This window comes from Pseudomonas sp. MEJ108 (genome assembly GCF_030208985.1).
GTDB lineage: Bacteria > Pseudomonadota > Gammaproteobacteria > Pseudomonadales > Pseudomonadaceae > Aquipseudomonas > Aquipseudomonas fragariae.
In genome coordinates this window covers 228,813-286,483 of sequence record NZ_JARVSW010000013.1, presented here as the reverse complement: position 1 = coordinate 286,483, position 57,671 = coordinate 228,813, and the positions used below count along the sequence as shown (strand labels likewise).

Below are 57,671 nucleotides of genomic sequence, written 5' to 3'. Positions count from 1 at the left end.
CGTCCACAGCATGGTGGGATCACAACTGAGAGACGTCTCGTCGCTCAGCATTTGCAGAGCCCTGGCGCGGTTGACCCGCATCAGCACGTGATCGTATTCGGGCATTTGCGCAGTCAGCAATGGCATGAGCTGATCAATTGCACCTTGCCCGCGCATGGCACCGGAAAAAATCGTCGAAGGGGGGATGTCGCGCATCAGCCAGGTCAGCGTCTCCCTGGCCTGGCTGACGCACGACGTGGCAGCCAGCGACAGGGCGAGCATCAATCGAGCCGTTGTGCAGTGCGAGGCAGGAAGGGGCATTCGCGGGTGTCATCCTCGAAAAAGGTTCAACGGTCTGAGGTAGGGGTGGCAGCTCTTTGAATGGCGCTGCGCCAGTGGCGTCACATTCAGGTGCCCCGGTTGGGAGTCCGGGTGCTCGCTGCAGATCGTCTTTAGCACAGATATGTATCAGAAATTTGTTTCAAACTATCGATTTTTGTTCGTCCTGCAAATGGGGGGCAAACACACCCTTGCGCGAGCAAGTTCGTTCACAGGCCCGGCATCGGGTAGACTTGCCGTCTTCCCTCCAGACTCTAGAAGCCCGTTCATGGCCCAGCCGTCCACGACCTACAAATTCGAACTCAATCTCACCGACCTTGATCGCGGCGTGTACGAGAGCGTCAAGCAGACCATTGCCCGCCATCCTTCGGAAACCGAAGAGCGCATGACCGTGCGTCTGCTGGCCTATGCCTTCTGGTACAACGAACAGTTGTCGTTCGGTCGCGGCCTGTCTGATGTCGACGAACCCGCTCTGTGGGAAAAAAGCCTGGATGACCGCGTTCTGCACTGGATCGAAGTGGGGCAGCCCGACGCCGATCGACTGACCTGGTGTTCGCGCCGTACCGAACGCACCAGCCTGCTGGCCTATGGCAGCCTGCGCGTCTGGGAAGGCAAGGTCATCCCGGCGATCAAGAACCTGAAAAACGTCAATATCGCCGCCGTCCCGCAGGAAGTGCTGGAAGTGCTGGCCAAGGACATGCCGCGGGTCATCAAGTGGGATGTGATGATCAGTGAAGGGACGGTGTTCGTCACTGACGACCGCGGCCAGCATGAAGTCCAGCTGCAATGGCTTGCGGGCGAGCGCGGCTGACAGCCGCCGCTTCCGATCGAAATCACATTCATCGACACTGCACAGAGAATCAGCTGACCCGCATGCGCATCGAACCTCGTCTATTGCCCGACACCTTGCCGTTCCTTGGCGACCTGCCGCCCTTGCTCACTCGTCTGTACGCAGCACGAGGTGTGGCCTGCGAGGCCGAACTGGACAAAAGCCTGGCGCGGCTGATCCCCTATCAGCAACTCAAGGGGATCGATGCAGCGGTAGACCTGCTGGTCACTGCGCTGCGCGAGGGCCAGCGCATGTTGATCGTCGGCGATTTCGACGCCGATGGCGCGACCGCCAGCACCGTGGGTGTTCTGGGACTGCGTCTGCTGGGCGCAGTGCATGTGGATTATCTGGTGCCCAACCGGTTTGAATATGGCTACGGCCTGACGCCGGAAATCGTCGAAGTGGCATTGCAGCGCGAACCTCAGCTGTTGATCACCGTGGATAACGGCATTTCGAGCGTCGAGGGTGTAGCAGCGGCCAAGGCGGCCGGCTTGCAGGTACTGGTGACCGATCACCATTTGCCTGGGCATGAGCTTCCGGCCGCAGACGCCATCGTCAACCCGAATCAGCCAGGCTGTACCTTTCCCAGCAAGTCGCTGGCCGGTGTCGGGGTCATTTTCTACGTACTGATGGCCTTGCGGGCGCGTCTGCGCGAGACCGGCTGGTTCGAGAGCAATCAGCGTGCCCAGCCCAATCTGGGCGAGCTTCTGGATTTGGTCGCGCTGGGCAGTGTGGCCGATGTGGTGCCGCTGGACGCCAACAACCGCATTCTGGTCCATCAGGGGCTGATGCGTATCCGTGCCGGGCGTGCCAGACCGGGGCTGCGCGCCATTCTCGAAGTGGCACGACGTGAACCTTCGCGCATCACCTCCACCGACCTGGGGTTCATTCTCGGGCCACGCCTGAACGCGGCAGGGCGCCTGGATGACATGAGCCTGGGCATCGAATGCCTGCTCTGCGACGACCCGACACTGGCGCGGGAAATGGCCGTGCAGCTGGACGAATTGAACCAGGATCGCAAATCCATCGAGCAGGGCATGCAGCGTGAAGCACTCGCGCAGCTCAAGGACCTGCCGCTGGAGTCGATGCCGTTTGGCCTCTGCCTGTTCGATGCCGAATGGCACCAGGGTGTCATCGGCATCCTCGCTTCGCGTCTCAAGGAGCGTTACCACCGCCCGACCATCGCGTTCGCCAGCGCCGGGGAGGGCGTGCTCAAAGGCTCGGCCCGCTCGGTGCCAGGGTTTCACATTCGCGACGCGCTGGACGCCGTGGCGGCCAGTCATCCGCACCTGATCAGCAAGTTCGGCGGCCACGCGATGGCGGCAGGTCTCTCGCTGCCTGAAGAGAACTTCCCGGCATTTGCCGCAGCGTTCGACCAGGAGGTGCGTCGTCAGCTCGATGAGCAGGACCTGACCGGGCGTCTGCTGTCCGACGGCTCGCTGGCCGTCGAGGAGTTTCATCTGGAACTGGCCCGTGCACTGCGCAATGCCGGTCCCTGGGGGCAGCACTTCCCGGAGCCTTTGTTCCACGGCGTGTTTCAGCTGGTCGAGCAACGGGTGGTGGGCGAGCGTCATTTGAAGATGGTGCTCAAGACCGAATGCGGCAGCGTCAAGCTCGATGGCATTGCGTTCGGCGTCGACCGGGATATCTGGCCCAATCCGAATATCCGCTGGGTCGAGCTGGCCTACAAACTCGATCTCAACGAGTTTCGCGGTAACGAAACCGTGCAATTGATGGTGGTGCATATCGCGCCACGCTGACGATAGCAGGAACCCCTCTCGCTAACGGGGTGTCGACACTACACGGTCTGTCAAACCTGTTCTTTGAATGAACGGAACCTGGACACCTGAATTTTCATTACGAGAGGTTGCCATGAGCCTGCTGCTTGAACCCTATACCCTGCGTCAATTGACCCTTCGCAATCGCATTGCCGTATCGCCGATGTGCCAGTATTCCAGTGTCGACGGCCTGGCCAACGACTGGCACCTGGTTCACCTGGGCAGTCGTGCTGTCGGCGGTGCCGGCCTGGTCATCACCGAAGCAATGGCGGTGACGCCGGACGGCCGCATCACTCCCGAAGACCTCGGGCTGTGGAATGACGAGCAGATCGAACCGCTGCAACGTATCACCCGCTTCATCAACGCTCAGGGCGCGGTTGCCGGCGTCCAGCTGGCGCATGCCGGCCGCAAGGCCAGCACCTGGCGCCCGTGGCTTGGCAAGCACGGCAGTATCTCCCTCAATGAAGGTGGCTGGACGCCGGTCGGGCCTTCGGCGATCGCCTTCGATCCGCAGCACACTGCCCCTGTGCAATTGAGCGAGACGCAGATCCAGGAGTTGATCAAGGCGTTTGTCGATTCCGCACGGCGTGCCCTGGAGGCAGGCTTCAAAGTCGTGGAAATCCACGCTGCCCATGGCTATTTGCTGCATCAGTTCCTGTCGCCCCTGAGCAACCAGCGCACCGACGAGTATGGCGGTTCATTCGAGAACCGCATTCGCTTTACGCTGCAAGTCACCGAAGCCGTGCGTGCGGTGTGGCCTGCAGAGCTGCCAGTGTTCGTTCGCGTATCCGCCACCGACTGGGTGGAAGACGGCTGGAACGCCGATGAAACGGTCGAGCTGGCGCGTCGCTTGAAAGCCATCGGGACCGACCTGATCGATGTATCGTCGGGCGGTACGTCAGCCAAGGCGGAAATTCCGGTCGGCCCAGGCTACCAGACGCGCTTTGCCGAGCGGGTTCGCAAGGAGTCCGAGATCGCAACGGGCACGGTGGGCATGATTACCGATCCGGCGCAGGCAGAGCACATTCTGCGCACCGGGCAGGCCGATATCATCCTGCTGGCGCGTGAGCTGCTGCGTGATCCGTACTGGCCGCTGCGTGCCGATGAAGACCTGGGTGGGCGCCTGGCAACCTGGCCTGCGCAGTACCAGCGCGCCACACACCGTGATCAGCCGATTCATGAGTCAGATCTGCGCGACTGATCGCCAGTCGGCTCACGGATAGCAATACCCGAAAAATGAGCGCCGTATGGCGCTCATTTTTTGTTACTCGCCTTCCAGCAGCTCGGTGACGCGGCCGATCAGTTCGGCAATCGCAAAGGGCTTGGGCAGCACGTGCATGCCCGGCTCCAGCGTGTCATGCGCCAACGCGGCGTTTTCAGCATAACCGGTCACAAACAGGATTTTCAGGTCGGGCCGGACATCCCGCGCCGCGTCTGCGACCTGACGACCGTTCATGCCGCCCGGCAGACCGACGTCGGTGATCAGCAGGTCGATGGCCGCCTTGGACTGCAGAATGGTCAGCGCATCGGCGCCTCGTTCAGCCTGCAAAACGATATAGCCAAGGTCTTCGAGCAACTCCGTGATGAGCAAGCGCACGGCGGGCTCGTCATCGACCACCAGGATGGTTTCGTCGCCGGTACTGGAGGCGGGGACTTGCAGCGGGCTGTCATCGAAGGCCACTGTTTCAGCTTCGCCTTCGTGCATCGGCAGCAGAATGCTGACTTTCGAACCCTCGCCAACCTTTGACGTGATGTAGACGCCGCCACCTGACTGCCGTGCAAAACCGTAAATCATCGACAACCCCAGCCCGGTGCCCATGCCTGTCGGTTTGGTGGTGAAGAACGGGTCGAAGGCCCTCGCCATGACGTCGTTGCTCATGCCCGTGCCGGAGTCGCTGACGGACAGTTCCACATAGCGGCCTGCAGGCAACTGATACCGGGTCGCCGTGACTGCAGTCAGGTGACGGTTGCCCGTCTGGATCAGCAGCTTTCCGCCATCGGGCATGGCGTCCTTGGCGTTGATGCACAGGTTGAGCAGTGAATTTTCCAGTTGATGCGGGTCAACCAGGGTCGCCCACAGTCCGCGTGAGGCATTGACCTGCATATCGATGGCCGGACCTACGGTGCGCCGGATCAGCTCGTCCATGTCCACGACCAGCAGGTCGATATCAGTAGCCTTGGGCGCCAGTGTCTGACGGCGCGAAAATGCCAGCAGTCGATGTGTCAGGGATGCCGCGCGTCGCGAACCTTCCAGTGCGGCGTTGATGTAGCGGTCCAGCTCTGTGAAGCGTTCCTGTCTGATCCTCGACAGGAGCAGCTCCATGTTGCCGGTCACGCCCATCAGCAGGTTGTTGAAGTCATGAGCCAGACCGCCGGTCAATTGCCCGACCGCTTCCATTTTCTGCGATTGAATCAAGGCCTCTTCGGCGATACGCAGTGCCTTGATGCGGTCCTTTTCGTGGGTCAGGTGTTTGCCCAGCGCAAAAATGATTCCATTGCCGGGTGCCGCGGTCCAGCCGAACCAGTGATAGCTGCCGTCGACGTGCTGATAACGATTTTCAAACAGCGGCAGCACATGGTTGATGGTGTGTTTCAGAGCATTCTGGGTGCCGCTGACATCATCCGGATGCAGCAGGGTCATGATGGAGGTGCCCAGCAGCTCGTGTTCCGGGTGGCCCAGCAGCGCTGTCCAGGCCGGGTTTACCCGCAGAAAGATACCGTTGAAATCGAGTATCGCCAGCGGGTCCGGAGATATCTCCCAAAACGTGTCCAGCTCCAGCGTGCGTTGCTCCAGCCTGGCGGTCTGCTGTCGTTCCAGGCTGACCAGGTCATCGATCAGTTTCAGGCGTTTGCGTTCGCTATCCTGCAGCGCCTGCTGGTTGAGGACATGCGCGGTGGTTTCGTTGGTGATGCAGAACATGCCGACAACCACGCCGTATTCGTCGATTACCGGTGAAAACGAAAATGACCACCATGTCTGTTCGACCTCGCCGTAGCGTGCCATGGTCAGCGGCATATCCGTGTAGCGGCAGGGCTTGCCGGCAAACGCATCGATCACCAGCGGCGCGACCTGATCCCAGACGTCAGCCCACAGATCCGGAATGAGTGCGCCGATAGCGTTGTCCTTGCGCGGGCCGAGAATCGGCGTATAGGCGTCATTGTGGAAAAACACCAGATCCGGCCCCCAGAGCAGGTACATGGACTCCGGGGAATTGAGGATCAGATTCAGGGTGTTTTTCAGCGATACCGGCCAGTGCTCGATCGGTCCGAGTGAAGTCTGGCTCCAGTCCCTGGATCGGATAATCCCGGCGGCCTTGCCGTTGGCGGTCGGGAAACCAGTGGGCGATATCACTTGGGACAAACTCCTGAAAATCTGCATGGAGGGGCAGTGGCATTCATATGAATATGGATGTGTGTTCGATCAGTCCAGGAAAGGGGCTGCATACCTGACTTTACCTGCAGCCTGTCCTTATTGACTCTTTGCCACAGGCGCCGGTTGCACGCATTTCGCCGATAAGCGGGGCAGATTGACGAACGGGTATCGGTGCAACTCCGTAACATCCGGAAGCACACCGGTAAGGGCCTGGCAGTGACTTCTCTTCAACTTGTTGGTCAATCACTCATCTGACAAACCTTGTAGGAGGCTTCCTGTGAATACGCGTGGTTTACTCGATCAATTGCTCAAGTCCGGACAAAGCATGTTGCAGGACAAGAACAAAGGCAAATCCGGCAAGCAATCGTCGGGCGGCGATTCACTGATCAATGGCCTCGGCAGCCTGCTTGGCGGTGGTAAAGGGCAGGGCGCTTCCCAGAATGGGCTGGGTGGTCTGTTGTCCGGCGCAGGTGGTGGTGCGCTGGCCGCAGGTGCCATGAGCCTTCTGCGTGGCAAACGCACACGCGGGATGGGCGGCAAGGCGTTGACCTACGGAGGCTTGGCGGCGCTGGGGGTGTTGGCTTACAAGGCTTACAACAACTGGCAGGCCAGTCAGGGGCTCGCCGCTCAGCGCGAACCGCAAACCATCGACCGGCTGCCCGAGGCTGAAGCCGAGCAGCATAGCCAGGCAATCCTGCGTGCACTGGTCGCCGCGGCAAAGGCAGATGGTCATGTCGATGAGCGTGAGCGCGAACTGATCGAAGGTGAGTTCACCAAGCTGGACAGTGATCATTCACTTCAGCAGTGGCTTCACGCCGAGCTGAACAAGCCGCTGGACCCGGCAGAGGTGGCCCGGGCCGCGACCACGCCGGAAATGGCGGCGGAGATGTACATCGCCAGTGTGATGCTGGTGGATGAAGAGCACTTCATGGAACGCGCCTACCTCGATGAGTTGGCGCGTCAGTTGAAGCTGGAACCCGGCCTCAAGACCGAGCTTGAAGGCCAGGTGCGGAACGCTCAGTGAACTGGCGCTTCCAGCAGCGGGTTGCCTGACACGCCTTGTGTCAGGCAACCCGCTCGATCAGTGATGTTCCATTCCTTCGGCGTTGGTCAGCTCCCTGATCAGTGCTGTCTGCTGCTCCTTGAACCTGGCTTCGAACTCTTGAATCCGTCCTTCGTATTCCGGGTCGTCGAGGCTGATATTGCGTTGCTCGAACTCGTCGGTGAGTTGGTTCAGTTCAGTCCTGTAGGTGCGTTCGAGTGCTTCGAAGCGTCCAGCATGGATTTCGCGCAGGTAACTGATCCAGTAATCCTGCTGCTGGGCAAAACGCAGGAAGGGCTCGCCGCGTTCGCCGTTTTGCACGCGAAGCAGTGCCGCGTCGAATTCCCCCGGCCTGATGGCGGCGTGGGCCTGGTACAGCATGCCTTCCGGCGGCACGGGCAAGTCCAGCGCGCTGGCCCAGTGCGTGCGATACGCCAGACGTACCTCGGCTTCATCACGGCTGCCGGTCTGTTCGCGGGCTGCGGTATCCAGCTCGGACAGGCGATACAGCCGGACGGTCAGCCGATACAACAGCGCACCGCGCTGCTCCGCGACGACGTCCTGCAACGACTGCCGGATGAACACCAGCACTTCCATCTGGTTGAACTCCAGAAGGATGCCGTCCGGGCAGGTGTGGTTGTCACGAAACAGCCTGAGCGGTTCTTCGGCAATAGCGTTGAGGGTCAGTCCGAGTTGCGGGTCCTGACTCACCGTGACCAATACCCGCCAGACGCGCTCGCGCAGCGCTGCACGGCTGGTGATGTTGCGATAATCGGCGCTGTGACGCAGCGAATCGATCAGGTCGAGCAGGTTGCGGGTCTGCTCGCGGGCCTCCAACTGCTCCCAGATCTCGCGCCGCCCGGCGCTCAACGGGTTGCTGTCGTCCAGCCAGGGCTCGACGGTGACGGGTTCCGGAGTCGATGCCCGGCTCTCCTCTGAGGACAGGTACTCGGAATACGATGAGTCCGAGTCATGGTTTTCCGTCCAGTCCATCGCGCTGAGCTCGGGCGGCAGGTCCATGTCGAAGGTGAAAGAACGTCCATAACGCTCTGAAAAATGCGCCTGCCGCATGGTGTCTTCGGAAAGCGGATTGTTCAGCAGGCTTATTTCCGTGTGCGCAAACTCGCTGCCGGGATTGGCGAGTATGTGCTCTGGCAATTCGCTGATCAGATTACCCTCCAGCAAGAGTGTCCTGATTTGCGCTGGAACCATGCTCTCTGTCCAGGCTGGCCATTCGACCAGTCCGGCATTGTTCAGTGACAGCCAGTTGAGTGCAGTGCCACTGAGGCTGGTCAGGTCGCTGATGGCGCCTATCCGGTTGCCATCCAGCTCCAGTCGTTCAAGCGTCGCAATCCGGCTGAAGAAATCGATGTGCTGTTGCTCTACCAGCATTCCCTGATCCATCAGCGATAGCGAACGAAGTGATCGAAGCTCGAGCAGCGCCGGTGGCAGTTGCAGCAGGGGGGCGACATGTCCGCTTATTTCCAGTGAGGTCAGATCAGTCATGCGGCGCAACAGTTGATCGAGATCAGAGGCCGTGCCGGTGATTCGGCTCAGGTGCAGATAGCGTACCTGGCGATAAAAGAAATCAGGCAGCTGTCGAGGAAAGTCGATCAATGCGATGTCTGCAAGGCGCAGGGGGCTATGGAGCTGCCCCAGGCTGAAATTTCGCCAGTGATCGATCAGTATCCTGCCGATTTGCTGGCGTGATTCGATGGTCTGCTCGCTCGGTACGGCCATCGAGCCGGAGGCATGCGTCCATTGATCAACGGCGGCAAATAATTCGGCACCTTCGTTCAGTTGCCTGTTTACAGCGGCCTGCACGGCAACCGGAGTGTCCATGACAAAACTGAAGGAACTGCCGGCTACCGCTTCATTGATACGTGCGTGTATTGCGGTGTGTCGGGACAGGATATTGCCGCGCAAGTCAATCAAGGTCCGGTGCTCAGGGCTGGGAGGATTGTCAAGGATCCACCCGGGCAGTTCCGTCAGGTTGTTGTGAGCCACCGACAGCTCGCGAATGTTGTTCGGAATGATGTCGGTCAGCCAGGACGGCCAGCGGTTCATGCCAACCCGCTCCAGCACCAGCCGATCAAGGTGCAGCCAGCTCAGGTCCATGGGCAGCACACTGACCAGTCGATTGCCACTGAGGTTCAGCATCCTGAGGCCCGGCATGCTGCGCAGGTGGTCCATCTGCGCCTGATCCAGAAAAATCTCCTGGTTGATCAGCGCCAGTTCGGTCAGTTGGGGCAGCACACGGGACACTTGCTGAGGCAGGTTGAGAAAGACCGAGGTCTCGGGGGCCAGTCCGGCGGCTGGCTCACTGATCAGGTTCAGTGCGCGGGTATGCGGGAAACGTTGCAGGAAGGCTCCAAGTTCGGCGCTGTTGGTCGACTGCCGGGGCAGGTTTATGCCGGCAGGCGTCAGGTCAATTGCACCGGGGCGTGCTCTGGGCTCGACCGATATGTTTTCCAGGTGCAGCGCGGTAACGCGATTGAAGACGAAGTCCGGCAGATGGTGCGGAAAGTCACTCAGCGAGACATGTTGCAGGCTTAGCGGCTCAAGCGTCCGTCCTATCTCGGGCAGGTTGTTGAGGCGCCAGTGGTTCCAGATCGCTTCGTTGATGCGCATGCGACTGTCCATATGAGCCTGAGTCATGGGCGGCATTGACACGGATTCATAGGCCCACGCGTCGAGACTTGCGCGCAACAGCATTTGCTCGTGCAGCAGGTCGTTGAGTCGCGCATCGATGGTTCTGTTGTCCCAGCCAGTGTGGCGCAGGCGGCCGAGGATCTCTTCGGGAAACGCGTCCTCCAGCTCAAGCATGCGGATCTTGTCCAGCAGGCTCTCGTCGGTCATGTGCCAGTCGACCCTGCCACCGCCGCTTAATGGGTAGCCAAGGCGACCATCGGCCAGGCGCATGGGGGATTTCGAGCCTGGCTTGATCGCCTGCATGTTCAGCAATGGCGCGAGTTTCTGGCGGGGCAGGGGGTTGTCCTGGATCAGCGCTGCCAGCGCCTGACCCTGCCCGGTGTGGGCAAAGCCCAACTGGTTGCGTTCGGCATCGGGCAGGGCGTGCAGCACGGACGAGTACAGATCGTCCAGCCCGTGCAGGTGCTGGTCATCAGCGTCACGGGCCTCGTAACGATTACCGTCCTTGATCAGTACTTTGCGCACAGGCGCATCCTCGAGACCGATGCTGTCGATCAGCCGGCCACCGAAATACCGGTCATGGACCTCCAGCCTGACCTGTGCAGGCCATTGCGGCAGGGCTTCAAGGCTGTGCAACGCAAGACAGTCGGTATCGGCGCTGGAGACCGAGGTCAGATAAAGCCCTTCATAGGCCCGCGCCAGCCTTACCTGTTGTAGATAGGCGCTGGCCTCTTCGGCAACGGGCAGCGGCACCCGGCGCTCCATCGTCAGTTGCAGCCGCTCTGCCGGCAAAGCGTGGCTGGCCAGTTCCTCGGCAACCAACGGCGGCAGGCCAGGAAATGCCTTCTGCAGGGTCTGCACTCCATCAGCCTCGGCGACGCTCAATGCGCGGTAACGGGATTCGAACAGCCAGCCTCGGGTGGCTCGGGCGCGTGCCGCCAATTGCGCCCGTAGTGTGATCAGTCGCGGTGACATGCCGAGCTGACCCGCGCCGAACTCTTCGTTGAGCAGGGTGCGTATTTCGTTGTTGCCGAGCTGTTCCAGCACCTGGCGCAGGGCATCCGGCTGGTCGGCACGCACCGTGATGTCGAGGCTGTCAGCCGCCACCGGATGAGAGGCCGGAGCGAATGTCTGAAGCGTGTGGCCCTCGGCATCCACCAGGACCAGCGCGCGATTGCCCGGCCAGCCACGGTCCTGGCTCAGCAGTTCAAGTTGAAGGGGGGACGCTGCGTTTATATCGTTGGCTTCGAGCTGCTCGATGAAATGCTCGATCTCCTGGTCCAGCCTGAACCGGCGCGCCGTGTCCTCAAGCAATGCCGGAGGGCGACGCTGATCGGCCAGTGCCTCGCGCATCACCGATTCAGGCGTGTTGCTGACGTTGACGATGCGCCTGGCGGTGCTGTCGGAAAACGTATCGCTGGAATAGCCCAGCCGTCGAAACAAGGTCAGGCCTTCCATCTCCAGCGGCTGATCGAGCTCATGCAGCCATGCTCCGGCGCCGTTGTGTCGCAAGGCGGGCCGATAGCTGTCGGCGCGGGTCGGGTGCTCGATCAGGTAGCCGTTCCCGGTCGTGGCAGGACTGACGGAATAGATGCGTCCTTCAAGTGGCAACCATTGTTTGCCTTGCCAAGTGTACAGGCCCGTGGCATCGGACTGCAGATCCTTGGGCAGGACGATGTCATGGGCAAAGGGCGTCAGATCAGGCTTCCACAGGCGTGTCGTGCCGCCTGGTAAATCCACGGGCTTGAGGCCTTGGACGAACTCGGGCGCCTGTACCGCAGGGATGCCTGTTGCGCCCGTCGACGCAGCACCAAGGGCCGATATCAGCGCAACGTTCTCGATCACATCGAACAGGTAGGCGAACGCCTGTCGTTTCTCGTCCCTGGCCCAGCTCTCCATGCCCTCATACACTTCGTGAACCAGCTGAATGGCGGTGACGGCCATCATCACTTCGCCCAATACCGGAACGACGAAGCCTGCGATATTCAAGACGTCGAAGGCGGTGTCCATGAAGTACTGCACCCGCTCATCGAAGGTCTTCTGGTCCTGTGCCGCAGTCGGCACACCATGAAACAGTGCGTCGTTGCGCAAGGCTGCGCATTTGCGCTCATGCAGGTTGTCCAGCAGCGGGCCTTGCAGCACGGTTTCTCTCAGGTCGAGCCGGGCGTTTCGGTCCGCTTCACGCTCCAGCCACTGACGTTCGAAAATGCCGCCTTTCTTGACTTTGGGGTACAGGCGTTCGGACAACTTTTCAAACAAGGCACTTCGATGGCGCGCAGGTACGAAGCGCATGAAGAAGTTCAGGTAGCCGTTGATGAACATCCGCTCACGCAACGCATTTATGAAGACTTCGACCGAGTCGTATTCCTTCAGCGGCGCAACGGGGTCATCCGGGATATACACCACGATCCTTTCTGCCTGAGTGGCAATATCCCGGTCCTTGCCAATCACCAGAAGACCGGTTAGTTCGATATCGCCCAGGCACAGTACGCTGCAGTTGACCGGCCTGTTATCAAGTCGGACATGTTGCTTGCCGTCGAGAAACTCCAGTAATGCGCTTTGCAAATCCGGGCCGATCTGCTGTTGCAGGGAGGCCATCTGCAACTGCAGCCGGATCGACGATGCCTCCAGTTGCATGAAGCTCTGGCGCAGTCTGGATGCCGCAGCGTCTGCAGTTTCGTCGGGGCTCGAAGGCCTGCTGAAGACGGCCTGGATATGCGCCTGATATTGGCCGCCCAGGTCCAGCTCACGGCACAGCGCCGCAAAGCCGGTCGGGGAGAGCGGCAGGGACTTTCCGCTGATCTGTGGGCCGATGATTTCAAACGAAGAAAACACCTGGGCCTTGAGGCCGGTGCTGGAATCCATTGCGCCCGGAACTGTTTCCCAGGCTTCGAAGTTCTGCAACGCGGCCTTGAGCAGGCTCTGGGTCGCGGCCTTCAGGGCAATGTTTGCCTGCGTTAGCGGGTCTCTGGATGCCGTATTGAATGATTGGTCGACCCGCGCACGACTGGCATGGAACAGCCAGGTGTCGGCGACGTCCACCTGCAGTCCGAAGCGATCCTTGATGGCGGCTGTCAGCAGGGGCCTTGCGAAGTCCTCCAGCGTCGACAGGCGATCCAGCGTCGGACGAACCTGTTGCTCGTACTCGCGGTGCTCGGCGTACAGGCGCTGCAGCTCGGCGAGCTGATCAGGGTTGGACTTGCGTGCGCTCGCCAGCCATTGCACGGGGCGCCGCGAAGCCTTGCGCAAGGCTGCATGGGTCGCCGGCTCGGCCTGAAGCAGCCACTCGGGGGATTTGTCTTTTATCAGTTGCAGATGCGGGAGTGCAGGAGCCTTGCCCGACGGAGATAGATCCAGCATTTAAGTGCCTTGTCGTGAATGAACAGGCGACAAAGCTTACGGCCGCGACTTGCCGTGCAAGTGCTAACTATCTATGTACTCCCGCTGTTTCTGAAGACCGTTGCTCAAGTAGTGGTGGCGATGGCCGACAAGACATGAAGCGGGACGAAAGAGTGGCGATCGATAGCGGCCGTGACTTCGTTCTGTATTACCCATGTAACGTTTTACGGCTGGGCTATACTCACGCCGTTTGGGCCGTCCGTCGGTCCGCTTCTTGAACACGGCCCGACGCCGTCGTTGAACTCTTGAGGGCTGACTGTGAAGAACTGGACCTTGCGCCAACGGATTCTGGCGAGTTTCGCCGTCATCATCGCAATCATGCTACTGATGGTCGTTGTATCTTATTCACGGTTGTTGTCCATCGAGTCCAGCGAGGAAGATGTGCGTCTCGATGCGTTGCCCGGCGTCTACTACAGCACCCTGGTGCGCAGTGCCTGGGGCGAGAGTTACATCCGCACGCTGGAGCTGATTGCCGAAGGGCAGGGGCGGCCGCTGACCAAGCAGGAAAAGGATCAGTTCAAGGGGTTTGAAGACGCCCTTCAGTCGCAGATGGACGGCTACAAGAAATCCATCTTCGATGACACGGACAGGGCCAGCTTCGCGGTGTTCGAAAAGCGCCGCGAGGTCTATTCGCGCATGCTTGCCGACGTTCACGCCAAGTACGAACGCGGTGATTATGCGGGCGCTCGCGATGAGTTTTACAACGAGCTCAATCCGGTCTGGAGCGAGGGCCGTCTGCAGCTCAGAGACCTGATCGTTGCCAACAAGCAACTGGCTGACCAGTCCACCACCAATATCGTCAACGCTGTGCTGGGTGCCAAGATCAGCATGGTGCTCTCTCTGCTGATCGCGGTCATGGCGGCGGCGGCCTGCGGGCTGCTGCTGATGCGCTCGATCACCTCTCCGATGCAGATGATCGTGAGTATTCTGGACGTCATGCGCAAGGGCGATCTGAGTACCCGGCTGAACCTGTCGCGCAAGGACGAGTTCAATGCGGTCGAGACCGGCTTCAACGACATGGTCTCCGAGCTCACCGCGCTGGTAGCGCAGGCGCAGCGCTCTTCGGTACAGGTCACGACCTCGGTCACCGAGATCGCTGCAACGTCCCGCCAGCAGCAGGCTACCGCCACCGAGACCGCGGCAACCACCACCGAGATCGGCGCGACGTCGCGGGAAATCGCCGCCACTTCGCGGGACCTGGTGCGGACCATGACCGAAGTCACTTCGGCGGCAGACCAGGCTTCGGTGCTCGCCGGTTCCGGCCAGCAGGGCCTGGCACGCATGGAAGACACCATGCATCAGGTGATGGGCGCTGCCAATCTGGTCAACGCCAAGCTGGCGATCCTCAACGAGAAGGCCGGCAACATCAATCAGGTCGTCGTCACCATCGTCAAGGTCGCCGACCAGACCAACCTGCTGTCGCTCAATGCCGCCATCGAGGCCGAAAAGGCCGGTGAATACGGTCGCGGGTTTGCAGTGGTGGCCACCGAGGTCCGTCGCCTGGCCGACCAGACTGCCGTCGCCACGTATGACATCGAGCAGATGGTGCGGGAAATCCAGTCGGCGGTGTCTGCTGGCGTGATGGGTATGGACAAGTTTTCCGAAGAGGTGCGCCGCGGCATGTTCGAGGTCACTCAGGTCGGCGAGCAATTGTCGCAGATCATCCATCAGGTTCAGGCGTTGGCACCCCGTGTGCTGATGGTCAACGAAGGCATGCAGGCTCAGGCCACCGGCGCCGAACAGATCAACCAGGCGCTGGTGCAACTGGCGGATGCCAGCAGCCAGACCGTCGAATCACTGCGTCAAGCCAGTTTCGCCATCGACGAGTTGAGTCAGGTCGCGGTCGGGCTGCGCAGTGGCGTTTCGCGTTTCAAGGTCTGAACGATCAATGAGCGATCACTCGCCGAGGCGCAATGGCACGCCACTGACCGCCAGCAAGCTCTTTCTGCTGTTTTGCATAGGCGAAGACCGCTATGCACTGGACGCGACCGAGATCGCTGAAATCCTGCCGCGGGTGAAGCTCAAGACCATTGCCCAGGCACCTCACTGGGTGGCGGGAATCTTTGCCCATCGCGGCGAGATCGTCCCGGTGATTGACATCAGTGCGCTGAACTCCGGCGAGCCGGCGCGCTCGCGTACCAGTACGCGCATGGTGCTGGTGCATTATCGCTACGACGACGCGCACCCGGCGCAGTTGCTCGGACTGATTCTGGAACAGGCGACCGAGACGCTGCGCTGCCCTGTTGCGCAGTTCAAGGCCTATGGGCTGGACAATCGCCTGTCGCCTTATCTGGGGCCGGTGCGTGAGGATGAGCAGGGCCTGTTGCAGTGGATTCATGTTCACGAGCTGTTGAGCGAGCCGGTGCGCGAGTTGTTGTACCCGGTGCCGCCGATTGACCTCGAACTGCTTGAGGACGCGCAATGAAGGTGGATGATTCGCGCTTCTTCAGCTTCCTCAAGGAGCGTATCGGCCTGGATGTGACCTCCGTCGGCGAGGCGATCATCGAGCGCGCCTTGCGTCAGCGCGCAACGGCCGCCCACTGCGCTGACAGTGATGCCTACTGGCATCTTCTGGTCTCCTCACCGCAGGAGCAGCAGGCGCTGATCGAAGCGGTGATCGTTCCCGAGACCTCGTTTTTTCGTTATCCCGAATCGTTTGTCACGCTGGGCATGCTGGCCCGTGAGCGAATCGCCAGTCTTGCCGGTGCGCGCCCCTTGCGCATTCTCAGCCTGCCGTGCTCGACCGGTGAGGAACCGTATTCCATCGCCATGGCGTTATTCGACGCCGGGGTCGACGCCAGGCAATTCAAGGTCGATGCCATCGATATCAGTCCTGTTTCGATTGCTAAGGCCGAACACGGTGTTTATGGCAAAAATTCGTTCCGTGGCAGCGACATCGGTTATCGCGAGCGCTATTTCAATCCGGTCGCTGACGGCTTTGAAATCGCTGACAGTGTTCGCGCCTGTGTAAGTTTTCAGCCGGGTAATCTGCTCGACCCCAAACTCGTTTCGCAAGCGGCCTATGACATCGTCTTCTGCCGCAATCTGGTGATCTATTTCGATCGGCAGACCCAGCAACATGTTTTCAAGGTGCTCAAACAACTGACCCGCGAAGATGGCCTGCTGTTCATCGGCCCGGCGGAGGGCAACCTGCTGGCCGGTATCGGCATGCGCTCGACGGGGATCGCCCAGTCGTTCGCCTTCCGGCACGCACCTGTCGATGCGCCGGTGCCGGCTCCGACGCCTCGGCAGGTCCCTGCACCCGTTGCGTCCCGTCCGGTCGTCGATGCCCCTGCCAGAGTTGTCGCGCCACGGCCTGCGCCGCGCCCCTCTGCGACATTCGCGCCCATTGCAAAACCCGTCGCTGCGGCGGGTAACACCGAGGTATCGGCAGTGCTCGACAGGATTGCGGGGCTGGCCAATGAAGGCAAAAGTGCCGAGGCGCGGGCTGAATGCGAGCGTTACCTGCAGCAGCATGAGCCGGTCGCGCAAGTGTTTTACTGGCTGGGTCTGCTCAGCGAAGTGGAGGGCCGTGTGCCACAGGCGCAGGGCTTCTATCGCAAGGCGCTGTATCTGCAACCGCAGCACTCCGAATCGCTGGCCCAACTGGCGGCATTGCTGGCTGCGCAGGGTGACACTGCCGGCGCGCGCCGCTTGCAGGACCGCGCTGCGCGTGGCGCGAATAAACAAGGAAACCACTGATGGCGGGCGTGTCCGGTTTTTCCAGTCTGACCCATGATCAGGCCCTGGATATCGATGATTGCTGGAACCGCATCGGCATTCATGGCGATCGCTCCTGCCCGTTGCTCGCAGAGCACATCCACTGCCGCAACTGTGCGGTTTATTCGGCCGCCGCTACCCGCCTGCTGGACCGCTATTCGCTGGCCCAGGAGTCGCCCGAGCATTTTCAGGGCTCGGTGTTGCTGCGCGACCTCGAGACCCGCTCGATTCTGGTATTTCGTCTTGGCGAAGAGTGGCTGGGGCTGGCGTCGCGCTGCCTCTCGGAAGTCGCCCCCAGCCAGACCATCCATTCACTGCCACACCAGCGCTCGCGTGCGTTGCTGGGTGTCGCCAATGTACGCGGCGCTCTGGTAGCGTGCATCTCGCTGGTCGAGCTGCTCGGCTTGGACAGTACCGCGGTGAGTAACCCGTCGACGCGGGTGGTACCGCGCATGCTGATCGTGAGTGTCGAAGGCGGCCCGGTGGTGGTCCCGGTCGACGAGGTGGACGGCATTCATGCCATCGACGAGCGGGAGCTGGAAGCCGCTTCGGCATCCGGCACACACGCCAATGCCCGTTTCACTCGTGGCGTCCTGCAATGGAAGGGCCGCAGCCTGCGCTGGCTGGATGAAGATGAGTTGTTGTCGGCGGTGTATCGGAGCCTCACATGACGCCAGATCAAATGCGTGACGCCTCGCTGTTCGAACTGTTCACGCTGGAAGCCGATGCGCAGACCCAGGTACTGAGTGCCGGCCTGCTGGCACTCGAACGTAACCCGACCCAGGCGGATCAGCTGGAAGCCTGCATGCGTGCCGCTCATTCGCTCAAGGGCGCAGCGCGGATTGTCGGCGTCGATTTCGGCGTGAGCGTCGCGCATGTGATGGAAGATTGTCTGGTCAGCGCGCAGGAAGGGCGTCTGCTGCTTCAGGCCGAGCATATCGATGCGCTGCTGTCGGGGACCGACCTGTTGATGCGTATCGCCACGCCTGGCGGCGACAGCGTTGGTCAGCCTGATATCGACAGTTATGTCGAAAGGCTCAATACGTTGCTGGCTTCCGGTGCTGGCGCGGCGCGAACGGTCAGTACGCCACTGCCGGACCCGGCCTCGGACGCTTTACTCGCCAGCGCGATGCTGCAGTTCGAGACGCCCAGCGCGGCAGTTGTGCCGGAGTCTGTGCCCGAGCCCTTGGCCGCAGACTTGCCTGCGTCCGCCAATCCAGCCGCCATGCCGGCTGCGGAACCTGAAGCACCGTTCACGCCATTGCGTGAACGGCGTGTGGCCGAAGGTGGCGAGCGCGTGTTGCGAGTCACCGCCGAGCGCCTCAACGGGCTGCTGGACATGTCCAGCAAATCGCTGGTCGAGACTCAGCGACTCAAGCCGCTGCTGGCCGGTATGCAGCGGCTCAAGCGTCTGCAAAGCAGCAGTGATCGTGCGCTTGAAGTGCTGGGCGCCAGCTTCGGCGAGGAAGGTCCTTCGGCTGATGTGCAAAAAGCCCTGGAAGACGCGCGTAGCCTCTTGTCCCAGGCGCAGCAGGTGTTGGTCCGGCACACTGCCGAGCTGGATGAATTCGGCTGGCAGTCGGCGCAACGTGCGCAGTTGTTATACGACACGGCACTGGCCTGCCGGATGCGACCTTTCGCCGATGTGCTGAACGGCCAGGCGCGCATGGTTCGCGACCTGGGGCGTGAACTGGGCAAACAGGTCCGCTTGCAGATCGAAGGCGAGAAGACGCAGGTGGATCGCGATGTGCTGGAAAAGCTCGATGCGCCATTGACTCACCTGCTGCGCAACGCCGTGGACCACGGCATCGAATCGCCCGAGAAGCGCGTGGCGTCCGGCAAGGACCCTGAAGGTCTGATTCGTCTGCAGGCCTCGCATCAGGCCGGCTTGCTGGTCGTCGAGTTGAGCGATGACGGTGGCGGCGTGGACCTTGAACGTGTGCGCCAGAGCATCATCGACCGCAAGCTCTCGCCCGCCGAGACCGCTGCGCAGTTGAGCGAGGAGGAACTGCTGAGTTTTCTGTTCCTGCCGGGCTTCAGCATGCGCGACAAGGTCACGCAGATTTCCGGCCGTGGTGTCGGTCTCGATGCCGTGCAGCATATGGTTCGCCAGATGCACGGCAGCGTCGAGCTGCAGCAATGGGCAGGCGAGGGCAGTCGCTTCAGGATAGAAATGCCGCTGACGCTTTCAGTGGTACGCAGCCTGGTCGTGGAAGTGGGCGGTGAAGCCTATGCCTTTCCGCTGGCGCATATCGAGCGCATGCGCGACCTGCAGCCTGACGATATTCTGCAGCTGGAAGGGCGTCAGCACTTCTGGGATGAAGAGCGGCATGTCGGTCTGGTTTCGGCCAGCCAGCTGTTGAACCGGCCACCCGCGCAGAAGGCCGGAGAAACGCTCAAGGTCGTGGTGATTCGCGAGCGCGATGCGGTTTATGGCGTGGCCGTCGAACGCTTCATCGGCGAGCGTACGCTGGTGGTGATGCCGCTCGATGCGCGCCTTGGCAAGGTCCAGGACGTGTCGGCAGGGGCCTTGCTCGACGACGGTTCAGTGGTGTTGATCATCGATGTCGAAGATATGCTGCGCTCGGTGGAAAAACTCCTGAATACCGGCCGTCTGGAGCGCATCGACCGGCGCGCTCGTCAGGCAGATCAGGTGTCACGCAAACGCGTGCTGGTCGTCGATGATTCTTTGACCGTTCGCGAGCTGGAACGCAAGCTGCTGGTCAGTCGCGGTTACGAAGTATCGGTGGCCGTGGACGGAATGGATGGCTGGAATGCCCTGCGCGCCGAGGACTTCGACCTGCTGATCACCGACATCGACATGCCGCGTATGGACGGTATCGAACTGGTGACCCTGTTGCGCCGCGATACCCGCTTGCAGTCCTTGCCGGTCATGGTCGTGTCCTACAAGGACCGTGAAGAAGACCGGCGTCGCGGCCTGGACGCCGGCGCCGATTATTACCTGGCCAAGGCCAGTTTCCACGATGATGCCTTGCTCGACGCTGTCGTCGAATTGATAGGAGACGCGCAAGGATGAAGATTGCCATCGTCAACGATATGCCCATGGCCATCGAAGCCCTGCGCCGTGCGCTGGCCTTCGAGCCGGCGCATCAGATCATCTGGGTGGCGTCCAATGGTGCCGACGCCGTGCAGCGTTGCGTCGAGCAGACCCCGGACCTGATCCTGATGGACCTGATCATGCCGGTGATGGATGGCGTGGAAGCCACGCGCCGGATCATGGCCGAAACACCCTGCGCCATCGTCATCGTGACCGTCGACCACGAGCAGAACATGCGCCGCGTGTTCGAAGCGATGGGGCACGGCGCGCTGGATGTGGTGGACACGCCGGCCATTGGTGGTCCCAATCCAAAAGAGGCGGCGGCGCCCCTGCTGCGCAAGATCCTCAATATCGACTGGCTGATCGGCCAGCGTGTCGGCCTCGAACGGGTCGCGGCTACACCGCGCGCCGCGCCCTCGAGACGTGATCGGCTCGTGGCGATCGGCTCCTCGGCAGGCGGGCCTGCCGCGCTGGAGATTCTGCTCAAGGCGCTTCCGGTGAGCTTTCCTGCAGCGATCGTCCTTGTGCAGCACGTCGATCAGGTCTTCGCCGCCGGTATGGCCGACTGGTTGAGTTCCGCCTCCGGCCTGCCGGTACGTCTGGCAAGGGAAGGCGAAACGCCACAGCCGGGTGTGGTGTTGCTGGCAGGCACCAATCATCATATCCGCTTGCTCAAGGACGGCACGCTGGCGTACACGGCGGAGCCGGTGAATGAAGTTTACAGGCCCTCGATTGATGTGTTTTTCGAGAGCGTAACCCGTTATTGGAGTGGCGAGGCGATCGGCGTTCTGCTGACCGGGATGGGGCGCGACGGTGCACAGGGACTCAAGGCCATGCGTGAGCGGGGGTTTCTGACCATCGCTCAGGATCAGGCCAGTTCTGCTGTGTATGGCATGCCCAAGGCCGCCGCAGCCATCGATGCTGCCGTGGAAATCCGTCCGTTGCCCGCCATAGCACCTCGCTTGATCGAGGTATTTACTCAATGACTGCTCTGCTGAACCCAGCGGCAGTCGGCGATCAGGAGAAAGATCATGAATGACCTGCAAACGGATGAGCTCAAGACACCGGATGAAAACAGCGCAATGGTGCTTCTGGTGGATGATCAGGCCATGATTGGTGAAGCCGTACGGCGCGGCCTGGCCGGCCATGAGTCTATCGACTTTCATTTTTGTGCCGACCCGCATCAGGCGATTGCCCAGGCCGTGCAGATCAAGCCGACGGTGATTCTGCAGGACCTGGTGATGCCGGGCCTCGACGGGCTGACGCTGGTTCGCGAGTACCGCAGCAACCCGCTGACACGCGATATCCCGATCATCGTGCTGTCCACCAAGGAAGACCCGCTGATCAAGAGCGCGGCGTTCACGGCCGGGGCCAACGACTATCTGGTCAAGCTGCCGGACAACATCGAGCTGGTGGCGCGCATTCGCTATCACTCGCGCTCGTACATGACCCTGCTGCAGCGCGATGAAGCCTACCGCGCGCTGCGCGTCAGCCAGCAGCAACTGCTCGACACCAATCTGGTGCTGCAGCGCCTGATGAATTCCGATGGCCTCACGGGCCTGTCTAATCGTCGTCACTTCGACGAGTACCTGGAACTGGAGTGGCGCCGGGCAATTCGCGAGCAGTCCCAGTTGTCGTTGCTGATGATCGATGTCGACTACTTCAAGCCCTACAACGATAACTTCGGGCATCTGGAGGGCGACGAGGCCCTGCGTCAGGTCGCCAAGGCCATTCGTAACAGTTGCAGTCGCCCGTCGGACTTGCCGGCTCGCTACGGCGGCGAGGAGTTCGCCATGGTCCTGCCCAACACCTCACCGGGCGGGGCGCGTCTGCTGGCTGAAAAACTGCGCCAGAGCGTTTCAAGCATGAATATTCCGCACATTGCGCCAGCGCCGGGCTCCAGCCTGACCGTGAGTATCGGTGTGGCGACCATGACGCCACAGCTCGGAATGCCCAGCCGTCAGCTGATTCTGGATGCCGACAAGGGGCTTTATCAGGCCAAGAACAACGGTCGCAATCAGGTCGCAGCGGGCTGACGCCGGCTGACGCCGGCTGCGACCGGTAAAATAGGCCTCACAACGCCTGCCCGACGGGCTGCTTTCGTGGCCTTGCCTGGGGTATACTCGTCGGCTTTGAAAATTTCGCCTGCGAGTGCTGCCTACCATGGAAATCAACCCGATCCTAAACAGCATCAAGGATTTGTCCGAGCGCTCCGAAACCATTCGGGGGTATCTTTGACTACGATCACAAACATGATCGTCTGACCGAAGTGAACCGCGAGCTCGAAGATCCAAACGTCTGGAACAACCCGGCCTACGCTCAGGAACTGGGGCGCGAGCGCTCCCTGCTGGCGCAGATCGTCGAAACCCTGGACGAAATGTCCTCGGGTCTGGCCGATGCCAAAGACCTGTTGCTGATGTCTGCCGAAGAAGAAGACCAGGCTGCCGTCGATGACGTCGCTGCCGAAGTCGAGCGCCTGCGCGAATCGCTGGAAAAGCTCGAATTCCGTCGCATGTTCAGCGGCGACATGGACCCCAACAACGCCTACCTGGACATCCAGGCCGGCTCCGGCGGTACCGAAGCGCAGGACTGGGCGAACATCCTGCTGCGCATGTACCTGCGCTGGGCCGACAAGCGCGGTTTCGACGCCACCATCATGGAACTGTCCGCCGGTGAAGTCGCCGGTATCAAGGGCGCTACCGTGCACATCAAGGGCGAGTACGCCTTCGGCTGGCTGCGTACCGAGATCGGCGTTCATCGTCTGGTGCGCAAGAGCCCGTTCGACTCCGGCAACCGTCGCCACACCTCGTTCTCGGCCGTGTTCGTTTCGCCGGAAATCGATGACAACATCGAAATCGACATCAACCCGGCGGACCTGCGCATCGACACCTACCGCTCCTCCGGTGCCGGTGGTCAGCACGTAAACACCACTGACTCGGCGGTGCGTATCACCCACGTTCCGACCAATACCGTGGTCAGTTGCCAGAACGAGCGTTCCCAGCATGCGAACAAGGACACCGCCATGAAAATGCTGCGGGCCCGTTTGTATGAGCAGGAAGTGCAGAAGCGCAACGCGGCGTCCCAGGCGCTCGAAGACACCAAGTCCGATATCGGCTGGGGTCACCAGATTCGCTCCTACGTACTGGACGCCTCGCGTATCAAGGACCTGCGGACCAACATCGAACGCAGCGACTGCGACAAGGTGCTTGATGGCGATATCGACGAATACCTGATCGCGAGCCTCAAGCAAGGGCTGTAAACCGTCAGCCGACACCTCAAGTCCCTCGTCGCCAGGCGAGGGCGAACCTGTGATGGAATATTTAAAGACATGAGCGACCAACAACTCGACCCGCAAGCCCTGCAACAGGAAGAAAACACCCTGATCGCCTTGCGCAAGGAAAAGCTTGCTGCAGGCCGTGCCAAGGGTCAGGCCTTCCCCAATGACTTCCGCCGCGACAGCTACTGCAATGACCTGCAGAAACAGTACGTCGACAAGACCAAGGAAGAACTGGCAGCGGCAGCGATTCCGGTCAAGGTTGCCGGTCGCATCATGCTCAACCGTGGCTCGTTCATGGTGATCCAGGACATGACCGGGCGCATCCAGGTCTATGTCAACCGCAAGACCCTGCCCGAAGAAACCCTGGCCGAGGTGAAAACCTGGGACCTGGGCGACATTATCGCCGCCGAAGGTACCCTGGCACGCTCCGGCAAGGGCGACCTGTACGTCGAGATGACCAGCGTTCGCCTGCTGACCAAGTCCTTGCGTCCGCTGCCCGACAAGCACCACGGCCTGACCGACACCGAACAGCGCTACCGTCAGCGCTACGTCGACCTGATCGTCAACGAGGAAGTGCGTGAGACCTTCCGCGTGCGTTCGCAGGTCATCGCTCACATCCGCAGCTTCCTGATGAAGCGCGACTTCCTCGAAGTCGAAACGCCGATGCTGCAGACCATTCCGGGCGGCGCGGCGGCCAAGCCGTTCGAAACCCACCACAACGCGCTGGACATGGAAATGTTCCTGCGTATCGCCCCGGAGCTGTACCTCAAGCGTCTGGTGGTCGGTGGTTTCGAGAAGGTCTTCGAGATCAATCGCAACTTCCGTAACGAAGGTGTTTCGACCCGGCACAACCCCGAGTTCACCATGCTCGAGTTCTACCAGGCCTACGCCGATTACGAAGACAACATGGACCTCACCGAGGAACTGTTCCGCGAACTGGCGCAACTGGTTCTGGGCAGCACCGACGTGCCTTATGGCGACAAGGTGTTCCACTTCGGCGAACCGTTCGTGCGCCTGTCGGTGTTCGACTCGATCCTCAAGTACAACCCTGAGTTGACCGCTGCCGACCTGCAGGACATCGACAAGGCGCGCGCCATTGCGAAAAAGGCCGGTGCCAAGGTGCTGGGCTTCGAAGGCCTGGGCAAATTGCAGGTGATGATTTTCGAAGAGCTGGTCGAGCACAAGCTGGAACAGCCGCACTTCATCACCCAGTACCCGTTTGAAGTGTCGCCGCTGGCGCGTCGCAACGATGAAAATCCGAACGTCACCGACCGTTTCGAGCTGTTCATCGGCGGTCGCGAAATCGCCAATGCCTACTCCGAGCTCAACGACGCCGAAGATCAGGCCGAACGCTTCCAGGCTCAGGTGGCCGACAAGGATGCCGGTGACGACGAAGCCATGCACTACGACGCCGACTTCGTCCGTGCGCTGGAGTACGGCATGCCGCCGACGGCAGGCGAGGGGATCGGTATCGACCGGTTGGTGATGTTGCTCACCGACTCGCCGTCGATTCGCGATGTGATCCTCTTCCCGCACATGCGCCCGCAAGCGTAACCAGTGGAAAACAGCCGCCTTCAATGGGCGGCTTTTTTTTAAGTGTTTTTCAGATCGACTCATTTCAGAGCGACTTATAAGGAAGCTGTCGTGACGATTGCCAGAGAAGGGGCCGCCGGAGTAGCCAGCGCGGTGGCCAAAAGTGTCAAGTATCAGGGCCGCAAGGCTGCGCGTGAGGGCAGTGAGCAACGCAGGCAGGTCATTCTCGATGCCGCCATGCGTATCGTGGTGCGTGACGGCGTGCGTGCCGTGCGCCATCGCGCAGTGGCCGCCGAGGCCAGTGTGCCGCTGTCGGCAACCACCTATTACTTCAAGGACATCGATGATCTGTTGACCGATGCCTTCGCCCAGTATGTACAGCGCAGCGCTGATTATCTGGCGCGGCTGTGGCAGAACACCGAAGGCATTCTGCGCGAGATGATGAACCGCAGCTCCGGGAGTCCGACCGACCGTTTTCGTCTGGCGGACGACATTGCGCGTATGGTGATGGAGCATATCCGTCATCAGTTGCTGACCCGGCGTGACTATCTGATTGCCGAGCAGGCGTTCTACCATGAAGCACTGATCAACCCGCGCCTGACGCCATTGGTCATGGCCCATCAGGAAATTTTGCTGCAGGGCAGTTGTCAGTTCTTCCAGGTAATCGGTTCCCTGCATCCCTATCAGGATGCTCAGGTGTTGACGGGGCTTATCCGGCGCATTGAGTATCAAGGCCTGCTTCACGGACCGCAGCGTCAGGCGGACGAAGAAATGCTCTGTATCCTGACCCGGCAGATGCGTCTGGTCCTGGGCACCCCGCAGCCGCTTCGAGGGTGACTATACTGCTGCGCGAGTGCCCCGGATCGGCTGTTCAGACGGTTTGACGATCCTGCCAGTTTCGATATTTACCAGCGGTGGTGTGTTGTTCCGCGCCGCCAAGCAGTAGCGTGACAGCCAGCCAAGGAGTACCGGTGGACGAGTATCAACAGACTATTCGTGCTTTATCGGATCGGATCGTCGTTGCACAGACGCCGATTCGCATTCTGGATGCAGTTAAATGGGATGAGAACGTCCGCAAGGAGTTTCTGGCCGCGAAGGGCAAGGCGCTGCCTGCCGTGGACCGCGCCTATTACGAAAACCGTCCGCTGGGTTTCGACTCTTCGGCCTTGAAGCAAGAGTTCCAGAACATCGAGCGCGACGTCACGCGTCAACTGGGGCAGTTCAACCCGGTTGGGCAGATCATGCGCCGCATGTGCCGTGAGTACCGCATGGTGGTGCGTATGCTTGAGGCACGCGGCACGTCCGACTTCGGGCTGATTTCTCAGGAACTGTATGGCGCGGCATCCGACGCTTTTCATGCGGGTGATCCGACGCTGGCCGATCTTGGCTTGATGCTCTCTGATTACCTGAACAACATTGCCGGGCGCGGCGACCTGAAGGACGAGCCGAAAACGCTCACCGCCAAGGACGCCGTTTCGCTGCTGCAATCGCGTTTGAACCGCGTGTTCGGTGAGGCCGAGGAGACCATCCGGGTTTTCGAATCCGACGGGATCGTCGCCGATGCGGCTGCCGGTGCCGACTACATCAAGATCCGCACCGACGCGATGTTCAACGAACGCGATGTGCGCGCGCTGGAAGTTCACGAAGGGCTGGTGCACGTGGGCACCACACTGAACGGGCAAAACCAGCCGATCTGTACCTTCCTGTCCAAAGGCCCGCCATCCTCGACGGTGACGCAGGAAGGCCTGGCGATTCTCATGGAAGTCATCGCCTTTGCATCCTATCCCAGCCGCCTGCGCAAGCTGACCAATCGCACGCGGGCCATTCACATGGCCGAGCAGGGCGCTGATTTTCTCCAGGTGTTCGAGTTCTATCGCGAGCAGGGCTTCGGCATGTCCGAGAGCTACGGCAACGCCAGTCGCGTTTTCCGCGGCTCGGTGCCCAACGGCCTGCCGTTCACCAAGGACCTGTCCTACCTGAAGGGCTTCATCATGGTCTACAACTACATTCAGCTCGCCGTGCGCAAGGGCAAGCTCGAACAGGTGCCGCTGCTGTTCTGCGGCAAGACCACCCTGGAAGATATGCGTACCCTGCGTCAACTGGTGGACGAAGGGCTGGTGGTTGCACCCAAGTACCTGCCCGAGCAGTTCCGTGACATGAACGCCTTGTCGGCTTGGATGTGCTTCTCCAACTTCCTCAACCACCTGAGCCTGGACCGCATCGAAGCGGACTACTCGAATATTTTGTAGGCAGCGATCTTCGCTGTACGCCAGCCTGTTTTTGACTCTGGCCGAAGGCCGTAGGAGCGAACTTGTTCGCGAAGGAGAGGTACATTCTCCGAAAGCTCATGATTATGCCTATCGGCCAATGCTCGCGGAACATGGGAACGAGAATCTGAGTCTCGCGCCAGCACGGCATTGATGTGGCGATGAAAACAACAAGGAACCCTCATTTGAAACTGCTTGGCATCTTCACCCTGGTCCTTGCGCTCACCGGCTGCAGTTCGATGTTGTTCTACCCCGAGCAAGGGGTTCCGTTCACGCCCGACAAGGCGCGCCTGCAGTATCAGGACGTGAACCTCACGGCTGCCGACGGTACGCGCCTGCACGGCTGGTGGTTGCCCGCCAAAGAAGGCGTGCCGGTCAAGGGTACGGTGCTGCATCTGCACGGCAACGGTGGCAACCTGTCCTGGCATCTTGGCGGCGTCTGGTGGCTGCCCGAGCAGGGTTATCAGGTGTTGATGCTGGATTACCGTGGCTATGGCGAGTCGCAGGGCGAGCCGAGCCTGCCGGCGGTCTATGAGGATGTTCAGGCCGCTTTCGACTGGTTGAACACTGCACCGCAGGTGCAAGGCAAACCGCTTGTGGTCCTGGGGCAAAGCATTGGCGGGGCGCTGGCGGTGCATTATCTTTCCGAACACCCGCAAGAGCGTTCGCGTCTCAAGGCGCTGGTGCTGGACAGTGTGCCGGCCAGCTACCGCAGCGTCGCGCGAAACTCGCTGAGCAAATCGTGGCTGACCTGGCCATTGAAAACGCCCTTGTCCTGGCTGATCCCGGAAGCCGACAGCGCGGTCAACGGCCTGCCACGACTGGCCGGCACGCCGATGCTGATCTTTCATAGCATGGACGACACGCTGGTGCCGCTCGCCAACGGCATCGAGCTGTACAAGGCCGCGCCTCCGCCGCGCGTATTGCAATTGACCCGTGGTGAACACGTGCAGACGTTCGCAGACCCTCTCTGGCGTCAGGTGATGCTGCGCTATATGGACGATCCGACGCATTTCAACGGTCTGCGTCGCCTTGCGGAAGTGCCCAATTACCCGACCCCCGCAACACCGCCAGCGCAATGAGCCGCGATCGTAACCTCAACGGCATGATCCTCAGCGCTGTTGGTGCGGTCATCGGCACAGTGGGCTGTCTGTGGTTTTACGGCTACCTGCACTTCGCCAAGCCAGAGGATGCACTGTTGCTCGGTGAATTCACCCTGCTCAAAACCGTGCCCGGCGAGGATTACAAGGTCGCTGCCACGCCAGCCGCCGAGGTCGCGCAGTGCGTTGATGGCGTACTGGTGTTGTTCGATACGTCGCGAAAAGGTCTGTCAGGCGTGTTGATCGATGATCACAGGCAGGCCGTGCGCTGCCTTGGCCAGCAAACGCCTCGGCCGTAAGACACCGGTAAAAAACAGCGCCCATGAAAAAGCCCCGCCTGTATGCGCAGGCGGGGCTTCGGTGCAGCAGCTCAGTCGCTTATTTCATCGAAGAGCGCGGTGCAACAGGCTGGTTGTCGTTGGAGATAGTCACTTCCACACGACGGTTCATGGCGCGGCCCGAGTTGCTGGTGTTGTCAGCAACCGGGTATTCCTTGCCATAACCCATGGTCACAACGCGCGCTGGGTCTACACCCATGCGTACCAGAGCCATACGCACCGAGTTGGCGCGACGCTCGGACAGCGACTGGTTGTAGGAAGCCGAACCGGTGCTGTCGGTGTAGCCTTCGACAATCACTTTGCGATCAGGGTTTTCCTGCAGGAAGGCAGCCAGCTTGCCAATGTCGCCCTGGGCGGTCGGCTTCAGTTCGGCCTTGTTGTAGTCGAACAGCACGTCACCGAAGGTCACCAGCGTACCGCGTTCGGTCTGCTTGGCGTTCAGGCTGTTTTTCAGTGCAGCGATCTGCGCGTCACGTGCTTCCAGACGGGCCTTGGCGCGGTCGGCAGAAGCATTTTGCAGCGCTGCTTCAGAAGTGCGCAGGGCGATGGTCTGCTTGGCCAGCTCGACGCGCTGGTTGGTCAGATACGACAGTTGGTCGACTTTCTGCACGTCCTCATCGTTGCGGAAGGCCTGTTCTGCCTTGGTCAGCCATTCGCTGGCGTCCTTGGTTTCAAGGGCTGCGACTTGAGTGGCCTGAGGGTTGGTTTGCAGCGCGGTGAAGTTGCTGCGAGCCTGTTCCAGGTTAGGGTTCGGCTTGGTTGCACAGGCTGCCAGGGCAACGCTCATGGCCAGCAGAGCAGGGATCATCAATTGTTTACGCATAATAGGGTCGTCCTTTAATCAGTTACGAATTCATGAAAACAGAAGGGTGTACAGGGCAATCACTGCACCTGACGCAGGCCTTCTTCACGGAGTTCGTTGACGCCTTGACGAGCGTCCTGCACGGCCTTGGCAGCTTTGGCGGCCTGAGATTTGCGTTCTGCTACGCGAGCGTCCCACTCGGCCTGTTCAGCCAGTCGGCGTGCTTCATCGTATTTGTGATCCTGCATGGCCAGATCAGCAGCCTTGAGCTTGTCCTGAGCCGACTTCATTTCTACCGCCGCGAACTCGGTACCGCCAGCGCTGACAGCGCTGTTGACTGCCGATTGCGAAACCGCGTACTGCTCGGAGGGCGGGTTACCGGCACAGCCGGCCAGGATAAAGGTGCTACCGAGTGCCAGCGCAGCCAGCTTGAGACCGCGCAGGCCTTTGAATTTGGTTTTGGCAGTTAGGGTGTTCATGTTGATCAACTCCAATGTCTGACTCCAACGTGGTTATCCATGACAGTCGTTGCATCAAGTCCGGGCATCAGGTTCTACAACCGCCTACTGCCTTTCGGGCTTTCCTGTAATGGTTAATGGTTCCGACCTTCGCGGTTTTTGAATAGTTCAGATAAATATCTACTGACCGGTCAGGAATTTTCAGAGGCATTCAGACGAGTGCCAATATGTTGATCATCATATGAAGGCGCGTCGAACCCCGTTCAATAACCCTGATCGCGTTCAGGTTTTTGCTGAAGCATTTGTCCAACCGCAGACTTTTGGTGCACTGTTGGCATAGCGGATTCGAATTCACGTACGCCCGTGCTACCGAGCGGGTACGCAACTGAGCCCAGATAAAAAACGGGAGAGGAACGATGGCCGATATCGATGCGCGTCTGCGCGAAGACGTTCACCTGTTGGGTGAGCTGTTGGGGAATACGATTCGCGAGCAGCGAGGTGCGGAATTTCTCGACAAGATCGAGCGTATTCGCAAAGGTGCCAAAGCGGGCAGGCGCGGTTCCGCAGAAGGGGCCGAGCAACTCAGCTCCAGCGTCGACGGGCTGGGTGATGATGAGCTGCTGCCGGTGGCGCGTGCGTTCAACCAGTTTCTCAACCTGGCCAATATTGCCGAGCAATATCAGCTCATGCACCGCCGCGATGATAAACAGCCGCTGCCATTCGAGTCGCGAGTACTGCCCGAACTGCTTGATCGCCTCAAGGCCGAAGGCCACTCACCTGATGCCCTGGCACGCCAGCTCAGCAAGCTGGAAATCGACCTGGTGCTGACTGCGCACCCGACCGAAGTGGCACGTCGCACGCTGATTCAGAAATACGACGCCATCGCAGCGCAGCTGGCTGCACTTGATCATCGCGATCTCAATAGCATCGAGCGCACACAGATTACTTCGCGCCTGCAGCGGCTGATTGCCGAGGCCTGGCATACCGAAGAGATCCGGCGCATCCGACCCACCCCGGTCGATGAAGCCAAATGGGGTTTCGCGGTCATCGAACATTCCCTCTGGCACGCCATTCCAAACTACCTGCGCAAGGCAGACCATGCGCTGCATGCGGCCACCGGTCTGCATCTGCCCCTGGAAGCCGCGCCGATCCGTTTTGCCTCCTGGATGGGCGGCGACCGCGACGGCAACCCGAATGTCACCGCCGCTGTCACCCGCGAAGTGCTGTTGCTGGCGCGCTGGATGGCCGCTGACCTGTACCTGCGTGACGTGGACAATCTCGCCGCAGAACTGTCGATGCAGCAGGCTAGCGATGCTCTGCGTGCCAGCGTGGGTGACAGCGCCGAACCCTATCGGGCAGAACTCAAACGCCTGCGCGAGCGCTTGCGCGCGACGCGCAACTGGGCCAATGCCTCACTGAGCGAAACCCTGCCTGCGCCGGAAGCGGTGCTGCGAGACAACCGTGAACTGCTCGACCCGCTGCTGCTGTGCTTCCAGTCGCTGCACGAATGCGGCATGGGTGTCATCGCCGACGGCCCGCTTCTGGATTGCCTGCGTCGTGCGGTCACATTCGGCCTGTTCCTGGTGCGTCTGGATGTTCGTCAGGATTCCAGCCGTCACTGCGCAGCGATGACCGAAATCACTGATTATCTGGGGCTGGGGCGCTACGAAGAGTGGGATGAGCAGACCCGCATCGACTTTCTATTGCGTGAATTGAATAACCGCAGGCCGCTGCTGCCGAGCTACTTCAAACCGGCCGCCGATACCGCAGAGGTTCTCGCAACCTGCCGCGAGGTGGCGGCCGCCCCGGCCGCGTCGCTGGGGTCCTATGTCATCTCGATGGCCGGCTCGGCTTCGGATGTGCTGGCCGTGCAACTGCTGCTCAAGGAATCCGGGCTGCAGCGGCCCATGCGTGTGGTGCCGCTGTTCGAGACCCTGGCCGACCTGGATAACGCCGGGCCGGTGATCGAGACGCTGCTCGGGCTGCCGGGCTATCGCTCGCGTCTGCACGGCCCGCAAGAGGTGATGATCGGCTATTCCGACTCGGCCAAGGATGCCGGCACCACTGCGGCGGCCTGGGCGCAGTACCGCGCCCAGGAAAGGCTGGTGGAGATCTGCCGCGAGCAGCAGGTCGAATTGCTGCTGTTCCACGGCCGCGGCGGTACAGTCGGTCGTGGCGGCGGCCCGGCGCACGCGGCGATCCTCTCGCAGCCGCCGGGTTCTGTGGCCGGGCGTTTCCGGACCACCGAGCAAGGGGAAATGATTCGTTTCAAATTCGGTCTGCCGGACATCGCCGAGCAGAACCTCAATCTGTATCTGGCTGCCGTGCTGGAAGCGACCCTGTTGCCACCGCCACCTCCGCAGCCAGCGTGGCGGACGATGATGGACCAGATGGCCGACGACGGGGTCAGTGCCTACCGAGCGGTGGTGCGCGAGAATCCCGAATTCGTCGAGTATTTCCGTCAGGCGACGCCCGAGCAGGAGCTGGGGCGCTTGCCACTTGGCAGTCGTCCGGCCAAGCGCCGCGAGGGCGGTGTAGAAAGTCTTCGTGCCATTCCGTGGATCTTCGCCTGGACGCAGACGCGTCTGATGCTGCCCGCCTGGCTGGGTTGGGAGGCCGCGCTGAGCAAAGCGCTGGAGCGCGGCGAAGGCGAGGTGCTGGCGCAGATGCGTGAGCAGTGGCCGTTCTTCAGAACGCGCATCGACATGCTGGAAATGGTCCTTGCCAAAGCCGATGCGGACATCGCCCGACTCTACGACGAACGTCTGGTCAGCGCCGAGCTGCAACATTTGGGCGCACATTTACGCGACCTATTGTCGCAGGCGTGCAATGTGGTTCTGGGGCTGACCGGGCAGACGCAACTGCTGGCCCACAGCCCTGAAACGCTGGAATTCATCAGTCTGCGCAACACTTACCTTGACCCGTTGCATTTGCTTCAGGCGGAGCTGCTGTCGCGCTCGCGTAATCGTGAAGCCAGTCTGGACAGTCCTCTGGAACTGGCGCTGCTGGTGTCTGTAGCGGGGATTGCTGCCGGTCTGCGCAACACGGGCTGATGGATCCGGCCAATGTCATCGTCGGGCCTTTTCAGTCCGGCGATGGCCAGCGCGGGTTTTCCAGGCGGGTCTGCCTTAAACGTTGATATAGGTCATGTCACTCTGAAATCAAGGCCGACAAGCCGGTACGCCTGCGGTTACTGCGACTTTCGGCGGCTTGTGCGGCCTCGGTCTGCTGTGTATCTTGATCAGCCTTTCGGCCTATTGGCCTGATTCATTTTTTAGATTGGCCCCCGAGGCGAATCCGATGATTTCACTATAAAAAATTTGAGGAGCATGACGATGCGCGTGATTCTGCTGGGAGCTCCCGGGGCCGGTAAAGGTACTCAGGCAAAATTCATCACTGAAAAGTTCGGCATCCCGCAGGTTTCGACAGGCGACATGCTGCGCGCTGCAGTCAAGGCTGAAACCGAGCTGGGCCTGAAGGCCAAGAGCGTCATGGACGCGGGCGGTCTGGTTTCCGATGACCTGATCATCGGCCTGATCAAGGACCGTCTGGCCGAGCCGGACTGCGCGAACGGCGTGCTGTTCGATGGCTTCCCGCGCACCATTCCACAGGCCGAAGCCCTGTTGAACGCCGGTCTGGAAATCGACCATGTGCTGGAAATCGCGGTCGATGACGAAGAAATCGTCAAGCGCATGTCCGGCCGCCGGGTTCACGAAGGTTCCGGGCGCATCTACCACACTATCTTCAATCCGCCGAAGGTTGAAGGTATCGATGATGTGACCGGCGAACCGCTGCTGCAGCGCAAGGACGACGTCGAAGAAACCGTGCGTCATCGCCTGTCCGTGTACCACGCGCAGACCAAGCCGCTGGTCGAGTTCTACAGCCAGCTGGAAGCGAAGAACGGCAAGCCCAAGTGCAGCCATATTCCGGGCGTCGGTTCGGTTGAGGACATCACTGCAAAAGTACTGAAAGCCTTGAGCTGAGGCTCGCAGGCTGAACAATAAATGGCCCGCTTGCGGGCCATTTGTCATTTATACTGCTGCACTTTTTCACATTGACCACGACGGAAACACCGATGACCACCTTGCTGGCCCTGGACACCGCCACTGAAGCCTGCTCGGTCGCTTTGCTGCATGACGGCAAAGTACTGAGCCACTACGAGGTGATCCCGCGCCTGCACGCCCAGCGGCTGCTGCCCATGATCAAAAGCCTGATGGCCGAGGCGGGCATTGCCATGTCGGCGCTGGACGCCATTGCTTTCGGCCGCGGTCCCGGTGCATTCACCGGTGTGCGTATTGCCATCGGCGTCGTGCAAGGCCTGGCATTCGCCCTTGAGCGTCCGGTGCTGCCCGTGTCGAACCTCGCCGTGCTGGCGCAGCGCGCCTTGCGCGAGCACGGCGTGTCGCAAGTGGCCTCGGCCATCGATGCACGCATGGACGAGGTGTACTGGGGCTGCTATCACGAGAGCGCCGGAGAGATGCGTCTGCTGGGCGACGAAGCTGTCATGGCGCCCGAACTGGCCACGCTGCCTGCGCACGCCAGCGGGCAATGGTTTGGTGCCGGTACGGGCTGGGGCTATGCAGAGCGTATTCCGCTCAGCCTGGCAGGCCATGATGCGGCCATGCTGCCGCACGCGCAGGATCTGTTGACACTGGCGACCTTCGCCTGGCACCGCGGCGAAGCCCTGCCTGCGGATGACGCTCAGCCGGTCTACCTGCGCGATAAGGTCGCTACACCTAAAGCACGTTGATTGAATGAGTTCAGGACCCGCGCAATCGTCTGATCCGTCATGAACACGTCTTTCAATACTCGCCAGCATCAGCCAATGCTGGAAAAATATCAGTTTGCCATCTACCGTTTATCGTCTGAATGGTCTTTAATCTCATTTGGCGATAACAAGTTGCAAGATATGTGGTCTAGTTATCGTTACGCAATTTGCGAACTACAAGGCAGTAACGCTAAATTGCCACTATCGACGCCGAGTACATAATCGATGCGCATAGACGGAACCTCATCACGCTCGTACCCCATCAAGCGAAAGCCGCAGAAAACGCCTTCAACAGTCGAAGGTTCTTTTGAGGAAGTCGTGGTTGATGCCGAGCTGCCGCCGCCACCAGCGCGCGCTCGCCGTGAAACGGGTGATCCAACGATTGGCAGCACTGCCAACGTACCTGCGCGTCCGCAAGACATCATTTTCCCGCGCTCCATGAGCTCTCGTGTCGCCCATGCGCTGGCCAGTTATATGGCCACTGCCAGTTTTGTCGATTGGGACCTTGAAGTATCGGGGCTCGATCTGCACGTCTGATTGTGTCTCGTCTGCCTTACTACCTCGGTTGTCCGTCATGGAGTGAAAACGCCTGGCGCGATTCGCTGTACCCCGAAAATGCCCGCCCCAATGATTTCCTGAACCTCTACACTCAGGTGTTCAACGCTGTCGAAGGCAACACCACGTTCTATGCCCGTCCCGCCGCCACTACGGTGCAGCGCTGGGCAGAAATAATGCCCGACGATTTTCGCTTCACCGCCAAATTCCATAAAGACATCAGTCACAACGGCGACCTTCGTGAGCAGGTGGGCGCCGCTGGGGAATTCATTCGCCTGCTTGCGCCTCTGGGCAGACGGGTCGCGCCGTTCTGGCTGCAGTTGCCCGCCAGCTTCACACCGCAGCGCCTGGCCGAACTGGCCGGTTTTCTTGACGAGCTCAAGGTGTCTGTAGCAGTGGAAGTGCGCAACATGGCTTTCTTCATGAAAGGTGACGAAGAGCGCATGCTCAATCGCCTGTTGCTGGACCGAGGCGTCGAGCGCATCTGCCTCGATTCGCGGGCATTGTTCAGCTGTGTCTCGAGTGATCCTGCAGTCCTGCACGCCCAATCGAAAAAGCCCAAGGTGCCGCCTCGTCCGGCTGCGCTGACGCTGTTTCCCCAAGTGCGCTTCATCGGCGGTCCGGACCTGGAGGCCAACGATCAGTTTCTGCTGCAGTGGGTGGAAAAGGTCGCCGTGTGGATTGAAGAGGGGCGCACGCCGTATGTCTTCCTGCACACTCCGGACAACATCAGGGCTGCCGAGCAGGCCATGCGCTTTCACCAGCAACTGATGGCGCGATTGCCGGGTTTGCCGGCATTGTTCGAACTGGATCGCGGGCCTCAGGTGGAACAGTTGGGCTTGCTCTGAGGTCTTCCAGGTGTGGGCTGATGGAGTCCGACCTTGTGGAGAGCCCGCTTATGGATGCGCAACTGCGCTGTTTTGCCCCTTTTTGTAAACGCTTCATCCGATTCGCCCCTGTTGCCCGGGTCAAGGGTTGAGCATGCGCGTGCTGCTGGTATTCCTGTTGCTCTGTGCAATGGCTGCGTTGGCAGTCTGGCGTGGCTGGGTCGATGTACCCGAGCGCTGGAACCCCTGGGCGCCGCTGGATGTGCGGGCCGAGCCCAACTTTCTGACGGCTTACAAGCTGTCGCGATTGCAGAACGATCCCGCACTGTGCGATCAGGTGCTGAGTTCGTCGGGGTTGCGTTTCAGTCGCCAGGCCGACAGTGATCCGTCTGCTCGTTGCCCTCTGCAAAATACCCTGCGTATCCATGGTGGCGACGTGGCGCTGAGCAGCAGCTTTCTGGCCAGTTGCCCATTGGCGGTCGCCTATGCGCTATTTGATATCCACACGTTGCAGCCTGCCGCCCAGGCCGTTTTCGGCCAGCGGGTAGCGCGGATCGATCACTTGGGCAGCTTTGCCTGCCGCAATATCTATAACCGCACCAACGCTCGGCTCAGCCAGCACGCCACGGCCAATGCGCTGGACATGGCAGGTTTTCGCCTGGCAGACGGTCAGCGCATCGGTGTTCTAAAGGACTGGAACGATGATGGGGACAAGGGGCGTTTTCTGAGGCTGTTGCGTGACGGTGCCTGCAAAAATTTCAGTACGGTGCTCGGGCCGGAGTACAACGCAGCGCATCGCGATCATTTTCACGTCGACATGGGGCGCTGGTCGGTGTGCAGGTAAAGACGCGGTAAGCTGCCGGCAGGAAGCGTTCGGGGCTTATGCCGCCATCCGCAGGTTTTGCAGGATCAGCGGGCGTGCCCAGCCGTTCTCGTAGTCGAACTGGCGTTGTTGGGCGGCGATGGTCTGCTCATCCAGGGGCAGGGCAGGCTTGTCGGCCAGTTCCCATTCGAATTCGGCAATCGGCAGATGCAGCGGGCGTGGCTGCGGGCCAGGGCCTGGTTTGACGCTATCGTCATAAGGATTCAGAACGGTAGGGCGTACCCAGTGGCTCTCGAACTCCAGATGGCGTTGCTGTTCGATCATTTCAGCCATGCTGAACGGTTCTGCAGGCGGAGGCAGAAGATCGAGGTCAAACTCGGCAATCGGCAGGAACAGCGGCTCTGGAGGCTTGACCTCGGTGTCGGTGACCGGGCAGGTACGTTGCTCGACGATCTTGCTCAGGGTTTTTGCGCCAGCGACCGGTTCGCCTGTTTCTACATCCACCTCAACGGCCGTCGGGTGCACGGGGACTGAAGCGCTTTCACTGACCTGATCCGCCATCGCCCGGGCAAATGCATCCGACCACAGCTGCGTCACACCACCCAGTGTGCGGCTGTTGCGTACGCTAAAGTCGCCTGAGTGCGACAAATAGCCGATGGATGATTGAACAATCTCTGACATAGCGATCAGTACTGGCCTTGGGTCTGGCAAAATGCCGGATACTTGGTTATCGGCAGGCTTTGCCGAACATTAACAATTTTTGAGTGTGTAAACGCAATGATTGAGCAGCAAGCAGGCAGTCGTATCCGGGTCGAAGCCCTGGCCGTTGGCGGACAGGAGCAGGCGGCGCAATGGGCGCAGCGCCTGGGCCTGCCGTTGACCGATGCGCACGCTGATTTTGCACTGCAGCTTACTGACGAAGGGCTGCAGTTGCAGCAATTGGGCGATGATGCGCCAGGCGCGGTACGTGTCGATTTTGTCGAGGGCGCAGTGGCTCATCGGCGACTGTTCGGTGGTGGGACCGGGCAGATGATTGCCAAGGCGGTTGGTATTCAGCCAGGCATTCGCCCCAGCGTGCTGGATGCAACGGCAGGGCTTGGCAAGGATGCGTTCGTGCTGGCAAGTCTCGGTTGCGACATGAGCCTGATCGAGCGTCAGCCGATCATCGCTGCATTGCTGGAGGATGGTCTGGCCCGCGGGCGCGGTGATCGTGACGTCGGTTCGATCATTGCCCGGATGCGCCTGTTGACCGGCAACTCGATCGACCTCATCCGCGCCTGGACAGGCGAGCCGCCCCAGGTGATCTACCTGGACCCGATGTTCCCGCATCGGGAAAAGACCGCCCTGGTGAAAAAGGAAATGCGTCTGTTCCGGCCACTGGTCGGTGATGACATGGATGCGCCAGCCTTGCTGGAAGCCGCGCTGGCGCTTGCCACCCACCGCGTGGTGGTCAAACGCCCGCGCAAGGCCCCTTGCATCGACGGCCTCAAGCCGGGCTATGCGCTGGACGGCAAATCCAGCCGCTACGACATCTACCCGAAGAAGGCCTTGAAGCCCAAGGCAGCCACAGACGAGAGCGGTGCATAGCGCCTGTATCGTCGACGGCCTGAGCCCGAATCAAACGCAGATGCGCCTGTGAATACAGGCGCGAATCCCGCACTCAGAGTGCGCCAAACACTTTCTTCGCCAGGCCCGTAGCGGCGGCAGCAGGGTTGGCGCGAATGCTTTCTTCCTGTTTGGCGATCATTTCGAACAGCCCGTTCAGCGCTTGCTCGGTCACGTAGCCTTCAAGGTTGGCATTTTTGCTGTCAAGCGCGCCAAGCGCCGCCGCTTTGCCGGCAAAGGCGTTGTACTTCTGGGCCAGGCCCACCTGATCGGTGGACTTCTTGACGATAGGCAGGAACTTGGCGCGAATCTGCTCGCGGCTGGTGCTGCTCAGGTACTGGGTGGCCGAGTCCTTGCCACCGCCGAGAATGGCTTTGGCGTCGGTTACGCTCATCTTTTTCACTGCATCTACAAGCAGGGCCTGAGCTTGAGGCACGGCGGCTTCGGCGGCCTGGTTCATGCTGGTTTCCAGCTGATCGACCTGAGCGCCCATGCCGAGCATTTTCATTTTTTTCGCGATCTGGCCGAGTTTGCCCGGCAGCTCGATACGTACCTCTTCATTTTTGCTGAAGCCACCGGGCACGCCGAGCTGTTTGACGGCGACCTGTGCGCCTTGAGTCAGGGCATCCTTGAGTCCTCCGGTCGCGTCCGATTGCGAGAGGTCGCTCAGCGACAGGGCGAAGACGTTGGCCGACAGCAGAAGGCCAGCGCACAGGCCGGCCAGGGTGAAGGAAAAACGAGGCATGAGAGCTTCCTTGTTGAAGTGGGTTCTGACCTGAACCCGGGTCGATAGTGGTGCGGTGCGTGATCAAGCGTATCAGGAAGTCGCAACAGGCACTTGCGCCCGTGAGCGATGCACGTCAATCGATGTCGGGGGTGATGAAGCCTTGTGAAACGACAACGGCGCGTGAAGGCGCGCCGTTGAAGGGAGCAAGCAGTGTCGAACGGATTAGCCGGCTGCCTGAATGACCTTGATTTTCAGGCCGCTCTGGTCCTGGTTGGTCAGTTCAACAGGATGAACAGTGTCGTTGATCCAGATAAGTTTGCCGTCATGTTCGATGCGTGCCGACAGTGCATAGCTGCGACCCTGAATGGGGTAGCGATCTGCGGCATAGCCCAGTTCAAACGGCAATGGCACCTGGCTGGTAATGTGTGTTTCGCTGACGTCGATGACAGGGGCCAGAACATCAGCAAGGCTGATGTCACTCAGGGTGACAGTGAGCTTGCAGTCCGCTGGCAGCAGGATGCGTGGCAGGTAATAAACTTCACCCTGAAGGCGTACTAGGGGTTCGCTGGACATTTCAATTTCCTTATTGAGTGTGGGTACCAGTCATTGGCACAAACCACACCTTAGCAACTGCCGGGAGGCATAAAGCACTCGTCTAAAGATCCCCGGCTAATTGCGGAAGATCCCTACGCTGCGCCTTGATCGGTTCCCACATCCTGCTCCTCTTCATTGCTGTGCAAGGCTACTTGCCGTATCGAAAGACGGATTTCGGCAGGCAATACCCGCTTGGCCGCACCTTCTGCCAGTTCGCCCAGCATCGGGTGATAGCTCAGCTTGCCAGCACTGTCCTTGCGCAGTACGCCCAGGTCCAGCAGGGTCTGGATGAAGTGCCGGAACAGGCTCTTGTCGAAGAACTCCGGCGCATTGAGGCCATGCAGAATCGACAGGCGCTGGGCCATGACCGTGCACAGGTCCTCAAGCTGCTCGGGGCTCAGCGTGTTCTGCCCGCTGTTGAGCAACAAGGCAATCGCCATGTAGAAGCGCTGCAGGGTCTGGGCGATGGCGCGCGACAACAGGGTCAGCAATACGAACTCGCGGGAACTGGGCTCCGGGCGCACGTAGGCGTCCTTTTTGAAGCGCAACAGACCTTGTTCCACGAACGCTGCCAGCCACTGATCGACCACGTCATCCAGTTCGTTCAGCGGCCAGCGAATGAACAATTCCGATTGCAGGAACGGATACAGCGCACGTGTGTAGCGCAGGATCTGTTCACGGGTCATGCGCGACGAGCTCTGGAAAAAGCTTGCCAGCAGCGAGGGCAGGGCGAAGATGTGTAGCACGTTGTTGCGGTAGTACGTCATCAACACCGCATTCTGTTCGTTCAGGTACAGAATTTTGCCCAGCGCGTCTTTTTGCTCGGCGAGCAGGTCCATGCCTTTGACATGCTCGATCAGCGAGCGACCATCACCTTCCGGCAACGTCGTGTGCGGAGAATAAGGCACGGCGCGCAGCAGGGTCAGGTACAGGTCGAGAACCCGCTCCATGGCCTGATCGTCCAGCGCCAGTCTTTGCGTCGACAATAACGCCACGGCAACCAGGTTCATCGGGTTGACGGCAGCGGCTTCGTTCAGGTGCTGAGCCACACGCTCGCCCAGACGGTGCGTGGTCTCGCTCAGCCATTCGGGGCGAAATTGCGGGTCCAGTTGCTGTTCGCGCCAGTCCGGTTGTTCGCCATCGAGAAACTCGGCCAGTTTGATCGGCGCACCGAAGTTCACTGAGACCTGGCCGAAGCGCTGCTTCAGCGCGCCGATGACTTTGAAGATATCGAAGATCGACTCTTTCTTCTTGGTTGCTCCGCGCAGTTCGCCCAGATAAGTACGGCCTTCCAGTACGCGCTCGTAACCGATGTACACCGGGATGAAGACGATAGGCATCCGCGAGTTGCGCAGAAAGCTGCGCAGGGTAATGGCGAGCATGCCGGTTTTCGGTTGCAGCATGCGCCCGGTGCGCGAGCGACCGCCTTCGACAAAGTATTCGACCGGAAAGCCCTTGATGAACAGCGTGTGCAGGTATTCGGTGAACACCGCCGTATACAGCGGGTTGCCCTTGAACGTGCGGCGCATGAAAAATGCCCCGCCACGTCGCAGCAGGCCGCCGACCACAGGCATATTCAGGTTGATGCCGGCGGCGATGTGCGGCGGCGTGAGGCCGTTGCGAAACAGCAGGTAAGACAGCAGCAGATAATCGATATGGCTGCGGTGGCAGGGGACATAAATGACCTCATGCCCCGGCGCGACTTCCTGAACGCCTTCGATGTGGCTGACCTTGATGCCGTCGTAGATCTTGTTCCAGAACCAGCTGAGCACCACTTCCATGAAGCGGATCACTGAATAGGTGTAGTCCGAGGCGATCTCGTTGCCGTAGCTCAGCGCCCGTTCCCGCGCCTTTTCCTGGGTGATGTGTTCACGCTCGGCTTCTTCGATGATCGCCTGCTTGACCAGCGGCTCGTCCAGCAGACCTTTGACCACCGTGCGCCGGTGCGAAACGTCGGGACCGATCACGGCACTTTTCAGGTTGCGAAAGTGCACGCGCAGCAGACGTTGGGTCATGCGCAGGGTCAGTTCGTAACCTTTGTTTTCACCCACCAGTTCGCGCATGTGGATAGGCGCGGAAAACTGCACGCGGGTCTTGCGGCCCAGAATCAGAATGCTGACCAGGCGACGTAAGCGGCCGGTCACCGCCCAGCTGTCGGCAAACAGCAGCTTCCAGGCACTGGACTCGCGGTCAGGCGACTGGCCCCAGAACACGCTCACCGGGATGATCTGCGCGTCTTCGCCGGGGTTCTGGCTGACGGCTGCGACCACACGCTCCAGCGTCGGAGGCGCACCACGCTTGTCCTGGCGACCGAGCCAGTCGGGGGAGGGGGTCAGGTAAAAGAATGCGGCCGGCTCGATCAGGTTGCCGACCGCTACCGACAGCACCGGACGAGGCAGACCGGCCTTGCGGCATTCTGTGTCGATCACTGCCAGATCGCTGATCGACGGCGATTGCAGTGCATAGAACACCGGGCGGCTGCGGTCCAGATTCAGCGTAAAAGACGATTGATTGATGGTTTCCGAGCGAACCCAGAGATACAACAAACGGCGCAGGGTGCCGAACACAAGGCGACGGAATGGAGAGCGGGTCATACGGCTTCTGCTGAGTGAGGGGCGGGCGATTGCCCTGGATGGGCGCCAGTGTGACGTATCCCGAAGCGATCGGCAAAAGCGCCGGTGCGCGCGCTGAACGGATCACGTCTGAATGACCGCTTGCCGAGCCGGGCTCACCTGACGACGGCACGTATCAGGAACGTCGCGGCGAAAAATCCTACGCGGTTCGCCAGGTAATCTCTTCCTCACCGTCGGCACTCACGCGTATCCAGCGGTCGGCCGTCTCGTCGCTTTCTTCTTCAACCCAGGTGCCCGGGGCGCAACGTACTTCGACGTTCAATGCCTTGAATGCGGCGCGAGCACAGGCGATGTCGTCTTCCCACGGGGTCTGATCGCTGTCCAGGTGCAGGCTGTTCCATTTACCGACCGCTCTGGGCAGCCAGGTCACGGCGACAGTGCCCGCGGTGCATTTCCAGGTCTGGCCTTTCTGCTTCCAATCGCTGCAAAAGCCCAGCGCTTTGCCGAGCCACTGGGCGATTGCCTTGTGATCGACGTCTTCGTCTTTCAGGTAAATCTCGATATCGGGTTGGCGCATGGGGGCCTCTGTTGAATGCTTATTGCAGCACGAAATAATCGTAGCGCATGGAAACGGTGACCTTGAAAGGTCCTGGTTGCTCGATGACCGCTGCCCGACGTTCGGCGCTGGCGCGCCAGCCGTGCGGTGTCATGGCCAGCAGATCGGCGCGGGACTGGCCGTCGATCAGCTTCAGCGTGTAGCGCAGTGTTTCGCTGTGTTGCAACTGCATGCCTTGCGGCACCAGTGACAGGTGCTTGTCGTCGGCGTAATCGCGCACTTCATCATAGAGCCGCTGACGCAGCTCCATCAGATGCTCATTGGTCGGGCCGACCCGCATCAGCCCGCCGCCTGGGGTCAGCAAGCGCTTGGCTTCCTGCCAGTCCAGCGGGCTGAACACGCTGGCCAGAAACTGGCAGCTGGCATCCGCAAGTGGCACACGGGCCATGCTGGCGACCATCCAGGTCAGCGCCGGATCACGACGACAGGCGCGTTTGACCGCCTCGCGGGAGATGTCCAGCGCATAGCCATCGGCATGCGGCAAGGCTTCGGCAATCTGCGCGGTGTAATAACCTTCGCCACAACCGATGTCCAGCCAATGCGCGGGGGATCGCTCGGCGGCCAGTTCAGCCAGTCGCCGGGCTACCGGCGCGTAGTGCCCGGCGTTGAGAAAATCGCGTCGCGCCTCGACCATGGCCTGATTGTCGCCCGGGTCGCGGCTGTTCTTGTGCTGCACCGGCAACAGGTTCAGATAACCCTGACGGGCTCGGTCGAAACGATGATTGGCCGGGCACACCACGCCGTTGTCGGCAGTGCTGAGCGGCGCTGAGCAGATCGGGCAGGTCAGCATCAGGCGAGCAACTTGACCAGAGTCTGGTAGTAGATCTCGGTCAGCACATCGAGGTCGCTGGCCAGAATACGTTCGTTGACCTGATGGATCGTTGCGTTGACCGGCCCCAGCTCGACCACTTGGGTGCCGAGGGTGGCGATGAAACGACCGTCGGAGGTTCCGCCGCTGGTCGAGGCTTTAGTCTCACGGCCGGTGACGCTTTTGATGCTGGAAGACACGGCGTCCAGCAACGCGCCCGGTTCGGTGAGGAACGGCAGGCCGGACAATGCCCAGTCCACGTGCCAGTCCAGTTCATGCCTGTCGAGGATATCGGCAACGCGCTGCTGCAGACCTTCGACGGTCGACTCGGTGGAAAAACGGAAATTGAAGACCGCCACCAGATCGCCGGGGATGACATTGGTGGCGCCGGTGCCAGCGTTCAGGTTGGAGATCTGGAAGCTGGTCGGCGGGAAGAAGTCGTTGCCGTGGTCCCAGTGCTCGGCGGCCAGTTCGGCCAGGGCCGGCGCAGCCAGGTGAATCGGATTCTTCGCCAGATGCGGGTAAGCCACATGGCCCTGCTTGCCGCGTACTGTCAGCGTGGCGCCCAGCGAACCGCGCCGACCGTTCTTGACCACATCGCCGACCAGCGTGGTGCTCGACGGCTCGCCGACGATGCACCAGTCCAGACGCTCGTTACGCGCTGCGAGGCGTTCGACCACGGCTTTGGTGCCGTGATGCGCCGGGCCTTCTTCGTCGCTGGTGATCAGGAACGCTACCGAGCCCTTGTGATCAGGGTGGTCGGCGACAAAGCGTTCGGCCGCCACCAGCATGGCCGCCAGACTGCCTTTCATGTCTGCCGCGCCGCGTCCGCAGAGCATGCCGTGCTCGTCGATCAACGCATCGAACGGGTCGTTCTGCCAGTTCTGCAGCGGCCCGGTCGGCACCACGTCGGTATGCCCGGCGAAACACAGTACCGGGCCGTCGGTGGTGCCGTGGGTGGCCCAGAAGTTGTCGACGTCTTCGATACGCATTGGCTCCAGCTTGAAGCCGGCATCGCCCAGGCGCTGCATCATCACGGTCTGGCAATCGGCATCGACCGGCGTCACTGACGGACGGCGGATCAGATCGCAGGCGAGTTGGAGGGTGGGCGAGAGGTCGGCTGGGGCCGTCATGTACAGAACTCCGGTAGCAAGACTTTGGGCGCGAAAAGGCGGATATCTTAAAGCAAAACGACGACCTGAGGCCGTCGTTTATCGTGCCCGGTGGATAGGTCAGGTTGTCGGCAGTGCCGGGCGGTTTGCGCGTGCCGACAAGATAGCCATGGTTATGGCTGCAAGATAAGGGAGTGATTGTGCGAACAGCATGGTTATCCAGAAACCGGAATTCGTATCGATGGATGCCCTGCCTGTGAGCAAAAGCACAATCGCGATCCAGGAGATCGCCAAGGTAGACAGTTCTTCCCTTACATCGAGCAGGTTTTGTCCGATCCGGTTTGCAGAGGTATGTTTGGGCGTTCTGTAGAAAGGCATCGCCGAGGTGAAAAGCCCCGCCAGCACTGCCTTGCCCAAGGTCGGATAAAGCGCCATGCCGGCCAGTATCGCCGCCAGTGCCTCTTTGATGTGTGTGCTGACCAACCGCCGGTAAAGCACAATCATCTTGAACGAGCGCAGGGCAAACATCAGTATCAACGACGTGGAAAATATCCATGGCAGCGGCCCGAAAGTCTCGGGCTTGAGGATCATTGCCATCGACCAGGCCAACGCAGCCAGCGTTAACAGATAATTCATTCCTTCTGCCACCCACGGCATCCACCCCGCGATGAAATGGTAGCGTTGCATCGCGCTCAGGGACGCGCAATTTCCTGCAATCAGGCTTCCGGCGTGCCGCTTGACGATCTGCATAGCTCCATATGCCCAGCGATATCGTTGTTTCTTGAAGTCCATGAACGTATCGGGAGTCAGCCCTTTGCCATAGCTGATAGCGGCGTAACCAGTGGAGAAACCACTTTCAAGCATACGCAGGCCAAGTTCGGCGTCTTCGCATATGCACCATTCCGCCCAGCCCAGTCGGTCCAGTGCTGATCGGCGGATCAGTGTCATGGTGCCGTGCTGGATAATTGCATCGTGATTGTTACGGATCACCATGCCGATGTTAAAAAAACCTCGGTACTCGGCCTGACAGCAACACTTGAACAGGCTTTCGTGACCGTCGCGATAATCCTGCGGCGATTGAATGACTGCAACCTTCGGGTCCGTGAAGTGGGGCACCATATGTTTGAGCCACTGTCGATGGACGCAGTAATCAGCGTCGATGACTGCCACTACCTCTGCGTCTTCAGCGGTATGTCTCAGGAGGTAGTTGAGCGCACCCGCTTTGAATCCGGGAAGTGGACTGACATGAAAAAACCGGAACCGAGGGCCGAGCTGCTGACAGTATCGCTCGATAGGCTTCCAGATGGCCGGGTCCTGAGTATTGTTGTCGATAACCAGCACCTCGAAGTCCGGGTAGTCCAGCGTTTGCAACGAGTCGAGAGTCCGTTTCACCATGTCCGGAGGTTCGTTGTAGCACGGAACATGCAGGGAAACTTTCGGGGCGGGACCAACAGGACGATGGACGGGGCTGAAAGAGCGTGGGGTGTCCGTTCCCCAGCAGGCTTCGAGGAATTCGTGCGTTTCGATACCCATGTAAGTCAGCACGCTGGCAGCCCAGATAAAGACGACAGGCAGCGCGAGCCAGGCGGGCAGTGGCTGTGAGTAGTGCATGCCGAACCCTGACAATGCGCAATAAGCCAGCACGATTATCAAGGCGCCTGCAGGCCACGACTCCGGTTTAAGGCGGGTGATAAGCCTGAGTATTTCCGAGAGCATGTTGACCGGCATTTTTACCGGGCCGTTGACGTGCAGTTTTAATCTGCGCTTTGCATCGAACAAACCCCAATTAGGCCCGGGCAGACCTTCTTCAGTCTTCCAGTGCTGGTCGAAGGCTTCTATCACGAAATAGTCATGGCCGTGCTGATCCAGTAATGGAATCTGGTTGCGCAGGTATATCGAGTGCTCTGCGTCAAAGGTCGTCATCCGCCTCTTGGCGATGGCCTTGCTCGGCCAGCCAATCTCCGAAAGTATGAGGGGCTTGTCGGGGAATCTCGTTCTCAGTTCGTTCGCGTGTGCCAGAACGATCGCGGTCGCGTCCAGCGCTGAAACGCCTTCCCAGAAAGGCAAAATATGGGCGGCAATGAAGTCGACATGCCTGACGAGGTCCGGCGTCTCGTACCATTGTGTCCATATCTCGGAGGTCGAAACAGGCACATTGACGGCGCGTCGTGCGGTCTGCAGATAGTGAATAAGCAGATCGATGGGAACATCATCACGAAACAGGACTTCATTTCCCAAGACCAGGCGTTGCACGCTGGAGTAACGGTTGGCGAGTTCGATCCCTGCATTTATTTCCTCGATATTGTGCGTTTCATCCTCTGTTATCCACACGCCAAGCGTGACATTCATGCCCAGTGCTTCGGCGAGTTCGGGGATATGCATCAATGTCCCTTCCACCGAGTAAGTTCTTATATTCCGTGTAATGCTTCGAAGTAGCAGCAGGTCTTCTCTTATCTGATCACGCGTCGGAAAAATCTGTTTGTAGGGGCTTTGGCCCGGTCGAAAAGGGGCGTAGGCCACGCCAGAGATCATTGCAGGCCAGTTGGGCGGATAATTGAACCTGGTTTTGAACAGGTTTTTCAGCCACGTGCCTGCCTTGTTTGAATATTCATCCATGTGTGAAACGTGCTCCATGCTTGTTGCACTGGTGCCGCGAGTTCCCTTCGCGTTGGTTAACCTTAGTCGCCCTCGTTCATTGCCGTTTGCAATGCTTAGACTCTTTTCCTCGGGCGTTTCCAAAAACGGAATGGCGTTTAGGCAGTGGGCGTTGATCGCGTTCTAAAATCATTATTTTTTACTTCCCTTGAGTCTCTGGGTCAGTTCGTCAACGGACCAGGACCTTGCCTGCCGGGAACAAGTCAGGTGTCTTGCCGTCGACAAACCCCTATAATGCGCGCCGGTTTTTGAGGTATTGATCATGAGCGCAGAAGATCCGCGGTTCGCTGGTATCGCCCGTCTATATGGCATCGAAGGGCTGGCACGCCTGCGCGCGGCCCATGTGGCGGTGGTGGGTATCGGCGGGGTGGGCTCCTGGGCGGCGGAAGCCATGGCGCGCAGTGGTGTGGGCGAGATTTCGCTGTTCGACATGGACGATGTCTGTGTCAGTAACAGCAACCGTCAGTTGCATGCGCTCAGCAGTACGGTTGGCCAGTCGAAAGTCGAGGTGATGGCTGAGCGTATCCGCGCGATCAACCCCGATTGCATCGTGCACGCGGTGGCTGATTTCGTCACCCGCGACACCATGGCCGAGTGCATCACCCCGGACATGGACTTCGTCATCGACTGTATCGACAGCGTCAACGCCAAGGCTGCGCTGATTTCCTGGTGCAAGCGGCGCAAGATTCAGATGGTCACCACCGGCGGGGCGGGGGGGCAGATCGACCCGACCCTGATTCAGATCGCCGACCTGAACCGCACGTTCAATGACCCGCTGGCCTCCAAGGTGCGCTCGACCCTGCGTCGGGATTATGGTTTTTCACGCACGCCGAACCGTCACTACAGCGTGCCTTGCGTGTTTTCTACTGAACAACTGCGCTACCCCAAGCCGGATGGCAGTATTTGTCTGGAAAAGAAATTCGTCGGCGAGGGCGTAAAGCTCGATTGCGCCGGTGGTTTCGGTGCAGTGATGATGGTGACTGCGACCTTTGGCATGGTTGCCGCTACCCGTGCGGTAGACAAGCTGGTGGCGGGCACGCGACGGCCTTCGGAGCGGATCAAGCCAGCGCTTGTAACACCCGATCAGGCTTGAGTCAGCTGGCGCATCTTCTGCAGTACGGCATTCAGGCCGTTGCTGCGCGAGGGTGAGAGCTGGCGGGCGAGGCCCAACTGATTGAACCAGCCAGGTAAATCCACGGCTGCCAGCTCCCGGTCCGACAGGCCGTTGACCCGCGCCAGCAGCAGCGCCACCAGACCGCGAATCAGTCGCGCGTCACTGCCGGCCCGAAACAGCCAGGCATTGTCGCTGACTTCACCGGTCAGCCAGACCTTGCTTTCACAACCGTGTACCAGGTTGTCGTCGGTCCTTTCTTCGTCACTCAGCGGCGCAAGTTGATCACCCCATTGCATCAGCAGGCGTGCGCGCTGTTCCCAGCCTTGTGGCCGGGAAAAACTGTCGAGCGCAGTTTGCGCCAATGGCGGCAGACTCATCGAAGCAGCTCCAGTGCCTGATCCAGTGCGCTGAAGAACTGCAGCAGATCGTCCGAATCGTTGTACAGCGCCAGTGACACGCGAATCGCGCCGGGTAGGCCAAGGGTCTTGAACAGCGGCATCGCGCAATGATGACCGGCACGTACGGCAATGCCCTGTTCGGTCAGCAGGTGAGCCACATCAGCATTGTGAACATCGTCGACGACGAAGCTGACCAGTGCCAGATCCGGCGAGCCCAGAACCTGGATGCCATCACGCTGTTGCAGGCCCTCAAGCAGGCGACGGTGCAGTCTGGCTTCATGTTCTGCGACCGCCTGATGATCGAGGCTGTCCAGATAGGCCAGCGTAGCGCCCAGACCGATCACACTGGCGATGGGCGGGGTGCCGGCCTCGAAACCCAGGGGTGCCGGACGAAATTTCGCGTGCTGATAATCGGCTGTCAGCACCATCTCGCCGCCGAACTGCCAGTGCGCGAGGCTGGGCAGCGCCTCGTTGCACCCGTAAAGCACGCCGAGTCCTTCCGGGCCATACAGTTTGTGGCTGGAAAACACATAAAAATCGCAGCCCAGCGCCTGCACATCGTGGCGTCCGTGCACCACGCCCTGTGAGCCGTCCACGACGGTAATGGCGCCTTGGGTCTTGGCAAGTGCGATAAGACGAGCGAGCGGTTGCCAGGTGCCGAGCACGTTGGAGAGCTGGGTGACGGCGAGCAGACGTGTGCGCGGTCCGATCAGGTTGGCTGCCGCGTCGCAGTCGATCACGCCATCGATATCCAGCGGCAGAACCACCAGTTTCAGGCCGCGACGCTGAGCCAGTTGCTGCCATGGCAGCAGATTGGCGTGATGTTCCAGCGCGCTGATGGCGATTTCGTCGCCCGCCGCGAATTCATGTTCCAGCCCGTAGGCCAGCAGGTTCAGCGCAGACGTCGCGCCGTGAGTGAAGATGATCTGGCCGTTCTCGCCGGCATTCAGCCAGCGGGCGGCCTTGCCACGGCTGGCCTCGAACGCTTGAGTGGCGTGTGCGCCGGGCAGATGCTGGGCACGATGCACATTGGCGGCACCGTTGGCATAGTAATGAGTCAGGGCGTCGATCAGCGCCTGGGGCTTTTGCGTCGTGGCGGCGTTGTCCAGATAAGTCTGGCCTTGCCGTTGCAGGGCGGCGATGGCGGGGAAGTCGCCACGCCAGGGAGAGAAGAGGGGCATTGTTCGTCCAGCGTGTGGAGGCGGGTTCAAAGCCAGCAGCCTTGAACCCGCACACAGCATCAGTTATGAGCGTGCAGTGCTTCGTTCAGCTCGACGGCCGACTTGTGGGTTTTGCATTCCACCGCGCCGGTCTGAGAGTTGCGACGGAACAACAGGTCGGTCTGACCCGCCAGCTCGCGGGCCTTGACGATCTTGACCAGCTCATTGTTTTCGTCGAGCAGCGCGACTTTGGTACCTGCGGTCACGTACAGGCCCGACTCAACGGTGTTGCGATCACCCAGCGGGATGCCGATGCCGGCGTTGGCACCGATCAGGCAGCCTTCACCGACCTTGATGATGATGTTGCCACCACCGGACAGCGTACCCATGGTCGAGCAGCCGCCGCCCAGATCCGAGCCCTTGCCGACGAATACGCCAGCGGAAACGCGGCCTTCGATCATGCCCGGGCCTTCGGTGCCGCCATTGAAGTTGACGAAGCCTTCGTGCATGACCGTGGTGCCTTCGCCGATGTAGGCGCCAAGGCGCACGCGAGCGCTGTCAGCGATACGGACGCCGCTCGGCACGACGTAATCGGTCATTTTCGGGAATTTGTCGACCGAGAACACTTCCAGCAGCTCGCCCTTGAGGCGTGCTTCGAGCTGACGTTCGGCCAGTTCGGCCAGATCGACCGCGCCCTGGCTGGTCCAGGCCACGTTTGGCAGCAGCGGGAAGATACCTGCCAGGTTCAGACCGTGCGGCTTGACCAGACGGTGCGACAGCAGATGCAGCTTGAGGTACGCCTCGGGAGTCGACGTCAGTGTGGCGTCTTCAGCCAGCAGGGTCGCGACCAGTGGCTTCTGGCTTTCGGCCAGACGAGTCAGCAGTGCGGCTTGAGTCGCGTCCACGGATTTGGCCGCTTCGGCCAGCTTGTAGGCCATGTCGACATTAAAGGTGATCGCCTGGTTGCCGCCGGTGTAACCCAGAACCGGTGCGATAGCCGCGACCAGCTCCGCAGAAGGATTGATCAGAGGCTGAGCATAAAATACTTCAAGCCATGCGCCTTGACGATTTTGGGTGCCGACGCCGAAGGCCAGGCTGAACAGGGTGGTGGACATGTAAATACCTCGTGGCTTTATCAAGGGGCTTTCAGTAGCGCTCTGGCTTACTGTAAAGCCGCTGCATACAGGTCAGGCTTGAAGCCGATCAGGGTTTTATCGCCCAGATCAAGCACCGGGCGCTTGATCATGGACGGCTGCGCGAGCATCAGTTCTATGGCTTTCGCCTGGTCGAGATCGGCCTTTTGTCCGTCTTCGAGCTTGCGAAAGGTCGTGCCTGCGCGGTTCAGCACAACCTGCCATCCGTGTTCATTGCACCACTGCTCGAGGTGCTCACGGTCGATGCCCTGGGTCTTGTAGTCGTGAAATTCGTAGCTCGCCGAATGCTCATCGAGCCAGGTACGAGCCTTTTTCATCGTGTCGCAGGCTTTGATGCCAAATAGAGTGTAAGTCATTGTTTAAGGTGGGGTGGCTGATCTTGCTCGATACTCCCCACGTCCTCTCCGCGCAATTTAGCCGGCTATTATGCCACGTCAGTCCGTTCAGTGTCGTGACAGCGCCGGTACGGTGACTGAACGAAAACTAGATAATAAGGCTAACCATCATTAAGAAAACTTCACCCGCTCATGCTTGAGTGGCTGGCCGCTGCGGGCAATTATTACCCTTCATTTGAAGTTTGGGTGCGTTATGTCTGAGCAAGAGAAGAAGCGTCAGGATGCGCTTGTCCGGCAACGTTATTACAGGGAGCGTCAACGTGCCGAGGGATTCAAGCAAAGTACCATCTGGATTCACGGTGAAGCCGAAGCTCAGGGCCGGCTGGCTGCCCGTGAAGGAAAGCCGTTGCTGCCCATGCAGTCTCATGACCCCGTCAGCTGGGCAGTCGGCTGGGTGGCTGAAAAGCTGCGGACCCGACAGTAGTCAGCACTTTTTCGGGCGGTCACGCCACACGTTGGGGACGTATGGCGCGCTGTTGATTGCCGCATGATCAACACGTGTCAGGACGCTCTCCGTCAGAGCGTTTCAAATTTCGAGTTGCCACGGTCCGCGTAGATAGCGCCCATCACGGCGATGTCATTGCTGCTGAGTGTCTTGCCCACATTGATGATCTCGAAGTCGCCGAGGGTCAGGCCGTTGGGGATATCGAAATGCATGACCGAATCACGGTCGTAAGCCGAGTGGTGGAAGTCTGCGGCCTCGTACCTGTCGAAAAAATTGGTATTGATCTCTTCGTCACTCAACCCGGTTTGCGAAAGCAGTGAGCGCAAGAGCGGCTCGTTCCAGGGGATGTTTGCCTGCGGATGCTGATGCTCGTGAACCGCGCCCAAGGCGTGCCCGAATTCATGCAGTACGATGCGCGTCAATTCCGGCATCGGCTTCAGGTCCGCCGTGTACAGCTCTTTGAGGTTGAACTCCATCGTAGCCTCATCAGGTCCGGCCAGCAGGGTATCGGTGCCTATGGCGCTCCAGTTCAGGTGTTCATTGAAGCCAATTCGGATATCACTCGCCCCGTCCGTCACGAACTCGAATTTCAGGTTTATGTGCGGCAGCCACTTGCGGGCGGCCTCGACGATGGGTGCTGTCAGGCTGGCAGGAGGATTCTTCAAAAAAAGAACTTTCAGGGTTCGCCCGCGAGCCCAGTATTTGCTGAACGAAACCAGCAGGCGCGCCTGGCGACCTGACTGGCTGGTGTCGGCGCCGGTTTCCGATGGGTAAGCAGGGGGGATCGGCGCGTTGGCGGGGTTTTCGCGAATCGCTGCATCATACGAAGCCTGGTGATTTCCAGCGCTGCGCATGCAGCAGGATGCGGGCAGTTTTACGCCTTGGGTAACAGCGGGTGCGGTCATGGGAGTGGCCTTCATGGTAGTTCGCTTCGTGTCTGGAAGCATTAAAAATGAAGGGTGAGGGTACGTTCACGCAGGGGGCGGGAGGTGGTAACTAATTACCCCGCCGCACATTGCATGCGGCGGGACGATTTTTTTGGATTCAGCTTTTACTTGCTCAGGAATGCGCGGATACGTTCGGCCGCTTCGATGCATTCGGCCAACGGGGCCACGAGCGCAAGACGCACCCGGCCTGCGCCAGGGTTAACGCCATCCACTTCGCGGGAAAGGTACGAGCCCGGTACTGCAGTGACGTGCTGATCGACGAACAGATCGCGGCAAAATGCAGCGTCATCGGTACCGACGTTCGGCCACAGGTAAAAGCCGCCGTCCGGGCGCTGAACGTCGAGCACCGGGGTCAGGATGTCGAGCACCGCAGCGAACTTTTCCCGGTACAGATCACGGTTGGCGCGTACGTGCTCCTCATCATTCCAGGCGGCGATGCTAGCCAGTTGAGTCTGAACCGGCATGGCGCAGCCGTGATAGGTGCGATACAGCAGGAAGGCCTTGAGGATCTGGGCGTCACCCGCCACAAAACCTGAGCGCAGGCCCGGCAGATTGGAGCGCTTGGACAGGCTGTGGAAGACCACGCAGCGTTTGAAATCCTCGCGGCCCAGCTCGACGCAGGCGCTGAGCAGGCCCGGCGGCGGGGTCTGCTCATCGAAGTACAGCTCGCTGTAGCACTCGTCCGCAGCAATGACAAAGTCATGTTCGTCGGCCAGGGCGATGAGCTTTTTCAGGGTTTCAACCGGAATCAGCGCCCCGGTCGGGTTGCCTGGTGAGCACAGAAAGAGGATCTGGCAACGCTTCCAGATGTCCGGGCTGACGGCATCGAAATCGGGATTGAACCCGTTATCGCTCAGGCAGGGCAGGTAGTGCGGTTGGGCTCCGGCCAGAAACGCGGCGCCTTCATAGATCTGGTAAAACGGATTCGGGCTGATCACCAGGCCGTCATCACTGCGATTGACTACGGTCTGGGTGAAGGCGAACAGCGCTTCGCGCGTGCCGTTGACCGGTAATACATTGCGCGCCGGATCGATCCAGCCCTGTGGCACGCCGAATCGACGGCTGCACCAGCCGGCAATGGCTTCGCGCAGCGCAGGAATACCCAGCGTGGTCGGGTAAACCGCCATCTGATCGAGGTTGTCTGCCAGTGCTTTGGCAACGAAATCGGGAGAGCGGTGCTTCGGTTCGCCGATGGACAGTGCTACCGGACGCTTTTCCGGGTTGGGTGTCACGCCGGCCAGCAAGGCGCGCAGCTTCTCGAAAGGGTAAGGCTGAAGCAGTTGCATGGCGTTATTCATGGAACGTGTTCCTCAATGAGCTGCGTTGAGTCGATTCGTATGGCCGAGTATTCATATGCTGATCCGCAAATCGTTGCCCGGCTCTGAGTTGACGCTCAGTTGCTTGACGATCGCATCCTGCAACTGGCGGCACAGTTGTGGATCGGACAGCGGGTGATTGTTGGCGTCGGTGATGAAGAACACGTCTTCCACGCGCTCGCCCAGCGTTGCAATCTTGGCGTTCTGCAGGGACAGGTCGAACTCCAGGAAGATCTTGCCGATGCGCGCCAGCAGGCCTGGACGGTCCGGTGCCAGCAACTCGAGTACCGTCACCGGACGCTGGGCGTCGTTATGAATGGTGACTTGCGGTGCGAAGGCAAAGTGCTTGAGCTGACGTGGCACGCGGCGCTTGATGATTGTCGGGTAATCATCCGGGTTGCGCAGGGCTTCGGTCAGGCCTTCGCGGATGTCCTGAATGCGCTCCGGGTTGTTGCCGATCGAACCGCCCTCATGGTCGAGGACGATGTAGGTGTCGAGTGTGAATTTGCTGCTGGAAGTAATAATGCGTGCGTCGTGAATGTTCAGGTTCAGCTGGTCCATCGCCGCCACGGTAACCGCGAAGAAGTCATGCTGATCCGGGGCGTAAATGAAGATCTGCGTGCCGCCCTCGAATTCACGCTGCGTGGTTTCCTTGATCAGCACCAGCGGACCGCCGTCGGCTGGTTGCTGCAGAATCGCATCGCTATGCCAGGCCACGTCGCCGGCGGTGTGGCGCAGGAAGTAATCATCGCCCAGTGCTGACCAGAGTTGCTCGACGTCATCAGGATCGGTGCCGTTGCGTACCAGAATATCCAGTGCGGCAGTCTGTGTGCGGCGAATCTGTTCTTCGCGGTCGACCGGGTTTTCCAGGCCGCGGCGCAAGGCCCGCTTGGTCTCGGTGTACAGCTGACGCAACAGGCTGGCGCGCCATGAGTTCCAGAGCGTCGGATTGGTCGCGTTGATGTCGGCGACGGTCAGCACATACAGATAATCCAGATGCACTTCGTCGCCCACGAACTGGGCAAAGTCGTGGATGACCTGCGGATCGGAAAGGTCCTTGCGCTGGGCGGTGGTCGACATCACCAGGTGGTTGCTCACCAGCCAGACAATAAGCCGGATGTCCCAGGCAGGCAGATGATGGCGCGCACCGAACGCCTGCGCATCGATGGCGCCCAGCTCCGAGTGATCACCGCCACGACCCTTGCCGATGTCGTGATAAAGCCCGGCCAGGTAAATCAGCTCCGGCTTGGGCAGGCGGCCCATGATCTTGCTGGCCAGCGGAAATTTCTCGGACACTTCGGTGTACTGCAGCTTGCGCAGGTGCTTGATCAGATTCAGCGTGTGCGCATCGACGGTATAGATGTGAAACAGGTCATGCTGCATCTGACCGACGATATGGCCGAACTCCGGCAGGTACAGGCCGAGAATGCCGTAGCGGTTCATCCGCCGCAGGTTGCGATGAATGCCTATTTCGCACTTGAACAACTCGATGAACAGGCTGGTGTTGCGAATATCGTTGCGGAACTCGTCGTTGATCAGGTGCCGATGTTCACGCAGCAAGCGAATGGTGTCGGCACGTACACCCTTTATTTCCGGATGCTGGGCCATGAGCACGAAGATTTCGATCATGGCAAACGGGGTGCGCTTGAAGACGTTCGGGTGGGTGGCTTCTATATAGCCATCGTGCAGCTGAAAGCGTGAATTGATCGGCTGTGGTGTGCCGCTGTCGTCGGATAGAATCACTTCTTCGAAATGCTGGATGATCAGATCGCTGAGTTCGGCGATGCTCATGACCACCCGGTAGTACTTCTGCATGAAGCGCTCTATGGCCAGCTTGGCATCATTGTCTTCATAGCCCAGCAACCCGGCGATGCGTACCTGATAATCGAACAGAAGCCGGTCTTCGGAGCGTCCGGCCAGCATGTGCAGCGCGTAACGCACTTTCCACAAAAACTCCTGGGAGGAGGCGAGCAGAGCGTTTTCGCTGCCCAGCAGGAAGCCTTCGCCTGCCAGTGCATGCAGGTTCAGCGTGCCGTACTGGCGCCGCGCGACCCAGAGGATGGTCTGAATATCGCGCAGGCCACCCGGAGAGCCCTTGACGTTGGGCTCCAGGTTGTATTCGGTGTCGTTGTACTTGTGATGACGTTTTTTCTGTTCCGCATGCTTGGCGAGGAAAAACTCCTTGCTCGGCCACATATGCTCGGTGCTGGTGACCTCCAGCATGCGCTGGCGCAGGTGTTCGGGGCCGGCGATGGTGCGACTTTCCATCAGATTGGTGATCACGGTCAGGTCGGCGCGGCCTTCCTGTGCGCACTCGTTGACCGAGCGTACGCTTTGTCCGACTTCCAGGCCGATGTCCCACAGCAGGGTCAGAAACCGCTCGATGGGCTCGCGGAAAACTTCGTGGTCATCGCTGTCCAGCAGGATCAGCAGATCGATGTCCGAGTAAGGATGCAGCTCGCCGCGCCCGTAGCCACCCACTGCCAGAAGCGCGATATCGGCGTCTTCACTCCATTCGAACTGATCCCAGGCCTTTTGCAGGATGTTATCGACAAACCATGCCCGGTCCTCGATCAGTCGTCGAATGTCACGGCCCGACCTGAAGCGCTCATCAAGGACGTCTCTCGCTCGGCGGATGGCCTTCTTGAACGCAGCGATGGGGCTGGCTTTCAAGGCCAGTTCGGCCTGGAACTGGCCTCGATCGAACAAGTCTGGATCTACTTGCGGCATTGAGCAGTATTCCTCGTGTCGGGCTGTGCAGGTGGCGGGCGGGCGTTCAGCCGGGCATGATCGGGTCAGGGAGCCTTTTGGGCAATGGTGTCATCGCTGCGCAAGGTGAAGATTTCGTAACCGTCAGCGGTCACCAGCAGCGTGTGCTCCCATTGCGCCGAGAGCTTGCGGTCCTTGGTGATCGCCGTCCAGCCATCGCCGAGAATCTTGGTTTCAGGGCGACCCTGGTTGATCATCGGTTCGATGGTGAAGGTCATGCCTTCCTGCAACTCGATACCGGTTCCGGCCTCGCCAAAGTGCATCACCTGCGGCTCTTCATGAAACACCTTGCCGATGCCATGGCCGCAGAACTCGCGAACCACGGAGAAGCCGTTCTTTTCAGCGTGTTTCTGGATGACGGCACCG

47 protein-coding genes (2 of these 47 cut by a window edge) are annotated in these 57,671 nt (G+C 60.2%); 26 read left to right on the top strand and 21 right to left on the bottom strand.

Features of this window, described 5'->3' with window-relative positions; all coding sequences use genetic code 11:
- Window positions 1–261, bottom strand: the beginning of a protein-coding gene (locus tag QRN50_RS07615; RefSeq protein WP_032608041.1) for a TIGR02285 family protein. The gene continues 579 nt to the left of window position 1, outside the view; 261 of the gene's 840 nt are visible here — the first part of the coding sequence; its start codon is at window positions 259–261; its stop codon lies beyond the left edge, outside the window.
- Between the two features lie 325 nt (window positions 262–586).
- Between QRN50_RS07615 and QRN50_RS07610 the strand changes: the two genes are divergently transcribed.
- From QRN50_RS07610 to QRN50_RS07600, 3 genes are all read left to right on the top strand, one after another.
- Window positions 587–1,129 carry a YaeQ family protein gene (locus tag QRN50_RS07610; protein WP_003314240.1) on the top strand — a complete coding sequence of 181 codons (543 nt, stop codon included), beginning with the start codon at window positions 587–589 and terminating at the stop codon, window positions 1,127–1,129.
- Between the two features lie 62 nt (window positions 1,130–1,191).
- Window positions 1,192–2,907, top strand: coding sequence for a single-stranded-DNA-specific exonuclease RecJ (recJ, locus tag QRN50_RS07605; RefSeq protein WP_024643131.1), 1,716 nt, complete (start codon window positions 1,192–1,194; stop codon window positions 2,905–2,907).
- 112 nt (window positions 2,908–3,019) lie between these two features.
- Entirely contained in the window at window positions 3,020–4,126 is a 1,107-nt protein-coding gene (locus QRN50_RS07600) for an NADH:flavin oxidoreductase/NADH oxidase (protein ID WP_011266942.1), read from the top strand.
- A gap of 63 nt (window positions 4,127–4,189) precedes the next feature.
- Here the strand turns inward: QRN50_RS07600 and QRN50_RS07595 are convergent, their stop codons facing one another.
- Complete coding sequence (locus tag QRN50_RS07595; protein ID WP_011266943.1) at window positions 4,190–6,277, bottom strand: response regulator; 2,088 nt, start codon at window positions 6,275–6,277, stop codon at window positions 4,190–4,192.
- A gap of 298 nt (window positions 6,278–6,575) precedes the next feature.
- Here QRN50_RS07595 and QRN50_RS07590 point away from each other — a divergent pair, with 298 nt between their 5' ends.
- The gene (locus QRN50_RS07590; protein ID WP_024639879.1) at window positions 6,576–7,322 is read left to right on the top strand and encodes a tellurite resistance TerB family protein; all 747 of its coding nucleotides are present in this window, start codon (window positions 6,576–6,578) and stop codon (window positions 7,320–7,322) included.
- Between the two features lie 57 nt (window positions 7,323–7,379).
- Here the strand turns inward: QRN50_RS07590 and QRN50_RS07585 are convergent, their stop codons facing one another.
- Window positions 7,380–13,352, bottom strand: a complete 5,973-nt coding sequence (locus QRN50_RS07585) for an NEL domain-containing protein (protein WP_096126445.1) — start codon at window positions 13,350–13,352, stop codon at window positions 7,380–7,382.
- Window positions 13,353–13,649: 297 nt separating this feature from the next.
- On the opposite strand from QRN50_RS07585, the gene QRN50_RS07580 reads away from it, so the two are divergent.
- The 13 genes from QRN50_RS07580 (at window position 13,650) to QRN50_RS07520 (ending at window position 28,645) form a co-directional block, all read left to right on the top strand.
- Window positions 13,650–15,272 (top strand): methyl-accepting chemotaxis protein, encoded by a 1,623-nt coding sequence (locus QRN50_RS07580; protein WP_003409235.1) that lies wholly within the window; start codon window positions 13,650–13,652, stop codon window positions 15,270–15,272.
- Between the two features lie 7 nt (window positions 15,273–15,279).
- Entirely contained in the window at window positions 15,280–15,816 is a 537-nt protein-coding gene (locus QRN50_RS07575) for a chemotaxis protein CheW (protein ID WP_096126444.1), read from the top strand.
- The gene (locus tag QRN50_RS07570; RefSeq protein WP_024639881.1) at window positions 15,813–17,093 is read left to right on the top strand and encodes a CheR family methyltransferase; all 1,281 of its coding nucleotides are present in this window, start codon (window positions 15,813–15,815) and stop codon (window positions 17,091–17,093) included. Before QRN50_RS07575 ends, QRN50_RS07570 begins: the two co-directional genes overlap by 4 nt.
- Window positions 17,093–17,782: a chemotaxis protein CheW gene (locus QRN50_RS07565; protein WP_004406331.1), complete on the top strand. Its 690-nt coding sequence runs from the start codon at window positions 17,093–17,095 to the stop codon at window positions 17,780–17,782. Before QRN50_RS07570 ends, QRN50_RS07565 begins: the two co-directional genes overlap by 1 nt.
- Window positions 17,779–20,148, top strand: a complete 2,370-nt coding sequence (locus QRN50_RS07560; RefSeq protein ID WP_096126443.1) for a hybrid sensor histidine kinase/response regulator — start codon at window positions 17,779–17,781, stop codon at window positions 20,146–20,148. The genes QRN50_RS07565 and QRN50_RS07560 overlap by 4 nt, the downstream gene beginning before the upstream one ends.
- Window positions 20,145–21,155 carry a chemotaxis response regulator protein-glutamate methylesterase gene (locus QRN50_RS07555; RefSeq protein WP_011266950.1) on the top strand — a complete coding sequence of 337 codons (1,011 nt, stop codon included), beginning with the start codon at window positions 20,145–20,147 and terminating at the stop codon, window positions 21,153–21,155. Before QRN50_RS07560 ends, QRN50_RS07555 begins: the two co-directional genes overlap by 4 nt.
- Window positions 21,156–21,200: 45 nt before the next feature.
- Window positions 21,201–22,205, top strand: coding sequence for a response regulator (locus QRN50_RS07550; protein ID WP_024641279.1), 1,005 nt, complete (start codon window positions 21,201–21,203; stop codon window positions 22,203–22,205).
- Between the two features lie 127 nt (window positions 22,206–22,332).
- A protein-coding gene (prfB, locus tag QRN50_RS07545; protein ID WP_096102164.1) for a peptide chain release factor 2 occupies window positions 22,333–23,428 on the top strand; the annotation gives its coding sequence in 2 pieces (ribosomal slippage) (window positions 22,333–22,404 and window positions 22,406–23,428; 1,095 coding nt in all).
- 69 nt (window positions 23,429–23,497) lie between these two features.
- Entirely contained in the window at window positions 23,498–25,000 is a 1,503-nt protein-coding gene (lysS, locus tag QRN50_RS07540; protein ID WP_024641278.1) for a lysine--tRNA ligase, read from the top strand.
- 90 nt (window positions 25,001–25,090) lie between these two features.
- Entirely contained in the window at window positions 25,091–25,816 is a 726-nt protein-coding gene (locus QRN50_RS07535) for a TetR/AcrR family transcriptional regulator (protein ID WP_032607412.1), read from the top strand.
- A 134-nt stretch (window positions 25,817–25,950) separates the two neighbouring features.
- Window positions 25,951–27,228, top strand: a complete 1,278-nt coding sequence (locus tag QRN50_RS07530; protein ID WP_003433414.1) for a flavohemoglobin expression-modulating QEGLA motif protein — start codon at window positions 25,951–25,953, stop codon at window positions 27,226–27,228.
- Between the two features lie 203 nt (window positions 27,229–27,431).
- Window positions 27,432–28,328: an alpha/beta hydrolase gene (locus QRN50_RS07525; protein ID WP_096126442.1), complete on the top strand. Its 897-nt coding sequence runs from the start codon at window positions 27,432–27,434 to the stop codon at window positions 28,326–28,328.
- Window positions 28,325–28,645 carry a PA3694 family proteiin gene (locus QRN50_RS07520; RefSeq protein WP_024641454.1) on the top strand — a complete coding sequence of 107 codons (321 nt, stop codon included), beginning with the start codon at window positions 28,325–28,327 and terminating at the stop codon, window positions 28,643–28,645. Before QRN50_RS07525 ends, QRN50_RS07520 begins: the two co-directional genes overlap by 4 nt.
- Window positions 28,646–28,724: 79 nt before the next feature.
- Here the strand turns inward: QRN50_RS07520 and lptF are convergent, their stop codons facing one another.
- Both lptF and QRN50_RS07510 read right to left on the bottom strand, forming a co-directional pair.
- Window positions 28,725–29,507, bottom strand: a complete 783-nt coding sequence (lptF, locus tag QRN50_RS07515; protein ID WP_011266956.1) for a lipotoxin F family OmpA-related lipoprotein LptF — start codon at window positions 29,505–29,507, stop codon at window positions 28,725–28,727.
- A 59-nt stretch (window positions 29,508–29,566) separates the two neighbouring features.
- Window positions 29,567–29,980, bottom strand: coding sequence for a DUF4398 domain-containing protein (locus tag QRN50_RS07510; protein ID WP_003409265.1), 414 nt, complete (start codon window positions 29,978–29,980; stop codon window positions 29,567–29,569).
- A gap of 380 nt (window positions 29,981–30,360) precedes the next feature.
- Between QRN50_RS07510 and ppc the strand changes: the two genes are divergently transcribed.
- The 6 genes from ppc (at window position 30,361) to QRN50_RS07480 (ending at window position 36,938) form a co-directional block, all read left to right on the top strand.
- A complete protein-coding gene (gene ppc, locus QRN50_RS07505) occupies window positions 30,361–32,997 on the top strand; it encodes a phosphoenolpyruvate carboxylase (RefSeq protein ID WP_011266958.1) in 2,637 nt (878 codons plus the stop codon).
- 282 nt (window positions 32,998–33,279) lie between these two features.
- Window positions 33,280–33,927, top strand: coding sequence for an adenylate kinase (gene adk / locus QRN50_RS07500; RefSeq protein WP_058398420.1), 648 nt, complete (start codon window positions 33,280–33,282; stop codon window positions 33,925–33,927).
- Window positions 33,928–34,019: 92 nt separating this feature from the next.
- Window positions 34,020–34,694, top strand: a complete 675-nt coding sequence (tsaB, locus tag QRN50_RS07495; RefSeq protein ID WP_004406315.1) for a tRNA (adenosine(37)-N6)-threonylcarbamoyltransferase complex dimerization subunit type 1 TsaB — start codon at window positions 34,020–34,022, stop codon at window positions 34,692–34,694.
- Window positions 34,695–34,937: 243 nt separating this feature from the next.
- On the top strand, window positions 34,938–35,249 hold the full coding sequence (locus tag QRN50_RS07490; RefSeq protein ID WP_011266960.1) for a hypothetical protein: 312 nt from the start codon (window positions 34,938–34,940) through the stop codon (window positions 35,247–35,249).
- A gap of 2 nt (window positions 35,250–35,251) precedes the next feature.
- Window positions 35,252–36,115: a DUF72 domain-containing protein gene (locus tag QRN50_RS07485; protein ID WP_096126441.1), complete on the top strand. Its 864-nt coding sequence runs from the start codon at window positions 35,252–35,254 to the stop codon at window positions 36,113–36,115.
- 133 nt (window positions 36,116–36,248) lie between these two features.
- On the top strand, window positions 36,249–36,938 hold the full coding sequence (locus tag QRN50_RS07480) for an extensin-like domain-containing protein (RefSeq protein WP_096126440.1): 690 nt from the start codon (window positions 36,249–36,251) through the stop codon (window positions 36,936–36,938).
- A gap of 36 nt (window positions 36,939–36,974) precedes the next feature.
- Here the strand turns inward: QRN50_RS07480 and QRN50_RS07475 are convergent, their stop codons facing one another.
- The gene (locus tag QRN50_RS07475) at window positions 36,975–37,598 is read right to left on the bottom strand and encodes a hypothetical protein (RefSeq protein ID WP_004406299.1); all 624 of its coding nucleotides are present in this window, start codon (window positions 37,596–37,598) and stop codon (window positions 36,975–36,977) included.
- Between the two features lie 96 nt (window positions 37,599–37,694).
- Between QRN50_RS07475 and QRN50_RS07470 the strand changes: the two genes are divergently transcribed.
- Window positions 37,695–38,504 (top strand): class I SAM-dependent methyltransferase, encoded by an 810-nt coding sequence (locus QRN50_RS07470; RefSeq protein ID WP_011266962.1) that lies wholly within the window; start codon window positions 37,695–37,697, stop codon window positions 38,502–38,504.
- Between the two features lie 73 nt (window positions 38,505–38,577).
- On the opposite strand, the gene QRN50_RS07465 is transcribed toward QRN50_RS07470, so the two are convergent.
- The 7 genes from QRN50_RS07465 to QRN50_RS07435 all read right to left on the bottom strand — a co-directional run bounded on the left by QRN50_RS07465 (window position 38,578) and on the right by QRN50_RS07435 (window position 47,568).
- Window positions 38,578–39,267, bottom strand: coding sequence for a DUF4197 domain-containing protein (locus QRN50_RS07465; protein ID WP_024639891.1), 690 nt, complete (start codon window positions 39,265–39,267; stop codon window positions 38,578–38,580).
- A 204-nt stretch (window positions 39,268–39,471) separates the two neighbouring features.
- A complete protein-coding gene (locus QRN50_RS07460; protein WP_011266964.1) occupies window positions 39,472–39,822 on the bottom strand; it encodes a YbaY family lipoprotein in 351 nt (116 codons plus the stop codon).
- 113 nt (window positions 39,823–39,935) lie between these two features.
- Window positions 39,936–42,437 carry a glycerol-3-phosphate 1-O-acyltransferase PlsB gene (gene plsB / locus QRN50_RS07455; RefSeq protein WP_011266965.1) on the bottom strand — a complete coding sequence of 834 codons (2,502 nt, stop codon included), beginning with the start codon at window positions 42,435–42,437 and terminating at the stop codon, window positions 39,936–39,938.
- Window positions 42,438–42,615: 178 nt separating this feature from the next.
- The gene (locus tag QRN50_RS07450) at window positions 42,616–42,993 is read right to left on the bottom strand and encodes a hypothetical protein (protein WP_004406289.1); all 378 of its coding nucleotides are present in this window, start codon (window positions 42,991–42,993) and stop codon (window positions 42,616–42,618) included.
- Window positions 42,994–43,012: 19 nt separating this feature from the next.
- The gene (locus QRN50_RS07445; protein WP_004406286.1) at window positions 43,013–43,822 is read right to left on the bottom strand and encodes a putative RNA methyltransferase; all 810 of its coding nucleotides are present in this window, start codon (window positions 43,820–43,822) and stop codon (window positions 43,013–43,015) included.
- Window positions 43,822–44,973, bottom strand: coding sequence for a succinyl-diaminopimelate desuccinylase (dapE, locus tag QRN50_RS07440; RefSeq protein ID WP_003409292.1), 1,152 nt, complete (start codon window positions 44,971–44,973; stop codon window positions 43,822–43,824). Before dapE ends, QRN50_RS07445 begins: the two co-directional genes overlap by 1 nt.
- 99 nt (window positions 44,974–45,072) lie before the next feature.
- On the bottom strand, window positions 45,073–47,568 hold the full coding sequence (locus QRN50_RS07435; RefSeq protein ID WP_096126439.1) for a glycosyltransferase family 2 protein: 2,496 nt from the start codon (window positions 47,566–47,568) through the stop codon (window positions 45,073–45,075).
- A 301-nt stretch (window positions 47,569–47,869) separates the two neighbouring features.
- Between QRN50_RS07435 and tcdA the strand changes: the two genes are divergently transcribed.
- Window positions 47,870–48,700 (top strand): tRNA cyclic N6-threonylcarbamoyladenosine(37) synthase TcdA, encoded by an 831-nt coding sequence (gene tcdA, locus QRN50_RS07430; RefSeq protein WP_004406281.1) that lies wholly within the window; start codon window positions 47,870–47,872, stop codon window positions 48,698–48,700.
- On the opposite strand, the gene QRN50_RS07425 is transcribed toward tcdA, so the two are convergent.
- Genes QRN50_RS07425 through QRN50_RS07410 form a run of 4 tightly spaced genes read right to left on the bottom strand, consistent with a single transcriptional unit; the run spans window position 48,691 to window position 51,789 of the window.
- Entirely contained in the window at window positions 48,691–49,098 is a 408-nt protein-coding gene (locus tag QRN50_RS07425) for a SufE family protein (protein WP_024639896.1), read from the bottom strand. The genes tcdA and QRN50_RS07425 overlap by 10 nt on opposite strands.
- Entirely contained in the window at window positions 49,095–50,300 is a 1,206-nt protein-coding gene (locus QRN50_RS07420) for an aminotransferase class V-fold PLP-dependent enzyme (RefSeq protein ID WP_024639897.1), read from the bottom strand. The genes QRN50_RS07425 and QRN50_RS07420 overlap by 4 nt, the downstream gene beginning before the upstream one ends.
- Before the next feature lie 59 nt (window positions 50,301–50,359).
- Window positions 50,360–51,394, bottom strand: a complete 1,035-nt coding sequence (gene dapD / locus QRN50_RS07415) for a 2,3,4,5-tetrahydropyridine-2,6-dicarboxylate N-succinyltransferase (protein WP_024639898.1) — start codon at window positions 51,392–51,394, stop codon at window positions 50,360–50,362.
- Between the two features lie 47 nt (window positions 51,395–51,441).
- Window positions 51,442–51,789: an ArsC family reductase gene (locus QRN50_RS07410; RefSeq protein ID WP_003314287.1), complete on the bottom strand. Its 348-nt coding sequence runs from the start codon at window positions 51,787–51,789 to the stop codon at window positions 51,442–51,444.
- Between the two features lie 232 nt (window positions 51,790–52,021).
- Between QRN50_RS07410 and QRN50_RS07405 the strand changes: the two genes are divergently transcribed.
- The gene (locus QRN50_RS07405; RefSeq protein WP_024639899.1) at window positions 52,022–52,252 is read left to right on the top strand and encodes a hypothetical protein; all 231 of its coding nucleotides are present in this window, start codon (window positions 52,022–52,024) and stop codon (window positions 52,250–52,252) included.
- A 92-nt stretch (window positions 52,253–52,344) separates the two neighbouring features.
- On the opposite strand, the gene QRN50_RS07400 is transcribed toward QRN50_RS07405, so the two are convergent.
- The 4 genes from QRN50_RS07400 to map all read right to left on the bottom strand — a co-directional run.
- Window positions 52,345–53,193, bottom strand: a complete 849-nt coding sequence (locus QRN50_RS07400; protein ID WP_024641458.1) for a matrixin family metalloprotease — start codon at window positions 53,191–53,193, stop codon at window positions 52,345–52,347.
- Window positions 53,194–53,324: 131 nt separating this feature from the next.
- Window positions 53,325–54,518 (bottom strand): succinyldiaminopimelate transaminase, encoded by a 1,194-nt coding sequence (gene dapC / locus QRN50_RS07395; RefSeq protein ID WP_004406264.1) that lies wholly within the window; start codon window positions 54,516–54,518, stop codon window positions 53,325–53,327.
- 51 nt (window positions 54,519–54,569) lie between these two features.
- Window positions 54,570–57,266: a [protein-PII] uridylyltransferase gene (locus tag QRN50_RS07390; protein WP_024641459.1), complete on the bottom strand. Its 2,697-nt coding sequence runs from the start codon at window positions 57,264–57,266 to the stop codon at window positions 54,570–54,572.
- Window positions 57,267–57,331: 65 nt separating this feature from the next.
- A protein-coding gene (gene map / locus QRN50_RS07385; protein WP_003391089.1) for a type I methionyl aminopeptidase crosses the window boundary here: on the bottom strand, window positions 57,332–57,671 show its 3' end. Its footprint extends 443 nt past the window's final position; 340 of the gene's 783 nt are visible here — the last part of the coding sequence; its start codon lies off the right edge, out of view — the gene reads right to left on this strand; the stop codon is at window positions 57,332–57,334.

Coding starts and splice junctions, on each gene's coding strand:
- QRN50_RS07610 (WP_003314240.1), top strand. CDS start 587: ATGGCCCAGCCGTCCACGACCTACAAATTCGAACTCAATCTCACCGAC.
- recJ (WP_024643131.1), top strand. CDS start 1,192: ATGCGCATCGAACCTCGTCTATTGCCCGACACCTTGCCGTTCCTTGGC.
- QRN50_RS07600 (WP_011266942.1), top strand. CDS start 3,020: ATGAGCCTGCTGCTTGAACCCTATACCCTGCGTCAATTGACCCTTCGC.
- QRN50_RS07585 (WP_096126445.1), bottom strand. CDS start 13,352: ATGCTGGATCTATCTCCGTCGGGCAAGGCTCCTGCACTCCCGCATCTG.
- QRN50_RS07575 (WP_096126444.1), top strand. CDS start 15,280: ATGAGCGATCACTCGCCGAGGCGCAATGGCACGCCACTGACCGCCAGC.
- QRN50_RS07570 (WP_024639881.1), top strand. CDS start 15,813: ATGAAGGTGGATGATTCGCGCTTCTTCAGCTTCCTCAAGGAGCGTATC.
- QRN50_RS07565 (WP_004406331.1), top strand. CDS start 17,093: ATGGCGGGCGTGTCCGGTTTTTCCAGTCTGACCCATGATCAGGCCCTG.
- QRN50_RS07560 (WP_096126443.1), top strand. CDS start 17,779: ATGACGCCAGATCAAATGCGTGACGCCTCGCTGTTCGAACTGTTCACG.
- QRN50_RS07555 (WP_011266950.1), top strand. CDS start 20,145: ATGAAGATTGCCATCGTCAACGATATGCCCATGGCCATCGAAGCCCTG.
- QRN50_RS07550 (WP_024641279.1), top strand. CDS start 21,201: ATGAATGACCTGCAAACGGATGAGCTCAAGACACCGGATGAAAACAGC.
- lysS (WP_024641278.1), top strand. CDS start 23,498: ATGAGCGACCAACAACTCGACCCGCAAGCCCTGCAACAGGAAGAAAAC.
- QRN50_RS07520 (WP_024641454.1), top strand. CDS start 28,325: ATGAGCCGCGATCGTAACCTCAACGGCATGATCCTCAGCGCTGTTGGT.
- lptF (WP_011266956.1), bottom strand. CDS start 29,507: ATGCGTAAACAATTGATGATCCCTGCTCTGCTGGCCATGAGCGTTGCC.
- ppc (WP_011266958.1), top strand. CDS start 30,361: ATGGCCGATATCGATGCGCGTCTGCGCGAAGACGTTCACCTGTTGGGT.
- adk (WP_058398420.1), top strand. CDS start 33,280: ATGCGCGTGATTCTGCTGGGAGCTCCCGGGGCCGGTAAAGGTACTCAG.
- tsaB (WP_004406315.1), top strand. CDS start 34,020: ATGACCACCTTGCTGGCCCTGGACACCGCCACTGAAGCCTGCTCGGTC.
- QRN50_RS07490 (WP_011266960.1), top strand. CDS start 34,938: ATGCGCATAGACGGAACCTCATCACGCTCGTACCCCATCAAGCGAAAG.
- QRN50_RS07480 (WP_096126440.1), top strand. CDS start 36,249: ATGCGCGTGCTGCTGGTATTCCTGTTGCTCTGTGCAATGGCTGCGTTG.
- QRN50_RS07475 (WP_004406299.1), bottom strand. CDS start 37,598: ATGTCAGAGATTGTTCAATCATCCATCGGCTATTTGTCGCACTCAGGC.
- QRN50_RS07470 (WP_011266962.1), top strand. CDS start 37,695: ATGATTGAGCAGCAAGCAGGCAGTCGTATCCGGGTCGAAGCCCTGGCC.
- QRN50_RS07465 (WP_024639891.1), bottom strand. CDS start 39,267: ATGCCTCGTTTTTCCTTCACCCTGGCCGGCCTGTGCGCTGGCCTTCTG.
- QRN50_RS07460 (WP_011266964.1), bottom strand. CDS start 39,822: ATGTCCAGCGAACCCCTAGTACGCCTTCAGGGTGAAGTTTATTACCTG.
- plsB (WP_011266965.1), bottom strand. CDS start 42,437: ATGACCCGCTCTCCATTCCGTCGCCTTGTGTTCGGCACCCTGCGCCGT.
- QRN50_RS07450 (WP_004406289.1), bottom strand. CDS start 42,993: ATGCGCCAACCCGATATCGAGATTTACCTGAAAGACGAAGACGTCGAT.
- QRN50_RS07445 (WP_004406286.1), bottom strand. CDS start 43,822: ATGCTGACCTGCCCGATCTGCTCAGCGCCGCTCAGCACTGCCGACAAC.
- dapE (WP_003409292.1), bottom strand. CDS start 44,973: ATGACGGCCCCAGCCGACCTCTCGCCCACCCTCCAACTCGCCTGCGAT.
- QRN50_RS07435 (WP_096126439.1), bottom strand. CDS start 47,568: ATGGATGAATATTCAAACAAGGCAGGCACGTGGCTGAAAAACCTGTTC.
- tcdA (WP_004406281.1), top strand. CDS start 47,870: ATGAGCGCAGAAGATCCGCGGTTCGCTGGTATCGCCCGTCTATATGGC.
- QRN50_RS07425 (WP_024639896.1), bottom strand. CDS start 49,098: ATGAGTCTGCCGCCATTGGCGCAAACTGCGCTCGACAGTTTTTCCCGG.
- QRN50_RS07420 (WP_024639897.1), bottom strand. CDS start 50,300: ATGCCCCTCTTCTCTCCCTGGCGTGGCGACTTCCCCGCCATCGCCGCC.
- dapD (WP_024639898.1), bottom strand. CDS start 51,394: ATGTCCACCACCCTGTTCAGCCTGGCCTTCGGCGTCGGCACCCAAAAT.
- QRN50_RS07410 (WP_003314287.1), bottom strand. CDS start 51,789: ATGACTTACACTCTATTTGGCATCAAAGCCTGCGACACGATGAAAAAG.
- QRN50_RS07405 (WP_024639899.1), top strand. CDS start 52,022: ATGTCTGAGCAAGAGAAGAAGCGTCAGGATGCGCTTGTCCGGCAACGT.
- QRN50_RS07400 (WP_024641458.1), bottom strand. CDS start 53,193: ATGAAGGCCACTCCCATGACCGCACCCGCTGTTACCCAAGGCGTAAAA.
- dapC (WP_004406264.1), bottom strand. CDS start 54,518: ATGAATAACGCCATGCAACTGCTTCAGCCTTACCCTTTCGAGAAGCTG.
- QRN50_RS07390 (WP_024641459.1), bottom strand. CDS start 57,266: ATGCCGCAAGTAGATCCAGACTTGTTCGATCGAGGCCAGTTCCAGGCC.